Origin of the sequence: Effusibacillus lacus, assembly GCF_002335525.1 — a bacterium.
Taxonomy (GTDB): domain Bacteria; phylum Bacillota; class Bacilli; order Tumebacillales; family Effusibacillaceae; genus Effusibacillus; species Effusibacillus lacus.
Genome location: NZ_BDUF01000049.1, coordinates 6,310 through 63,980 on the forward strand (window position 1 = coordinate 6,310; position 57,671 = coordinate 63,980).

Annotated in this window: 53 protein-coding genes, 3 pseudogenes and 1 riboswitch (1 of these 57 running past the window's edge); of the genes and pseudogenes, 5 read left to right on the forward strand and 51 right to left on the reverse strand. The window is 50.1% G+C overall.

What is annotated here, in order from left to right; translation table 11 throughout:
* The 30 genes and pseudogenes from EFBL_RS21195 to EFBL_RS09165 form a co-directional block, all read right to left on the reverse strand.
* A partial coding sequence (locus EFBL_RS21195; protein ID WP_231705738.1) for a formate--tetrahydrofolate ligase occupies window positions 1-984 on the reverse strand: 984 nt, incomplete at its 3' end.
* Window positions 985-1,070: 86 nt separating this feature from the next.
* Window positions 1,071-2,636: a PAS domain-containing sensor histidine kinase gene (locus EFBL_RS09025; protein WP_096181811.1), complete on the reverse strand. Its 1,566-nt coding sequence runs from the start codon at window positions 2,634-2,636 to the stop codon at window positions 1,071-1,073.
* Between the two features lie 142 nt (window positions 2,637-2,778).
* Complete coding sequence (locus EFBL_RS09030) at window positions 2,779-4,206, reverse strand: FAD-binding oxidoreductase (protein WP_096181812.1); 1,428 nt, start codon at window positions 4,204-4,206, stop codon at window positions 2,779-2,781.
* A complete protein-coding gene (locus EFBL_RS09035) occupies window positions 4,203-5,591 on the reverse strand; it encodes a (Fe-S)-binding protein (RefSeq protein WP_096181813.1) in 1,389 nt (462 codons plus the stop codon). Before EFBL_RS09035 ends, EFBL_RS09030 begins: the two co-directional genes overlap by 4 nt.
* 2 nt (window positions 5,592-5,593) lie before the next feature.
* On the reverse strand, window positions 5,594-6,988 hold the full coding sequence (locus tag EFBL_RS09040; RefSeq protein WP_096181814.1) for an FAD-binding oxidoreductase: 1,395 nt from the start codon (window positions 6,986-6,988) through the stop codon (window positions 5,594-5,596).
* Window positions 6,989-7,631: 643 nt separating this feature from the next.
* On the reverse strand, window positions 7,632-7,868 hold the full coding sequence (locus EFBL_RS09045; protein ID WP_096181815.1) for a hypothetical protein: 237 nt from the start codon (window positions 7,866-7,868) through the stop codon (window positions 7,632-7,634).
* Window positions 7,869-8,058: 190 nt separating this feature from the next.
* Window positions 8,059-8,613 (reverse strand): Fe-S-containing hydro-lyase, encoded by a 555-nt coding sequence (locus EFBL_RS09050; protein WP_096181816.1) that lies wholly within the window; start codon window positions 8,611-8,613, stop codon window positions 8,059-8,061.
* A gap of 12 nt (window positions 8,614-8,625) precedes the next feature.
* Window positions 8,626-9,468: a fumarate hydratase gene (locus EFBL_RS09055; RefSeq protein ID WP_096181817.1), complete on the reverse strand. Its 843-nt coding sequence runs from the start codon at window positions 9,466-9,468 to the stop codon at window positions 8,626-8,628.
* Between the two features lie 154 nt (window positions 9,469-9,622).
* On the reverse strand, window positions 9,623-11,203 hold the full coding sequence (locus EFBL_RS09060; protein ID WP_096181818.1) for an FAD-dependent oxidoreductase: 1,581 nt from the start codon (window positions 11,201-11,203) through the stop codon (window positions 9,623-9,625).
* A complete protein-coding gene (sdhB, locus tag EFBL_RS09065; RefSeq protein ID WP_096181819.1) occupies window positions 11,200-11,943 on the reverse strand; it encodes a succinate dehydrogenase iron-sulfur subunit in 744 nt (247 codons plus the stop codon). Before sdhB ends, EFBL_RS09060 begins: the two co-directional genes overlap by 4 nt.
* Before the next feature lie 37 nt (window positions 11,944-11,980).
* A complete protein-coding gene (sdhA, locus tag EFBL_RS09070) occupies window positions 11,981-13,729 on the reverse strand; it encodes a succinate dehydrogenase flavoprotein subunit (protein WP_096181820.1) in 1,749 nt (582 codons plus the stop codon).
* Between the two features lie 14 nt (window positions 13,730-13,743).
* Entirely contained in the window at window positions 13,744-14,361 is a 618-nt protein-coding gene (locus EFBL_RS09075; RefSeq protein WP_096181821.1) for a succinate dehydrogenase cytochrome b558 subunit, read from the reverse strand.
* On the reverse strand, window positions 14,358-15,710 hold the full coding sequence (locus EFBL_RS09080; RefSeq protein WP_096181822.1) for an MmgE/PrpD family protein: 1,353 nt from the start codon (window positions 15,708-15,710) through the stop codon (window positions 14,358-14,360). Before EFBL_RS09080 ends, EFBL_RS09075 begins: the two co-directional genes overlap by 4 nt.
* On the reverse strand, window positions 15,711-16,622 hold the full coding sequence (locus tag EFBL_RS09085) for a succinate--CoA ligase subunit alpha (RefSeq protein ID WP_096181823.1): 912 nt from the start codon (window positions 16,620-16,622) through the stop codon (window positions 15,711-15,713).
* 14 nt (window positions 16,623-16,636) lie between these two features.
* The gene (locus tag EFBL_RS09090) at window positions 16,637-17,863 is read right to left on the reverse strand and encodes an ATP-grasp domain-containing protein (protein WP_096181824.1); all 1,227 of its coding nucleotides are present in this window, start codon (window positions 17,861-17,863) and stop codon (window positions 16,637-16,639) included.
* Window positions 17,864-17,984: 121 nt separating this feature from the next.
* Window positions 17,985-18,851: an HpcH/HpaI aldolase/citrate lyase family protein gene (locus tag EFBL_RS09095; RefSeq protein ID WP_096181825.1), complete on the reverse strand. Its 867-nt coding sequence runs from the start codon at window positions 18,849-18,851 to the stop codon at window positions 17,985-17,987.
* 20 nt (window positions 18,852-18,871) lie between these two features.
* On the reverse strand, window positions 18,872-19,537 hold the full coding sequence (locus tag EFBL_RS09100) for a GntR family transcriptional regulator (protein ID WP_096181826.1): 666 nt from the start codon (window positions 19,535-19,537) through the stop codon (window positions 18,872-18,874).
* A gap of 138 nt (window positions 19,538-19,675) precedes the next feature.
* Window positions 19,676-20,734 carry a tartrate dehydrogenase gene (locus tag EFBL_RS09105; RefSeq protein WP_096181827.1) on the reverse strand — a complete coding sequence of 353 codons (1,059 nt, stop codon included), beginning with the start codon at window positions 20,732-20,734 and terminating at the stop codon, window positions 19,676-19,678.
* A gap of 49 nt (window positions 20,735-20,783) precedes the next feature.
* Window positions 20,784-22,256, reverse strand: a complete 1,473-nt coding sequence (locus EFBL_RS09110; RefSeq protein ID WP_096181828.1) for an SLC13 family permease — start codon at window positions 22,254-22,256, stop codon at window positions 20,784-20,786.
* Between the two features lie 65 nt (window positions 22,257-22,321).
* Window positions 22,322-23,242, reverse strand: a complete 921-nt coding sequence (locus EFBL_RS09115; protein WP_096181829.1) for an NAD(P)-dependent oxidoreductase — start codon at window positions 23,240-23,242, stop codon at window positions 22,322-22,324.
* Window positions 23,243-23,336: 94 nt separating this feature from the next.
* Window positions 23,337-24,350 carry a tripartite tricarboxylate transporter substrate binding protein gene (locus EFBL_RS09120; protein WP_096181830.1) on the reverse strand — a complete coding sequence of 338 codons (1,014 nt, stop codon included), beginning with the start codon at window positions 24,348-24,350 and terminating at the stop codon, window positions 23,337-23,339.
* A gap of 44 nt (window positions 24,351-24,394) precedes the next feature.
* Window positions 24,395-25,915, reverse strand: a complete 1,521-nt coding sequence (locus EFBL_RS09125) for a tripartite tricarboxylate transporter permease (RefSeq protein WP_096181831.1) — start codon at window positions 25,913-25,915, stop codon at window positions 24,395-24,397.
* 19 nt (window positions 25,916-25,934) lie between these two features.
* Window positions 25,935-26,396 carry a tripartite tricarboxylate transporter TctB family protein gene (locus tag EFBL_RS09130; RefSeq protein WP_096181832.1) on the reverse strand — a complete coding sequence of 154 codons (462 nt, stop codon included), beginning with the start codon at window positions 26,394-26,396 and terminating at the stop codon, window positions 25,935-25,937.
* A gap of 48 nt (window positions 26,397-26,444) precedes the next feature.
* Entirely contained in the window at window positions 26,445-26,822 is a 378-nt protein-coding gene (pcaC, locus tag EFBL_RS09135) for a 4-carboxymuconolactone decarboxylase (RefSeq protein ID WP_096181833.1), read from the reverse strand.
* 350 nt (window positions 26,823-27,172) lie between these two features.
* On the reverse strand, window positions 27,173-27,556 hold the full coding sequence (locus tag EFBL_RS09140) for a VOC family protein (RefSeq protein ID WP_096181834.1): 384 nt from the start codon (window positions 27,554-27,556) through the stop codon (window positions 27,173-27,175).
* 97 nt (window positions 27,557-27,653) lie between these two features.
* A pseudogene (locus EFBL_RS22070) lies at window positions 27,654-27,757 on the reverse strand (CoA transferase); the annotation flags it as partial.
* Window positions 27,754-28,440, reverse strand: coding sequence for a 3-oxoacid CoA-transferase subunit B (locus EFBL_RS09145; protein WP_096181835.1), 687 nt, complete (start codon window positions 28,438-28,440; stop codon window positions 27,754-27,756). The gene EFBL_RS09145 and the pseudogene EFBL_RS22070, both read right to left, overlap by 4 nt.
* A gap of 14 nt (window positions 28,441-28,454) precedes the next feature.
* Window positions 28,455-29,132 (reverse strand): CoA transferase subunit A, encoded by a 678-nt coding sequence (locus EFBL_RS09150; protein WP_269432688.1) that lies wholly within the window; start codon window positions 29,130-29,132, stop codon window positions 28,455-28,457.
* Between the two features lie 80 nt (window positions 29,133-29,212).
* Window positions 29,213-29,863, reverse strand: a complete 651-nt coding sequence (locus EFBL_RS21735; protein WP_273701389.1) for a UGSC family (seleno)protein — start codon at window positions 29,861-29,863, stop codon at window positions 29,213-29,215.
* 15 nt (window positions 29,864-29,878) lie between these two features.
* The gene (locus EFBL_RS09165) at window positions 29,879-30,925 is read right to left on the reverse strand and encodes a hypothetical protein (RefSeq protein WP_096181869.1); all 1,047 of its coding nucleotides are present in this window, start codon (window positions 30,923-30,925) and stop codon (window positions 29,879-29,881) included.
* Window positions 30,926-31,107: 182 nt separating this feature from the next.
* On the opposite strand from EFBL_RS09165, the gene EFBL_RS09170 reads away from it, so the two are divergent.
* The gene (locus EFBL_RS09170; protein ID WP_096181838.1) at window positions 31,108-31,995 is read left to right on the forward strand and encodes a LysR family transcriptional regulator; all 888 of its coding nucleotides are present in this window, start codon (window positions 31,108-31,110) and stop codon (window positions 31,993-31,995) included.
* Between the two features lie 10 nt (window positions 31,996-32,005).
* Here EFBL_RS09170 and tenA read toward each other — a convergent pair whose 3' ends face one another.
* From tenA to EFBL_RS09190, 4 genes are read right to left on the reverse strand one after another with little or no spacing between them, the layout of a single operon-like run.
* A complete protein-coding gene (gene tenA / locus EFBL_RS09175) occupies window positions 32,006-32,689 on the reverse strand; it encodes a thiaminase II (protein ID WP_096181839.1) in 684 nt (227 codons plus the stop codon).
* 13 nt (window positions 32,690-32,702) lie between these two features.
* Entirely contained in the window at window positions 32,703-33,440 is a 738-nt protein-coding gene (locus EFBL_RS09180) for an energy-coupling factor transporter transmembrane component T family protein (RefSeq protein WP_096181840.1), read from the reverse strand.
* Complete coding sequence (locus tag EFBL_RS09185; protein ID WP_165912664.1) at window positions 33,406-35,145, reverse strand: ABC transporter ATP-binding protein; 1,740 nt, start codon at window positions 35,143-35,145, stop codon at window positions 33,406-33,408. Before EFBL_RS09185 ends, EFBL_RS09180 begins: the two co-directional genes overlap by 35 nt.
* The gene (locus EFBL_RS09190) at window positions 35,135-35,716 is read right to left on the reverse strand and encodes an ECF transporter S component (protein WP_165912665.1); all 582 of its coding nucleotides are present in this window, start codon (window positions 35,714-35,716) and stop codon (window positions 35,135-35,137) included. The genes EFBL_RS09185 and EFBL_RS09190 overlap by 11 nt, the downstream gene beginning before the upstream one ends.
* Window positions 35,717-35,798: 82 nt before the next feature.
* Window positions 35,799-35,910, reverse strand: a riboswitch (TPP riboswitch).
* Window positions 35,911-36,073: 163 nt separating this feature from the next.
* On the opposite strand from EFBL_RS09190, the gene EFBL_RS09195 reads away from it, so the two are divergent.
* From EFBL_RS09195 to EFBL_RS09205, 3 genes are all read left to right on the forward strand, one after another.
* Window positions 36,074-37,288, forward strand: coding sequence for an MFS transporter (locus EFBL_RS09195; protein WP_096181843.1), 1,215 nt, complete (start codon window positions 36,074-36,076; stop codon window positions 37,286-37,288).
* Window positions 37,289-38,317 (forward strand): lysylphosphatidylglycerol synthase transmembrane domain-containing protein, encoded by a 1,029-nt coding sequence (locus EFBL_RS09200; RefSeq protein ID WP_096181844.1) that lies wholly within the window; start codon window positions 37,289-37,291, stop codon window positions 38,315-38,317.
* A gap of 85 nt (window positions 38,318-38,402) precedes the next feature.
* Window positions 38,403-39,362: a patatin-like phospholipase family protein gene (locus EFBL_RS09205; protein WP_165912666.1), complete on the forward strand. Its 960-nt coding sequence runs from the start codon at window positions 38,403-38,405 to the stop codon at window positions 39,360-39,362.
* A gap of 839 nt (window positions 39,363-40,201) precedes the next feature.
* Here EFBL_RS09205 and EFBL_RS09210 read toward each other — a convergent pair.
* The 8 genes and pseudogenes from EFBL_RS09210 to EFBL_RS09250 all read right to left on the reverse strand — a co-directional run bounded on the left by EFBL_RS09210 (window position 40,202) and on the right by EFBL_RS09250 (window position 48,976).
* On the reverse strand, window positions 40,202-41,254 hold the full coding sequence (locus tag EFBL_RS09210; RefSeq protein ID WP_096181845.1) for a zinc-dependent alcohol dehydrogenase family protein: 1,053 nt from the start codon (window positions 41,252-41,254) through the stop codon (window positions 40,202-40,204).
* Between the two features lie 341 nt (window positions 41,255-41,595).
* Window positions 41,596-42,618, reverse strand: coding sequence for an aromatic acid exporter family protein (locus EFBL_RS09215; RefSeq protein ID WP_096181846.1), 1,023 nt, complete (start codon window positions 42,616-42,618; stop codon window positions 41,596-41,598).
* Window positions 42,619-42,741: 123 nt separating this feature from the next.
* Window positions 42,742-43,980 carry a Ger(x)C family spore germination protein gene (locus tag EFBL_RS09220; protein ID WP_096181847.1) on the reverse strand — a complete coding sequence of 413 codons (1,239 nt, stop codon included), beginning with the start codon at window positions 43,978-43,980 and terminating at the stop codon, window positions 42,742-42,744.
* Window positions 43,967-45,068 (reverse strand): annotated as a pseudogene (locus tag EFBL_RS09230) (GerAB/ArcD/ProY family transporter). The gene EFBL_RS09220 and the pseudogene EFBL_RS09230 overlap by 14 nt, the downstream one beginning before the upstream one ends.
* Before the next feature lie 5 nt (window positions 45,069-45,073).
* Window positions 45,074-45,753: pseudogene (locus EFBL_RS09235) on the reverse strand (spore germination protein); the annotation flags it as partial.
* A gap of 264 nt (window positions 45,754-46,017) precedes the next feature.
* Window positions 46,018-46,428, reverse strand: a complete 411-nt coding sequence (locus EFBL_RS09240) for a PaaI family thioesterase (protein WP_096181850.1) — start codon at window positions 46,426-46,428, stop codon at window positions 46,018-46,020.
* A gap of 14 nt (window positions 46,429-46,442) precedes the next feature.
* The gene (locus EFBL_RS09245; protein ID WP_096181851.1) at window positions 46,443-47,219 is read right to left on the reverse strand and encodes an enoyl-CoA hydratase/isomerase family protein; all 777 of its coding nucleotides are present in this window, start codon (window positions 47,217-47,219) and stop codon (window positions 46,443-46,445) included.
* A gap of 2 nt (window positions 47,220-47,221) precedes the next feature.
* Entirely contained in the window at window positions 47,222-48,976 is a 1,755-nt protein-coding gene (locus EFBL_RS09250) for a sigma-54 interaction domain-containing protein (RefSeq protein WP_096181852.1), read from the reverse strand.
* 300 nt (window positions 48,977-49,276) lie between these two features.
* Here EFBL_RS09250 and EFBL_RS09255 point away from each other — a divergent pair, with 300 nt between their 5' ends.
* The gene (locus EFBL_RS09255) at window positions 49,277-50,365 is read left to right on the forward strand and encodes an RNA-guided endonuclease TnpB family protein (protein ID WP_096181853.1); all 1,089 of its coding nucleotides are present in this window, start codon (window positions 49,277-49,279) and stop codon (window positions 50,363-50,365) included.
* Between the two features lie 100 nt (window positions 50,366-50,465).
* On the opposite strand, the gene EFBL_RS09260 is transcribed toward EFBL_RS09255, so the two are convergent.
* The 9 genes in view from EFBL_RS09260 to EFBL_RS09300 are tightly spaced (at most 45 nt apart) and all read right to left on the reverse strand, a layout consistent with a single transcriptional unit that may run on beyond the window.
* Window positions 50,466-51,662: a thiolase family protein gene (locus EFBL_RS09260; protein WP_096181854.1), complete on the reverse strand. Its 1,197-nt coding sequence runs from the start codon at window positions 51,660-51,662 to the stop codon at window positions 50,466-50,468.
* A 24-nt stretch (window positions 51,663-51,686) separates the two neighbouring features.
* On the reverse strand, window positions 51,687-52,391 hold the full coding sequence (locus tag EFBL_RS09265) for an ABC transporter ATP-binding protein (protein ID WP_096181855.1): 705 nt from the start codon (window positions 52,389-52,391) through the stop codon (window positions 51,687-51,689).
* Entirely contained in the window at window positions 52,378-53,106 is a 729-nt protein-coding gene (locus EFBL_RS09270) for an ABC transporter ATP-binding protein (protein WP_096181856.1), read from the reverse strand. The genes EFBL_RS09265 and EFBL_RS09270 overlap by 14 nt, the downstream gene beginning before the upstream one ends.
* Window positions 53,081-54,070, reverse strand: a complete 990-nt coding sequence (locus EFBL_RS09275; protein ID WP_096181857.1) for a branched-chain amino acid ABC transporter permease — start codon at window positions 54,068-54,070, stop codon at window positions 53,081-53,083. The genes EFBL_RS09270 and EFBL_RS09275 overlap by 26 nt, the downstream gene beginning before the upstream one ends.
* Window positions 54,070-54,951, reverse strand: coding sequence for a branched-chain amino acid ABC transporter permease (locus EFBL_RS09280; RefSeq protein WP_096181858.1), 882 nt, complete (start codon window positions 54,949-54,951; stop codon window positions 54,070-54,072). The genes EFBL_RS09275 and EFBL_RS09280 overlap by 1 nt, the downstream gene beginning before the upstream one ends.
* Before the next feature lie 20 nt (window positions 54,952-54,971).
* On the reverse strand, window positions 54,972-56,234 hold the full coding sequence (locus EFBL_RS09285; RefSeq protein ID WP_096181859.1) for an ABC transporter substrate-binding protein: 1,263 nt from the start codon (window positions 56,232-56,234) through the stop codon (window positions 54,972-54,974).
* Between the two features lie 45 nt (window positions 56,235-56,279).
* Window positions 56,280-56,960 (reverse strand): 3-oxoacid CoA-transferase subunit B, encoded by a 681-nt coding sequence (locus EFBL_RS09290; RefSeq protein ID WP_096181860.1) that lies wholly within the window; start codon window positions 56,958-56,960, stop codon window positions 56,280-56,282.
* Window positions 56,957-57,619: a CoA transferase subunit A gene (locus EFBL_RS09295; protein WP_096181861.1), complete on the reverse strand. Its 663-nt coding sequence runs from the start codon at window positions 57,617-57,619 to the stop codon at window positions 56,957-56,959. Before EFBL_RS09295 ends, EFBL_RS09290 begins: the two co-directional genes overlap by 4 nt.
* A protein-coding gene (locus tag EFBL_RS09300; RefSeq protein WP_096181862.1) for a thiolase family protein crosses the window boundary here: on the reverse strand, window positions 57,601-57,671 show its final stretch. 1,147 nt of this gene lie beyond the right edge of the window; the window shows 71 of its 1,218 coding nt (coding positions 1,148-1,218); the start codon falls outside the window, past its right edge; it ends in the stop codon at window positions 57,601-57,603. Before EFBL_RS09300 ends, EFBL_RS09295 begins: the two co-directional genes overlap by 19 nt.

Here is a 57,671-nt window from a genome sequence, read left to right on the forward strand (position 1 = left end):
AGGGCGCAAGCCGCCTTTTCTGCATTTGATGTGAAAAAACTTCTCCGCCCCGAGATCGGCACCGAATCCCGCTTCCGTCACCGCATACTCTCCCAGTTTCACCGCCATTTGAGTAGCCAGCAAACTGTTGCAGCCGTGGGCGATATTGGCAAATGGGCCCCCATGAATCAGAGCAGGCGTATTTTCCAGTGTCTGTACCAGATTGGGTTTGATGGCATCTTTCAACAAAAGGGTCATGGCGCCTTCCGCTTCCAGATCCCCCGCATATACAGGCCGGTTGTCATAGGTGTAGGCAACCAGCATCCTCCCCAGGGACTCTTTCAAATCTTGCAAATCCCGGGCCAGACACAGAATGGCCATCACCTCTGAGGCGACAGTGATGTCAAATCCGTCCTCCCGCGGAACCCCATTGGTTTGGCCGCCAAGGCCGATTACCACCTGCCGGAGTGTTCGGTCGTTGATATCCAGCACCCGTTTCCAGACGATCCGCCGCGGATCAATCCCCAAAGCGTTTCCCTGCTGGATGTGATTGTCAAGCAATGCGGCCAACAAATTATGGGCAGAAGTGATGGCGTGAAAATCCCCCGTAAAGTGCAGGTTAATATCTTCCATCGGCACCACCTGCGAATAACCGCCGCCGGTAGCCCCGCCTTTCATGCCAAATACCGGACCCAGTGATGGCTCACGCAGGGCAGTGACAGTTTTTTTCCCGATCCGGTTCAAAGCTTGTCCCAGCCCTACGCTGACTGTGGTCTTGCCTTCCCCTGCAGCCGTGGGATTAATAGCGGTTACCAGTATCAACTTCCCGTCCGGTTTGGCCGCAAGCCGTCTTAAAACTGCCAAATCCACCTTCGCCTTGTATTTCCCGTACGCTTCCCACTCTTCCTCCGCCAGGCCCAATGAGGAAGCAATTTCGGAAATCCGCTTCATTCTTGCCGAGCGCGCAATTTCAATATCTGTCGGAACCATTAGATCGTTTGTCATATGTCTCTCCCCGAAGTTTTCTCCAATTTGTCACATCTTTGATTATACGTCAAAGGCATGGGAAATTTCCCCTGGCCTGCCAATTTTCAAATCTTTGTCGATTTCCCGCCTTCCGGCTGTTCCAACGGCAAAATCACATCTACAACCGTGCCCTTGCCCACTTCGCTGTGAATTTTGATTGTCCCCCCGTGATCTTCGATAATCCGGTAACTGACCATTAAGCCCAGGCCAGTGCCTTTCTCCTTGGTTGTGAAAAAGGGGTCTCCCAAGTTTGGAATAAGACCCTCCGGAATTCCGCAACCGGTATCTGTTACACGGACCATGACATTTTGCGGGGCAACCCGATGTACAGCGACGGTGACACTGCCGTCATGAGGGATAGACTCAATTGCATTTTTGATAAGGTTAATAAAAACCTGTTTCAATTGATTTTCGTCACATTTGACCAGCAGAACTCCCGGGTCGAACTCTGTCACGATTTGAACGTTTTGCATATTTGCCTGGACATTGAGCAATCTGATTACGATATGCAGCAGTTTCGAAATATCTTTGGGCAGGAAGTTCAATGCCTGGGGTTTGGCAAGCGTCAGCAGTTCACTCACTATAAGATTGATCCTGTCCAATTCAGACAGCATGATCTTGAAATACTCATTGTTCCCTTCCGACCCGGTTTCCTTCAGAAGTTGAACAAACCCCCGCAAGGAAGTGAGGGGATTCCGAATCTCGTGGGCAACCCCGGCTGCCAACTGTCCGATGACATTCAGTTTGTCCGATTTGCGGAACAGTTCCTCCGCCTGTTTCCTGTCCGTTATGTCAATCAGGGTACCGATAATGGCCGACTCCCCATTCAGGCAGATAATGGTGCCATGAACTTCCACATCGATGATTTTGTTATCCCTTGTGATCCCCCTGAAGGAATACCGCTGGCTTTTCACTTCCCCGGCAAGACGTTTCTGCAGACTGGTCGTTACCAGGTTCAGGTCTTCCGGGTGAACCAGATTCCAGATGCTTGTTCCAATCAATTCTTCCTGACTGGTTCCAAAGATCTGGGCAAAGCGGGGATTTACATAATTTAGTATTCCTTTTTTTTCCACTATGTAGACCCCGATCAGGGCGTGCTCGACCAGACTGCGGTACTTGAGTTCACTGTCACGCAGCGCTTTCGATCTCATGCCGGAGAGTTCTTGTTCCTGCTTCAACTTTTCTTCGATGTTCCGGTAAATTTGCAATGTATATATGAAAAGAAGCAGGGGGACAGGAAGGCTTAGCAAGCCGACCCAGTCGTTAATCATCCTCACCTGGTTTACGGTTGGCTGATCAAAAAACTTAAGAATCAAGGCGCTCCACGAAATGACCAGCAAGTAACTTACCAGAAGATAAATCCGGTGCCGCAACCGCCATGTAATTACGTCGAATTCGCTAAAGGCGTATCGGCAGACTATCAGTGCACCCAGCATGAGGTGAATAAACATGGCTCTCAATACAATATTTTCTGCGTCAGGTTTTCGGGCCCACGGCCATCCGAAAGCCAGCTGCTCCCTGCCTGTCTCCAAAAGCGTAAGGATCAAAACAATCAAGAAAAGCGATACTGCCATTCCCCATACAATCTTTGAAATGACAGGTTTGGAATGCAGCGGTTTATGACCATACATGAAGATCTCACATGCTTTCCCATTTTGTCGGTTTCAAATGTATATCTAAGTTAATTATTAAGTATTGGAGAATTTTCTTGTCAATGTTAAATGTTAGAAAAAGAGCAAAAAACCCTGCAACCCATAGGGCCGCAGGGCATTCTTATAAGGAAGCGGCTGCCGCTTTCTTGACCTCCACACAACGGGCCGGCTTTGGAAAAACCTTGTCCGGATTGCAGAGATTCTCCGGATTGAACACCCGCATAATCGCTATTTGCGCATCCAATTCCTCTCGGGTAAATATCTTTGTCATGTCCTGCTGTTTCTCAATTCCAATCCCGTGTTCACCGGTGATGCTCCCGCCTGCATCCGCACAGGCCTGCAGCACCTCCGATCCCACTTTGACCGCAAGTTCCGTTTCTCCCGGCTTGCTGGAATCAAACAGAATCAACGGATGCAGGTTGCCGTCCCCTGCATGGAATACATTGGCAATCCGCAATCCTGATTCCCGGCTGATCTCCGCAATCCGCCGCAATACCTCAGGCAACCGGCTGCGCGGGATCACCCCGTCCTGCACAAGATAGTCGGGAGACAGATTTCCCATGGCGCCAAAGGCGGTTTTCCGGTTGGACCACCAGAGGGTCCGTTCCTGTTCGTTTTGCGCCACCCGGACTTCCCGGACGTTATGCTTCTTGCAGATCTCCACAATCTGTTCCGACATTTCTTCCATTCCGGCTGTGAGGCCGTCAAGTTCAATGATCAATACGGCTTCCAGATCTTTCGGGTACCCGACCGGATAGGTACCGGCCTCCACCCCTTCTATTGCCGTTTTGTCCATCATCTCAAGAGCACCGGGTATGAATCCTTCCGCAATAATGGCAGATACGGTTTCACTGGCATCATCCACCGAGTCATACAGGGCGAGGACCGTTTTGACACCTTGCGGCTTTTTAAGGATTCGCACAATGATTTTCGTGACAATTCCCATGGTCCCTTCCGATCCAACGACAAGACCTGTCAGATCATATCCCGGCATGTCCGGCACCATGCCTCCCAAAGTAACGATTTCCCCGTCAGGGAGAACCATTTCCACACCGAGGACGTGGTTGCTGGTTACCCCGTATTTCAAGCAGTGGGGGCCTCCGGCATTCTCCCCCACATTGCCGCCGATCGTACAGGACATCCCGCTTGAGGGGTCGGGAGCGTAGTAGTACCCTTCATGGGCAATGGCTTTGGTCAGCCGAAGATTCACGTAACCGGGCTCGACCACCGCCGTCCGGTTCTCAAAATCAACAGAGATGAGACGCTTCATCTTGACAAGACTGATCAAGACTTCACCGCCGATGGGGATGGCCCCTCCCGATAAACCGGTACCGGCACCACGGGGAATAAAGGGGACCTTTTCCCTGTTCAGGAGTTTGACCACTGCTGCAACCTGTTCCGTATCAGCAGGAAATACGACTGCACGCGGACGGTGTTTGTAAATGGTGAGTCCATCGCATTCATAAGCAAGAAGGTCGTCCGGTTTGTACAGTACCGACTGTTGACCAACGATCTTTTGCAATTCCAGAATTAACCGGTCTTGGCTCATGCGCCTTCCCTCCCCCTTGCGGCTTCGACAGTTTGCTTTGCATTGGCGACCGATTCTGCCTCCGCCTGATAAGCCCTGTCAAGCAACGTAACTGTATGGGCCACTTCCATTTCGGCGTTGATCCTGTTTACGCCCACCTGAATTTGCATCATGCAGCCCGGATTCCCCATGGTAATGCAGTTGACTCCTTCCGGCACGTCCGCCATTTTTCGGTCCAGAAGCGGACTTGCAATTTCGGGATGTGTCAGGTTGTAGATCCCGGCAGAGCCGCAGCAGCGGTCAGATTCCCGCATCTCGATCAGTTCCACGCCCGGAATTGATTTCAAGATTTGGCGGGGTTGCATTCTGACATTTTGCGCATGCGCCAAATGGCATGCGTCATGGTAAGTGATTTTGACCTCCACCCTGCCCTTGGGCGGTTCATACCCCACCTCCACCAGGAACTCGGAAATGTCACGCACTTTGGCGGCAAATTGTTTGGCTTTCTCAAGATATGCCTGATCGGAGTGCAGCAGTTCGGGATACTCCTTGACAGCTGCACCGCAGCCGGCCGCATTCATGATAATGTAATCGACCCCTGCCGCAAGGAACGTGTCAATATTTTGCCGGGCCATCTGTTTGGCGGTGTCCCGCTCTCCGGCATGCACCTGCAGAGCGCCGCAGCACCCCTGTGCCTGGGGAACCACCACATCAAATCCGTTTCGGGCAAGCACTCGGGCGGTCGCCATGTTGATGTCCGCAAACATCACGTCCATCACGCAGCCGAGAACCAATCCTACCGTTCCCCGTTTTTGGCCGATGGCAGGTATCAGGGACGGGAGTGCCTCCCGGGACGATTTGGCAGGCAGGTTCGGCATTGCAGCTTCCATTTCCCTCAGATGACGGGGGAACAGATTCATTACACCCATTCCGCGCGCCAACTTTTGCAGACCGGATTTTTGATAGAAACGGGTCAATTTCCCTATTGTTCGCAAGCGATTGGGATAGGGGAAGATCTTTTTCAGGAAGGTGTCACTTACAAAACCTTTCAAACCTGTCAGCGGCTCAGACTGGCGAATCTGACCGCGGGCTTCTTCGATCAGAGCCCCTACCTGCACACCGGATGGGCAAGCGGTTTCACAAGCCCGGCAATCAAGGCACCGGAAGACTGGATCGATGAACGATTCGTTGATCTCCAGCTTTCCTTCCGCCACCGATTTGATCAAATACACACGGCCCCTTGGCGACTGGGCCTCATTGCCCGTTTCCTGGTAGGTGGGACAAGCGTCCAGACACAATCCGCAATGGACGCAAACATTGAATTTGTCAGGATCCGGCGGATCGGTCCACTTGTAGTTGGAGTTGGGATATTCCAGCATAGATGCCAGCTGTCCTTGGTCGCTCATAATCAGATCCCTCCTGCATACCGTCCCGGACTTAGAATGCCTGCCGGATCAACAGTCTGTTTTATGCCTTTCATCAATGACAACCCACTGCGTACGACACCCCAGACTCCCAGATCCTGTTTCACGGTTCCTTCGCCATGTTCCACCACAAGGTACCCGCCGTGAGATTCGGCCAAATGACGAAACCGGGCTGCCGTCTCCTTCAATGCGTCAGAATCGGGTGATGACAGTCTGACCCGGAGGGTTCCAATCCCCAGGCTGACTGCATACTCCATCTGAATTTTCCGGGATGAAGACTCCTTCTCATAAATTTCTAACACCTTTGTCATGTGAGGGATCAGAAATCCCGCTCTCAGCACCAGAGAGTTGGCGGCAGTCTCTTTCCACTTGCTGCGGTAATCGTTCCAGAATGCTTCCGTGTCTTCATTGACAACCGAAGACAGTCGGATATTGCTTTCCGTTTCGCTGACCATTTGCCCAATGCGTTCTGCTTGATATTTGGCTGCACTTTTCACATCATCAGACCCGATTGCCAGTCGGTACGTCCCTTGACCGTCTTCCATCCTGCCCATCAGCTCCAGACTGCTGGGAACACATTCGGACCCCAGTATGCGGGAGGCAAGGCGGATCAGAGGTGCGAAAGCCTCACATTCCGCCAGCACCAGCTCACGATACTTCGGATATGGACGAAGCTTCAGAGTGATTTCCGTTATGAAGGCCAAAGTCCCGTGGGATCCGACAAACAGCTTGTTCATGTCGTATCCGGCCACATTTTTTACAACTTTGCCACCGGTACGAATCACTTGTCCGTTGGGGTAGACCACCCGGAGGCCAATTACGTTGTCCCTCCAAGACCCATACAATACCCGTTCCGGTCCGCTGGCTGCAGTTGCCACCAATCCTCCAATGGTCGACTCCCCTTGGGTGGGAGGAGTAATGGGGACAAACTGTCCATGTTGTCTCAAGTGGGCCTGCACCTCGGAAAAAAGGGTGCCCGCTTTAACGGTCATGGTCAGATCTCCGACCGAATGCTCAACAATGCCGGTCAGACGTCTGGATGACAAAAGAATGTCAGCTGACTTCGGAGCCTCTCCAATATGGAGCTGTTGCCCATACCCTGCAGGTATGACGGAGAGTTGTTGTTCTGTTGCGTATTGAAGCACTGCAGAAACTTCTTCTTCGCTGCCCGGTTCCACCAGCAGCAATTCATGGTTCGGAACAGCAAGCTTTGCCTTTAAGTCTTCAGGACATTCTTTTACATACGGAGCATTGACCAAATTTTGCAGATCACTGCGTATCTTTGACAGATCCTTGCCGATCGCCTTCACCGCAAGTCCTCCCTTCGCTGTGCTCGAAACCGCTTTCATGCTTCCGGTTCCAATCTGTGTGATAGTCATCAGATCACCAGGTGATTGGTTAAAAATATTATAAATAATATATAATTTTATGACTAGGCTTTTTTTTCAATTTCGGATGTGTTCTATAACACCTGCTTCAGATCAAAAAAAACCGACAAAGGCAGCATCCTTATAGGGAAGCTGACACCTGCAAAGACAAGAAAAAATAGGACTGAATTTCAGGCTTATTTTGTCGATTCAAAGATACTCCCAGAAATAGGACTGTTTTTCAGTCCTATATGCCATTTCTTAGATGTACACCTCGAAACTCACCCGAATAAGACTGAAAATCAGCTCTATTCTTGAAGTGACAATCAAAAAATCAGAAATAAGGCTGACAATCAGTCTAATTTTCCATAGCAGATGCATTATGTAAACTAAAATCCGGTCATGGAGAAGTCCTACCGACCTTTGTGAACCGTTTTTGAAAAATGAAGTAGCAATTGTAGTAAGTGCAACAATTGATTTCGAGTTTACCCAGTGATATCAAGGGGTTGTCTGCCGAATTAGGCTGCGAAAGTTGAATCTTTTATTTTGCAACCGGGTCGGAACTTGCACGATTCCTAATGAAACTGGCCATTCCCCGAGCGGGGAAGTGAAAAAAACAGGCTTGCCCCATAGGAACAAGCCCGATTGTGATTTCTTATGCGATTAGATCTACAATTCCTATTACCAGAATGACAACCCCCAGCCAGAACGAAATGCGGCTGAAAACCCGCGCCAGTTTGTTGATTTGAATCCGCTCGTCTTTCATGTCCAGGAAACCGCTGCCAACCAGGAATATGGCAATGGCGATGCTCCACCAGGCCCCCTGCAGTTTGCCCGTAAATGCCAGGGCCAACACGATTATGACATAAATAAACAGTCCGGTTCTTGCCATTTGCGTTGAACTCATGATTGGTACCTGACCTTTCCTTGCCGTTTGTCTAAATCACTCAACTTTCGCAACCTAATTTGGCAAACAAGCCCATGAAACTCGAAGTCAATTGCTGCACTTGTATTGTTTTCCTTACCCTCCGGCTGCGGGTTGGGATCTGTACAAGGATAGTTCCTGTACAAATCAGCCCCGGTTAATCTTGCCTGTATTTCTCGGTTCCTTCCATATACAGATCGTTGCCAAAACTGTCGTTGATTACTACGGCCGGGAAATTTTCCACTGTAAGCTTGCGGATTGCTTCCGGTCCGAGATCCTCATATGCAACAATTTCTTGAGTCTTAATCGCTTTGGCCAGTAATGCGCCTGATCCGCCCACACTGGCAAAATAAATCGCCTGATTCTTAACAATCGATTCTTTTACTTCTTGATTGCGATATCCCTTTCCAATCATACCTTTTAATCCTAGATCAAGCAGTTTCGGCGCATACTTATCCATTCGGCCGCTCGTGGTAGGTCCTGCTGATCCAATCACTTGACCCGGTTTGGCCGGAGTCGGGCCGACATAATAGATGACCTGCCCTTGTACATCAAATGGCAACGTTTCCCCTTTGTCCAGTAGTTCGATCATTCTCTTATGAGCGGCGTCCCTTGCCGCATATACGATTCCGCTGATTAGCACACGGTCACCTGCACGGAGACTCTGTATCACATCATCGGTCAAGGGTGTGCTTATATGTTTTGCTGACATGACAATCCCTCCCTATAACACAACTTCCTTGTGCCGACTTGCGTGACAATTGATGTTCACCGCAACCGGAAGGGAGGCAATATGACAGGGATAGATCTCAATCTTCACATCAAGAGCAGTGGTTCGTCCGCCCATTCCTTGCGGACCAATCCCCAACTTATTGCTTAATTCCATTAATTCCACTTCCAACGCGGCGATCTCCGGACGCGAACTTCGTTCACCTATCGGCCGGAACAGGGATTTCTTCGCCAGATAAGCGGCCTTTTCGAATGTGCCGCCAATCCCCACTCCTACAATGATCGGCGGACAAGCGTTGGGGCCGGCCTGCTTTACTGTTTCAAGAATGAAATCCTTGACTCCTTGCAGACCATCGGAGGGCTTTAACATTTTTAAAGCGCTCATGTTTTCGCTTCCACCGCCTTTAGCAGTCATATGGATCGTCAATTTGTCACCCGGAACCATTTCCACATGAACAACTGCGGGGGTATTGTCACCCGTATTAACACGCTCTAAAGGATGCCCTACGATCGAATTGCGCAAATAACCTTCTCCATATCCCTTCCGCACACCATCGTTAATCGCATCATAGAGGCTGCCTCCTGTGATATGGCAGTCTTGCCCCAGTTCGACTATAAAAACGGCATATCCGGTGTCTTGGCACATGGGAACCCGCTCTGTTGCGGCAATCTCAGCATTTTCAATCAACTGTAACAACACGTCTTTACCGGTTTCCGAAACTTCGGTCTGCAATGCATTCTTGAACGCGTTTACAACGTCCTCTCCGAGATCATAGTTGGCTCTTTGACACATGTCGGCCACTTTTTCGACGATCTCTTGATAATGTACCTCTCTCATACCTTCCCGCCTCCTTCACTGACAATAAAAGTTCCCATCGCCGTAGCCACAAGCTGATCCTGTTCATTTAGTATTTTGCATTCAGATACTATCGTCCGTTTCCCCCAATGGAGGATCGCCGGTAAACAACGCAGCATACGGCCGGTTCCCGATTTTACGAAAGGGAACGAAAGGTTAACTCTTCTCCATGGACGATCAAGTTTCCACGCCATTCGTCTCTTTCTCCGGGAAAATCGATTACTTGGTGTGCTCCCCGGCTTTCCTGCCTTACGTAGGCGGAACGGGCAACAATCGATGCGGTTTGTACCATATTTAAGAGTGGAAGGTGATGTCGCACCTTTTGAGCAATCTTCGATAAGACGGTGTATGCCTGCTCTAAGCCTTGCAATGACCGTTCAATTCCGACTTGATTCCACATGATCTCCTGCACATGCTTACGGACGGCAAGCATCAATGCTTTTGTTTCCGGATTCAAAAGAGATCGTGGGGATTCTGACGGAACAAACTCTCGAACCACCTCTCTGACCATTCCCTCTTCCAGGGTGGTTGCTTCCGTTACGGCTGCAAAGCCGGCACGAGTACCAAAAACTAACGCTTCGGTCAGCGCACCGCCTCCCAATCGATTGGCACCATGTACACCGCCTGTACATTCTCCGCAAGCGTATAAGCCCGGTAAACCGGTTCTTCCCGACGCATCAATCGAGATTCCCCCGATCGAATAATGTTCGACAGGTTGTACCACCAGTTCACCTTGGTATTCCTTTGCCAGCAGAGCATGCAACCGGGGACTTGTTTCCTTCAAATCTTGATCGCTTACCTGTGAAATATCCAGCAGTACGCGACCTTGTTTAAACATCTCATAACAGACTATATCGCGTGTCTCCAGTTCCTTGCGAGGGTATCCCTCCAGAAATCGGGTGCCCTGTTCATTGCGCATGACAGCCCCTTTTGCAAACAACTTCGTGTACAAGTCAATGTTAATGGGGGATATCAAGCGATACGGATAAAACTGAATAAACTCCATATCCTGAAGTTCAGCCCCATGCCGCCATGCCATGCCAATCGCTTCGCCGGTAATGTCGATCGGGTTATCTGAATGTGCGTAGATGCGTCCGATGCCTCCTGCAGCCAAAATCGTATTCCCGGCGATAAAAAGCATCCATTCATCGCTTGAGATCCCGATCGCTCCCAAAATTCGACCTTTAGCAACGGCACTCCCTTCTCCTGATATCCCATCCGGATTCATCCGTCCACGATCTGAGAGAAGATCAACGATCCAAGTTTTCTCATAAAAAATGACTCCGATCTTTTCCGCATATTCCCTCAGTTTGCGAGTAATCGAAACCCCCAAACCGCTTTTGTGATAGCAGCGCCTTGGAAATGAATGACCCGGAGTCACCAACTCCCGCTCAAAATGCAGTTGCACACCGAATTCTTGCTGCAGTTCCTGCACCCTTTCCGTACAGTCGGTTGCAAGAGCAAGAGCCAATTCCGGCTTGTTTACCTGTTTTCCGCCCTTAACTATATCCTGATAGAAAATCTCTGCCGAATCGCCGGGCGCCAAAATAGCCGAATGCACAGTGTCCGAGATCGCCGAGGAACCTCCGGTACCAATCTGTCCTTTACTGACCATTACCACTTTAGCGCCCTGTCGGCGCGCTTCAATGGAAGCCCGCAGGGCCGCCTGTCCACCGCCAATCACCAAAACATCCGCAACGATAACGGCGGGTTTCATTGGGAAAGCCACCTTTTCAGCGCATGTCTATTGGCATCCTTGTTCAGTTCTGCCAACGCTTGAGTCAGTGGAATTTCCTTGGGACATACCTGTACGCAATTTTGGGAATTCCCGCAGTTGACGATTCCCTCCTCGCCAATTACCACATCCATCCGTTCCCGCTTTATCATGGCACCGGTTGGATGGGAATTGAAGTAATGAATCTGAGCCATCGCTTGCGGACCCAGGTAGGGCGATCTGTCATTCACATTCGGGCAAGCTTCCAGACAACATCCGCACGTCATACAAGTGGCAAATTGATAAGCAAACTGCTGGTCGTCCTGAGAGATTCTCGGTCCGGGTCCGAGCGAATAGGTGCCATCCAGAGGAACCCATCCCTTGATCGTTTTCAATCCTTCAAACATCCGACTGCGGTTTACCGCCAAGTCTTTCACCACAGGGAATGTGCTCATCGGCTCTAACGTAATCGGCTGTTTGAGCTTATCAATCAGAGCGGAACAGGCTTGCCTTACCCGGCCGTTGATCACCATACTGCAAGCGCCGCATACCTCTTCCAGGCAGTTATATTCCCAAACGACCGATCTGGTTTTTTGTCCTTCACTATTCACGGGATTTTTCTGAATTTCCATAAGTGCAGAGATCACATTCATGTTGGGGCGGGCCGGAATCTTGAACTCCTCCCAGTACGCTTCTCCATCCGGTCTGTCTTGTCTTTTCACTTTCAGATGAATCGTTTTCACTCTTTTTTCACCTCCAACGGCCGTGAACGGCCTGGTTTCATGCTTCCTTCACGATATCATAACGTCGGGGACGCGGCTTAATATAGCTGACATCTACATCTTCATAGCTGAATTTTGGACCTTCCGGCGTATAGGACGCAAGTGTCGTTTTCAACCAATTCTCGTCATCCCGTTCCGGATATTCCGGCTTATAATGGGCTCCACGGCTTTCATTTCGCTGCAGTGCCCCCAGTGTGATCACACGGGCAAGCTGCAGCATGTTCCACAATTGACGGACAAAGGTAACCGTCTTGTTGTTCCAGCCGGTAGTGTCGTCCACCCCGATTTTATCCCAGCGTTCCATCAATTCCTGCAATTTTTCATCCGTCTTTTGAAGCCGGTCATTGTACCGGACAACCGTTACATTCTCTACCATCCAGTCGCTCATCTCGATATGAAGTTGGTATGGATTTTCATATCCATCCATTCGATAAATATGGTTGAGATACTCCTCCTGCCGCTTTCTTTCGGATTCAAACAGGCGGACTGACAGATCGGCAGACGACTTTTTCAAGCCGTGCACATACTCGATCGCTTTCGCTCCAGCCACCATCCCTCCGAAAATGGCCGACACCAAAGAATTGGCTCCCAGCCGGTTTGCCCCGTGGTATTGGAATTCACATTCCCCACAGGCAAACAGTCCGGGAATATTGGTCATCTGATTATAATCCACCCAGAGTCCGCCCATCGAATAATGCATGGCCGGGAAGATCTTCATCGGGACTTTGCGGGGGTCTTCACCCACAAACTTTTCATAAATGCTCAGAATTCCGCCTACCTTCTGCTCAAGAACATGCTTCGGCAGGTGGGACAAGTCGAGGTAGACCATGTTTTCCCCGTTGATTCCCAGCTTCAAATCCACGCATACATGGAATATCTCACGGGTGGCAATATCGCGAGGCACCAGGTTCCCGTAAGCCGGATACTTCTCTTCAAGGAAATACCAAGGTTTTCCGTCTTTGTATACCCATACACGGCCACCTTCTCCCCGGGCCGATTCGGACATCAGCCGCAGCTTGTCATCACCGGGGATGGCAGTCGGGTGGATCTGAATGAACTCTCCGTTTGCGTAATGCACCCCTTGTTGGTAAGCAATGCTGTGGGCGCTTCCAGTATTGATCACCGAATTTGTGCTCTTGCGGAAAATCATTCCAATACCGCCGGTAGCCATAATTACTGCGTCTGCCGGAAATTCCATAATCTCCATCGTGTTAAGATTCTGGGCGATAATTCCCCTGCAGACCCCTTCCTCATCCAGAACAATCGACAGCATTTCCCAATATTCAAACTTCTCGACTCGTCCTGCTGCCTCGAAACGACGAACCTGCTCATCCAACGCGTATAATATTTGCTGGCCTGTAGTTGCCCCGGCGAAAGCGGTTCGGGAATACTTGGCACCGCCCAATCTGCGGAAATCGATCAATCCTTCCGGAGTTCTGTTAAATTGAACCCCCATCCGATCCAACAGATAAATAATATCCGGAGCCGCTTCGCACATCGCCTTCACAGGGGGCTGATGCGCCAAAAAGTCCCCGCCGTAGATGGTATCATCAAAGTGCTCCCAGGTGGAATCTCCTTCCCCTTTGGTGTTGACGGCACCATTGATCCCGCCTTGCGCACAGACCGAGTGAGAACGACGCACCGGAACAACGGAGAACAGCTTCACTTTTCCTCCGGCCTCCGAGATTTTGATCACGCTCATCAGTCCTGCCAGTCCGCCTCCGACCACAATGATGTTTTCGTTCATTTTCGGCCCCCCTTTTAGACAAATGATATGAGCGTTCCGACGCCAACGAAGGATAACATGGCAAACAAAACATATCGAAGAGCGGAGGAGATGCGCTGACCGCGAGCGCCGGGCGTAATTCCCCAAGTAATAAGCGCAGTCCACACTCCGTTCGAAAAATGAAATGTCGTCGATATAATTCCCAATACGTAAAAAGCAAAGATTGCGGGATTTTGCAATTGGGTCTGTACTGTATCAAAGTTGATAGGAGTACCGAAAATCAAGTTTGCAAATCGGAACTCCCATAAATGATAGAGAATAAATACTAGAGTGACTAATCCGCTGATTCGCTGCATGACAAACAGCCAATTTCGTGTGTACGAATAACGAAACGCATTGTTTTTTGAGATAAATCCGATATAGACCCCGAATCCCGCATGATAAAGCAGTGGAAGCGCGATGAATAACACCTCGATCACCGGCACAAAAGGGATGGTCTGCAGCATTCCGACCTGTTTGTCATACGCTTCACGCCCGAGCATGGCGGTTGCATTCGAGTACAAATGCTCGAACAGGAAAAGTCCCAGCGGTAGGATTCCCGCTAATGAATGCATACGTCCGAGCAAAAACATGCGGCTGGACGGTCTACTCATGTGGACCTGCTCCTTTCTTTCCAAAAATCGGCCGCGTCAGACACCGATTCCAGATGTAGAACCGTATCAACGAAGCGGTTTTTCTCAGAATCGGATAAGTGAGCGGCCAGTTCCCGAAACTTTTGGACAAGATCGTCCGCAGTCACCGGATTTTCCGGATCTCCTTTTGGATAATCCGTGGTCAAGCGGTGCACTTCTCCTTGCTGAGTCTCGACAGCTACTGCAGAACCCCATTTTTCCGGATACGCAGAGTCAACCTCCGGATCGACCGTTAGTTTGACCCGTTCCATCAGTGCGCGAATTGCCGGATCCCATAAAGTCTCTTCAGTAAAGTCTGCCAATCCTGCTTTTCCTTTGACAAATGCAAGCGAAGCGCAAAACTGCAGGCTAAACTTTGATGCATAAACGGTTTGCGGATTCGGGTTGTTCGTGATATCGTAAACCGCCTTATATCCTCCGACCCGAATTTCCCGAATCTCTTCCGGACGAATCGCATGTTCCTTCTTCAATTTCAAAGCAAGATCGATGGCCGGATGCGTATGACGGCAAGATGCATGAATCTTAAACGAATTTTCTGTGATTTTAAATTGTTGGCCAAGTTTGTCCGAAATCCTCTCTTCATCAAAAGTTTCCGCCATCGCTTTAAAAAAGCCACGGTCACCCTCAAGAATTTTGGACGGACCGGTAAACCCCTTTTGTGCGAGAAGAGAAGCCAGCAGTCCGTTCATGGCCGCTTTGCCGGTATGCAGTTGTTTCGTCATCGCTCCGTCAACAATGAACTCCCACAATCCGGCCGCCTGAGTTCCCGCATTGCCAAGGGCATGAACAATCTGCTGTTCATTCAAATCCAGCAGCTTGGCCGTTGCTGCCGTTGCTCCAAAAGTGCCGCACGTGGCGGTATTGTGCCAAAAGTAATAATGGGACGGACTCACAGCCTCACCTATGCGAAAACACACATCATATCCGATAGCAACCGCTGCAATCAAGTCCTTGCCGCTTTTATTCATCCATTCCGCTACAGCCAGAGCAGCCGGAACGACCACTGTGGCGGCATGAATGATGGACGACTTGTGGATATCGTCTAATTCTACCACATGTGATGCTGCGCCATTGACAAGCGCCGCGTGGGTTAAGGATGTTTTTCCGCCGGTCACAAGCGACGCCTGTTCCGCTCCGCCCATTTCTCTAGCCAACTCGTCAATGATTCGGACAGGCTCTTTGGACGAACCCGCAACAGCGGATCCCAGCCAATCAAGAATGCAAAGCTTGGTAAACCCGACAACATCCTCTGGCAAATCTTCATAGGAGGTGTTTACGATAAAACGGGCAAGTTTCTCACTCAGAGACATTTACTTCACCGCCTTTTCTGACAGAACGGATCGCAGTACATCGATCATGTCGTCGTAACGATCAACCACGATGGCGCCTGCTTCCCTCAGTTTCCGCGCCTTAACGGACGGCCGTCCAACATCTCCGGCAATCATCGCTCCGGCATGGCCGAACACGGTTCCTTCCGGCATGTTTTCTGTAAATCGCCCCGCAATATAAGAGATCAACGGTTTCGTAAAACCGCCCTCCCTGAGAAAATCGGCCGCCTGCTCCTCGAACATCGTGCCCGGTTCGGAGAAAGTGACAACCGCGTGCGTATTGGGATCCTGCTCAAATAACTCCAGCAGATCCCGGATCGAACTGCCAATCAGCCCGTCTCCGCCAATGCCGACACTCGTGCTTACACCAAATCCGGCACGCTTTACCATCCAAGAGGTTTCAGCCGTCATACCGCCGCTGCGGGAGATAACGCCGACATGTCCGGGAACAAAGCAGCGTTCCGGGTTATCTCCGCCAATCGAACCGAGTTTGATTCGATCCCCCGGGTTAATCATTCCCACCGTATTGGGTCCGATGATCCGTACTCCGTTTTGACGAGCTGCATGCAGCATTTTGAGGATGTCCAATTGCGGAATGTTTTCGGTAGTTACTACTACCACCTGGATCCCGTTGTCAACCGCTTCCAAAACAGCGTCCAGAGCGAACGCAGGCGGAACCACGATCAGACTGGTATTGACCTGATGTTCTTCCACCGCTTCTCGCACGGTGTTGTAGACCGGAACCCCGTGGACATCCTGCCCCTTTTTACCGGGAGTCACTCCGGCCAATACCCGGGTGCCGTAATCAAGCGTGTGCTTTGTAATCATGGTGGCCTCGCGCCCTGTAATTCCTTGAATCACAATTCGAGAGTCCTTATTGATCAATATCGCCATGTGCCCGCCCCCATTCAGTTGGTGGTGTACAGATCCGGATATGCCGCCCGCATCTTGTTCATCATAATCAATGCTGCTTCGCAGATTGTCACATCTTCGCCGTAGTACTCCACGCCTGCATCCATGAAAATATCTCTTCCCACCGCGTCGTTAACACCGGCTTCCCGGACCACTACCGGAAACGACCGGGGATCAATCGCCAATTCCTTTAATGCACGAACAATCCCGTTGGCCATAACATCAATTTGTGTATTGTTAGTAATGTTATGAGCGACGAATAGCCCCTTAACTCCGGGCTTCGAGAGAATTCCTTTCGTCAGCCCGTATACTTTTTCCTCCGGCGGATTGCCGCCCGTCTCCGTGTAATTGGCCGGCCGGCCCCCTAGATCCAACAGTGCGTCGAAGCTTAACAAGCTGCCGCCGCCTCCCCCGCACATGAATCCAATATCCCCGCCATCCATTTCCGTATAACGGGCAGTTCCCCGATAGTCTGCATCATTAACGGCAATCATCCGTTTTTCCAAATCGGTCAGAGGCCGCCAGACCCGTTCGCTTCCAACTTCCACCATACCTTCAAGCTCTTTCTGCCGGTACATCGCCGCATCATCGACTGCCATCACCGACGCGGCTGCCACAACATCTCCCTGTTTCGTCAGTACAAGCGGATTAATCTCAAGCAAATAACAATCATTTTTTAGAAAAGCGGCATACAGCTTGGAAAGCACATCACTTGCCAAAAGCAGATGCTTGCCGTTCAAACCCAGTCTGCTCCAGATCTCTTTCGCTTTGAAGCCGGAAAGTCCCATTAACGGATCGATATGTTGGATTACAATCCTGTCGGGATGTTCCCGCACGAGGTCTTCCACTTCGACTCCGCCTTCGGTGGTTGCAAGAATGACCGGCATCTGTCTGTTTTTATCAATCGTAATTGAAACGTACCATTCTTCACTGATATCCACTTTTTCTTCAACTAGAACTTTATCAACCGGAAAATGGCGGACAGTCATAGCCAACAACGATTCTGTCTGCAGTTTCGCCTCTTCCGGCGTATTGGCAAACTTGATCGCTCCCGCTTTCCCCCGTTTGCCAACCGGTACCAGCGCCTTGAGCACCACCGATTTCCCGTAACGGCGGACAATATCCTCTGCTTGCTCCGCTGTTTCTGCGATCCAGTTTTCAGGTGTCCGCACTCCGGCTTGCCGGATCAATTGTTTGCTGTGATGTTCCAAAATCCTCCCCACTTGGACTCCTCCTTTTTCTTACAGATCATTCCTACTCAATCTGGTTTTCAAATGGATATTGGATATTGGATCCAATTATCATTATAAAATATATATTCTCAACGCCCGTGAAAAATCCTTCCTATTTTCCCAAAGCTTTCGCCTGATCTACAATTTTTTTGGCGCGGGCAGCTACCGGGTAATCCACCAGTTTTCCGTTCACTTGAATGGCCGCCACCCCGGAAGATAATGCCTCATCAAACGCGGCAGTAATCACTTTCGCTTCCTCTATCTCCTCAGCTGTCGGTGCAAACACCTGATTGACAACTTCGATTTGATCGGGATGAACGACAAGTTTGCCTTGGAAACCGAGCTGTTTTGCCAAACGAGTGTCCCGCAACAACCCTTCTCGATCTTTAATATCAACAAAAACCGTGTCAATCGGCGGTTCAATGCCTGCAGCGCGGGAAGCGATGACCAACTGCGATCGGGCAAACAATAGTTCCGTTCCTTCTTTCGTTAATTGGGCATTGATATCCAACGTGAAATCCACTGCACCAAAAGCGAGCCGTTTAATTCTTTCACTTGCTCCCGCAATCTCAAATGCGTTGTACAAACCCGCCGCCGATTCAATCAAGGGGACAATCTCAATGCTTCCTATGTTGGTATTTCTTTTTTCCTCCATTTGTGAAAGCAGATGGTCAACAAACAGAATCTGCTCCCGTTTGGCTGCTTTCGGCAGTACGATACCCGTTAATCCATGGCCTGCAAGCTCGTTTACATCATCAAAGAAATAAGCTGTAGAAGGGTCATTGATTCTGACAAAATGAATCTTTTCACTGTTATTGCCAATTGCCTGTCTTACCATTTCACGCGCTTTGTCCTTTTCACTCAGGGCAACTGCATCTTCCAAATCATAAATAATGACGTCCGCTTGCAAATCTTTTGCTTTCTCCAATCTGCGCTCATTATTTCCGGGCACGAAGATCCAAGAACGAAAAAGAGACATTCTGGCTTCCTCCTTGAATTCTATTTCATATCATTCAAGTACTCTTTAAATGCTTCGCCTGTTCGCAAAATATGTTTCCGAATAACACTTTGCAGACGTTCGGCATCTCCTTTCTCGATCAACTCCAGCATTTCCTTGTGTTCTGTCAAGGAACGCTCCATTTGACCGGGTAAAATACCAGGGGTGTGCGGGGGAAATCCGTGCCAAAGCATTTCCAGGATCATATGGGCCCGCCGCCAGCCGCATCCCTTGCGCATGATCCGATGAAACTCCGCATTTTTCAGTACAAACTGTTCAACATCTTCACTCAAAGCAGCCTGCTCCATGTCATCGGCTAACTGTCGTAATGTTCGTTTATCTTCCTGTGTTAAATTCGGAAGCGAACGCTCCACTGCTATCGCCTCCAACACGGCACGCAAATAATAGATTTCTTCAATATCATTACTGGTAACGGGCGTGACGATAGCTCCCTTATGGGGTTCGAGCGTAACCAAACCCTCTTTTTCCAACTGACGGAGCGCTTCCCTGATAGGCATACGGCTGACTCCCATCGCTTCAGCCAGTTCTTCCTGAACTAGACGTTCCCCGGGTTCAAACTCCCCCTTCAGGATTGCCTCCCGCAGTCGGGAAACCACCCGTTCATGTAAAGTTGAACGGTCATCCAATCGCAAGTGTTGTCGGTTCATGGGTGTTTCCTCCTGACAAATCCAGTGCTCTGATGCATCTGTCTTTGAAAACAACTACCATTCATTTTCCATGAGTAACTGAATCGCAGTCAATACCAACTCACTGATTGTTTGGCGTAGGATCCATTCGATAACTTTTTAAAGGGCTTTCAAACGGCGGCAAACTTCGTTTGCAACCTCCCGGGTCGAAGCATTTCCTCCAATATCAGGAGTTTTGATTCCGTCAGCAGTCACTTCCTCAAGGACCTCAAGCATTTTCTTTCCCAATTCGTCTTCGCCAAAGTGATCAAGCATCATTTTGGCTGTCCAAATTTGCCCGATCGGGTTTGCGATTCCCTTTCCGTAAATATCAGGAGCCGACCCGTGAACCGGTTCAAACATGGACGGATATTTTCCGTTCAGGTTGATATTGGCAGCCGGGGCAATCCCGATGCTTCCCATAATGGCGCCACCCAGATCGGTTAAAATATCCCCGAACAAGTTGCTTGCCACTATGACGTCAAAAATCTGGGGACGAGTTACGAAGAAAGCAGCAAGCGCATCGATATGGAAGGCAGCCGATTCAATTTCCCGATAATCTTTTTTCACATCATTAAACACCTCATCCCAGAACGGCATCGAATGGAAGATCCCATTGGATTTGGTTGCGCTTGTTACATGGCCTCTTCTCTTTTTTGCCAATTCGAAAGCGTATCGCATCGCTCTTTCGACGCCTTTTCGCGTAAATATTGCGTTTTGCACCGCAATTTCATCTTCGCCGCGATGAATCCGACCGCCAATTTCACTGTATTCCCCTTCGCTGTTTTCCCGAACTACAATGAGGTCGAAATCATTCGGATTCACCAGCGGAGATCTGATTCCTTTCATACACTTTGCGGGACGAATGTTGATTACCTGTTCAAATTCACGGCGGATTTTGATCAAAAGTCCCCATAAAGAAACGTGATCGGGGACCAGTTGCGGATTGCCGATTGCCCCCAAAAAGATCCCATCAAATCCCTGCAGGATTTCCAGTCCGTTGTCCGGCATCATTTTGCCGTGCTCCAAATAGTAATCGCAGTTCCACGGAAATTCGGTCCAATCAAATTGGATTCCCCCGTGAACGTCCGCGACAGTTTGCAGCACATCCAAAGCTGCCGGAACAACCTCTTTGCCAATCCCGTCACCCGGGATCACAGCGATTTCAAATTTTTTCAAGTCGATTCCTCCCTATTCTCCGTGTGTTCGTAATACACGTCTCCCAAGATTACATGTACCCAAGCCATGGCCACCATGTAAATGCCATCAAATATGTGACAGCCGTTGAAATCACGGTTAACCAAAGACCGGGTTTTATGAAATCGCGTTGAGTGATCCACCCCGTTCCATGAATCATAACAGCCGGGATAGTCTCCACCACCAACAAGAAGCCAAACAGGCAGGTCATACCGGTGACAACCCCCAACAAGAGAGCCGGAGCGTGCTCAACTTGCGACGAGAGGGCCATCACGATCGGAACAGTGGCGATCACTGCGGTAGAAACATTGGATGTTACCTTGTGAATGAACTGGGTGAGAATCACTACCGTCAATACGGCCAGAGAAGGCTTTGAAAAAAGATAAAGCGTAAAATCATTCTCCAGCCACATGGACAAGTGCGTAATCGCCCCGCTCTCGTAAAGTGCACGTCCTAACGAAAGAGTTACTCCCAACATTATCAACGGACCAAACTTAATATCTAGAATCTTGTCCCAATCGGCAATCTTGATTCCGGGCCACGCCATTAATACAGCACCTATCAGTGCGGGAACTACCGGGGGCCAACCATGAATCCCTTCCATTGTCCACATAACGAAGACTGCAACAAGAATCAACAACAATCTCTTTTCCTGCGGGGTAACCGGGCCAAGTTCGGCAATCATTCCCCTCATTTTCTCCTTCAATCCCTTAGGGGCCTCTTCCTTTACCGGGAAACACCGGTAAACCACAAACCAGGAGACAGGTATCATAATCAGCCATATGGGAAGGGTTAAAACCAGCCATTCGAAATAAGTAATATGCTGTTTTAAATAGTAATGGATAAGATCTACGGTAACCACGTTGCCGATGGCAGCCGGCAGAATAGCAATTCCGCTAACATTGCATGCTGCCACAGCCCCCATCATCAGTTTCTTTCCCTGTATGTCCTCCTTTTGCAACCCCAAAATCGCCAATACGGAAAAGATTATGGGCAGGAGCATTGCGGTTCTGACCGCGGCCGCAGGTATAAAAATAGCCAGCACTTGTGGAATCAGGATGATGCCGGCCAGGATGCCGCCCTTTTTTTCCCCGAACCAGTATAACAACTGATAAGCCAAGCGCTTTCCGATAGAGGTTTGCTCAACTCCGCTTGCAATCATCATACCGGCAATAATAAGGAAAATGGCAGGTGAAGCAAATCCTGACAAAACAAGATCAATTGACACAGCTCCCGATATCGGAAGTAAGATCAATACCAGAAAGGCTGTCATTGAAAAAGGAATAGGTTCAAGCACCCAAAGCACGATAGCCGTTGCGGTAATTGCCAGAGTCACCCTTGGCTCGTAGCCTACGCTTTCTGGCAATTGAGTATAAACTATGAGATATGCCAAAACAGATAGTAGAAAATAGAACGGTCTTTTAAGCAGAATCCACAAGTGCTCTTTTTTGGATGTAACTGATACCTCGTCCATATCAGGTTGCGGAATACCAACAGTTGCCATATCCTTCCCCTCGGTCCTGAATAAATCTAGGAGTTACAGTTAGTTGAAGCAAGCTATTTTGCCTTTCAATGGATATCGAAGTTAAATTGGTGCTCTTTATCCTCCAAGCTAAGATCGCACAATTTCTCCAAAAATTTGACAATCTCTGTATGATCAGGACTTTGTTCTCCTGTACTACATGCAGCTTCATAAATTTGCTCAATTACAGCGGCCAAAAAAACTGGCACCTTTGTATCACTGGCCAGAGCAGTCACCATTTTGACATCTTTCAGCAGCAGATCAAGTGAAAAACCGGAATTAAATCTGCGCGGCAGTATAAAGGTTGGAAACTTGTAATGGGTCGAAAAGCTCTGTCCGGAACTCTTATTAATTGTCTCCAAAGCAACGGTCAAATCAATTCCAAGTTTTTTAGCCAATATCATAGCTTCCGTCGTGGCATAGAGTGAAGCAGCGGACAGATAGTTGTTGATCGCTTTAAGAGCATGGCCAGCACCTGTTTCCCCGACCAGATTGATTGTCTTGCCCATGCATTGAAGAATAGGGAGCACTTTCATAAAATCTTCCTTTCTTCCGCCAACCATGATCGTTAATGTAGCTTCTTTGGCACCTTTCACTCCCCCGGATACCGGTGCGTCAATTAAGGTCAATCCTTTATCTTTACACTCTTGGGCCAAACGCTTGGTTGACAGAACGTATGAACTGCTCATGTCGATAATGATTCCGCCCGGTTTCATCGAACTTAACAAACCACCTGTTCCAGTCACGACTGATTGAACTATTTTTGAATTGGGTAACATTGTAATTACAATCTCATTTTTCCCGCCAAGGTCCTGAAGAGTAGGGGCAACAAGTGCCCCTTTTTCTTCGAGAGGTCGGATTGCATCTTGATTCGTGTCAAAAACAGTCAAATGGTTGCCAGATTCCAATAAATGTTGCGCCATCCACCTTCCCATCTGCCCTATTCCGATAAATCCGATATTGAGCAACGTACCTCCCCCTTTCACTTATTTCGCCACTTTTTATTCCGCAAACAAGAAAGGACATGGATTTCCATATCCTTCCTTGTTGACCAAGAATGATTTATTTCGCTAATCCTTTTTGTTTTAAGATCTCGGTCATTCTTGCTGTCTCGTCTTTTACGTGTTTGGTAAAATCAGCAGAATTCTTAAAGCCAGGTTCACCATTCAAGGTTTTGATTTTTTCCAGGAATACCGGGTCTTTCATCATTTTTTCAATCGAGCTTTCCCACTTCTTTACTATATAATCCGGAGTACCAGCCTGTAAGGAAAGTCCGTACCATAACGCTACAGTAATGCCTTTAACACCTTGTTCTTCCATGGTGGGAACATCAGGGAAGTAAGGGCTTCTCTTCGGTGATGCGATACCCAATATTTTCAACTTGCCAGCCTTTACAAGATTGGATACCTCACTCACCCCTTGTGCGGCGAGTATTATATGTCCACCGGCAACCTTAGGAAGGGCGTCGCCGGAACCATTGGTCGCGACAAGTTTGGCTTTTGAAAAATCAGCCCCGATGCTATCCATCCACTGTATCACTCCAAAAGTACCGATAGCAGTAGTACCATTGCTTGCAAATGTAAGCTGATCCGTATTTTTCTTCACCCATTCATTAAACTCCTTCAGATCTTTCCAGGGAGCATCAGCCTTCACAACATATGCCAGCGGGTCATCTACAAGTTTGGCTACATATACGAGATCTTCCATTTTATACGGTAAATTTGTGTTGCCTGCGTATAATGCAGATACTGCGGAAACGCTTTGAACCAAAACGGAATATCCGTCTTTTGAACCTTGTTTTACAACCGCTTGAGTACCGGTAGCACCGCCCGCTCCTGTTTTATTCACAACGACGATCGGTTGCCCCCATTCTTTACTTAAATATTCGGCCATTGCTCGGGCGGTAAGGTCAGTTCCGCCACCGGCCGCAAACGGTACGGTCACTTCAATTTGCTTTGTCGGCCATTTCGGCTCTTCTTTCTGAGCAGTCGGTTTTGCAGTGCCGGAGCAACCCGTAATCACAGTACCCGACAATACAAGGCCTGCCAACAAACCCATCAATGCTTTTCTCTTCATCGTTATTTCCCCCTTGATTCAATATCTGTAGAACGCGGATCTTTTTATCCGGCGATGTCTACTTCTGCACCAATTGCTTCTTTCACTCGCAATTTCGTACGTCTGATTAATACCAAAGAGACAAACAGAAGGATTGCGGAAAGTATCAGAATGGACAATGAAATCGGCCGTTCAAGAAAAATTGAAAATTTGCCTCCGGAGATCGACAACGATTGAACAAATGATTGCTCCAGCATCGGGCCCAGGATAAAGCACAGGATCAGTGGAATGACCGGCCACCTGTATTTATGGAAGAGGTAACCGAGCACACCGAACACTAACGATACAAATACGTCGAACATGCTGTTGCGAACCGTATAAGCTCCGATAAAGCTGAGAGTAAGAATAATTGGAGCGATTACGCCGTAAGGGATTTGCGTTAATCTTGCCCACAAACCTACCAATGGCAAATTCAAAATCAGAAGCATAAAGTTTCCAACAAACATACTGGCGATAACAGTCCAGACAAAGCTTCCACTCTGTTCAAACAGAACCGGCCCCGGTTGAAGACCGTAAATCATCAAACCTGCGAGCAGAATCGCCAAAGGCGGTGAGCCCGGGATACCCAGGGCAAACAATGGAATAAAACCGGCAGAACTGGTGGCATTGTTGGCCGCTTCAGGTGCCGCAACCCCTTCAATGGCTCCTTTGCCAAATCTCTCAGGAGTTTTAGACATCTTCTTTTCCAAATCATAGGACAGAAACGTCGAAACCGCTGTGGAACATCCCGGTAACAGGCCCAACAGGAAACCCACGAAACCGCCCCGGAATATCGCTTTGGAACTTTTGCGCAAGTCCGACAGGCTTGGATAAACGCTTCCAATGCTGTCTACTGCAACCGCCGCATGCTTTTCTTCAAACCCCTTTAATACTTCGGTGATAGCAAACAGACCTATGATGATACTAATCATGTCAAAGCCGGGAGATAACGCGTCAATGCCATAGTTAAAACGCAGTTGTCCACCGGCAGGCCCCATTCCGACCATTGCCAGAAAGTATCCGAACATCCCCATCATCAAACCCTTAATAATGGAGTTGCCCGCTAAGTTAACAATTACGGTAAGGGCCAATATCATCAGGGCAAAGTATTCGGGAGGACCGAACTTTAACGCCTGGTCGGCCAGGATTGGAGCAAAGAACACCAATCCGATTACCCCCAAAGTACCCGCTGAGAAGGATGCGATAGCCGAGATACCAAGGGCCGGTCCCCCCCTCCCTTGCTTGGCTAACGGATAGCCATCCAAGCAGGTCGGGACAGACGAAACCTCCCCGGGAATGTTAAGCAAGATCGCGGTGGTGGATCCTCCGTACATGGCACCGTAGTAAATGCCCGCCAACATAATGATCCCTTGTATAGGCCCCAGTACAGTTGTTAACGGGAGCAATATGGCAATGGCGGAAGTAGGTCCAAGACCCGGCAGCATACCGACCAATGTTCCTACCAGTGCACCGATTAAGGCCATCATCACATTAAGTGGCGTCAATGCTTCTGTAAAACCTGAAAAAAGCATGCCTACTGCTTCCATCTACTGGACACCCCCTTGTCTAAATGCCAAACATGCCGTTTGGCAACGGTACTCCAAGCCAGAGAATAAATAAGAAATATAGACCGGCAGTCAATACAACCCCATAAACCATTGATTTGAGGACGCTGTATGAGCCCATCACTTTAAACAAACCCATCGCAACCAGCAAGGTGCTGATTTCATATCCCAGAAATTGAGTCAGAACCCAATATGCGAACAGCAATCCGAATGTTAGGAGTAAGCCCTTCATTAATTTGCGGTCGGGAAACTCTACCTTGAATTTTTCGCCTTTAACAACGAAAATTACCAATAGGCCCAGCAGAATCATGACCACGCCTACAATTCCCGGCATTGTATAGTCACCTACCAACGGACCCATTCGCTTAGGATACAACCGTATGGACTCCGATATTGCGATGACCCCGAAAATAATGCTTATAATTCCGCCGATACGGTCAGACTGCATATTTTTCGGAAACATAAACTCCCCCCTTTGTCAGGAATATTACTGACAGCTCTTACATATCACTTAGGCATCTTCACTTTGAAAAATCTCCTGTGCGATTCGAAAACTGTCAACAGCGGCGGGAACCCCACAGTAGATTGCGGTCTGTAAAAGTATTTCTTTAATTTCATCTTTGGTGACTCCGTTTCTTAACGCTCCCCGTAAATGGAGTTTTAATTCATGTGGCCTGTTTAATGCAGTCAGCATTGCAATATTGATCATACTTCTGGCTTTCTTGGAAAGACCTGGTCTGGTCCAAACTTCGCCCCAACAATATTCCGTTACCAGATGTTGAAGGGAGATAGTGAAATCGTCCGCATTCCTGATCGAGTTATCTACATAATCCGCCCCCAGAACTGCGCGTCTTACTTCCAACCCCGCTTCAAAACGTTCATTGTTCATCTTCCTGTAGCTCCCATCTATCGAGATTGAATTTTTAAAAATTGAACCTTATAACCATGGAAAACTTGTATCTCAAAGGATCTACGAACCTGGAAAGACCTAAATCAGTTGCCGCGGTCAAACAAACGATCGGTAGATAACAATCACAATAATTTGATGAAATTAAAATTTCTGATATTTTTTTGCGTGAAACCTCCTTATCCTCTCACAAACGGATCCTCTTCCTACCGGATACTGGATCCAATCCTGTTATAAACTACTATTCGGTGTCGTATTAAAAATTTCCTTCTTTACTATAAAAAAAATCTTACCGCCAATTCCCAAGGAGCGACAGGTCCCTGTTCAACGAATCAATCACAATAATTCGATATCTCGATCAGGTTTTGATCCGGATCTCGCAAATAAATGGAATGAATGGTTCCTGTAGCCCCTGTCCGCAGAACAGGCCCTTCTTCAATAATAATGCCGTATTTTGTCACATGTTCAATCACTTCTTGCAACGGAGTCTCGGTTACAAAACATAAGTCTGCAGACCCGGGAATCGGGTGTAATGCCTTCGGTTCAAATTCCTTGCCGACTTGATGAAGATTGATCTTTTGATTTCCAAACCGGAGTGCCCTTCTTCCGTTTCCGAAGATTACAACCTCCATGCCAAGCACTTCTGAATAAAATTTACAAGTCATCTCAATATCCGCTACCGTGAGTACAAAGTGATCCAGTCTGTTGATTTTCATGTGTGCGGCTCCCTAATCTCGTATGGCATCTTCAGAAAAATTCAGTACTTTCAGCATCTCATCTGTGTGCTCGCCAGTCAATGGAGGAAGTGTTCGGTATGACATCCGTGCCCAGATCCCCTAAGAAATCATAGAACAGTAAGGGTCAGCCAAGATTCTTGATAAATCCAGCACTTTCAAACCGGCTAAAGGAAGTGTCATGTGATATTCAATCCCATTTCATGCTGATACTCATGCAGTTCTCCCGTGATTTCAAACTTTGCATCGGTTATCTTTCGCAGCTCTTCCACCGTCATTCCTTTGATCAGTTCCTTAAGAATCAAATGACCATCCGTGAATTCAAAAACTGCAAGGTCTGTAACAATTAATTGGACCGGTCGGATCCCGCTGAGGGGATAATCCAGATGCTTAACGATTTTTGCTTTCCCCTCTTTATTTACATGGGTCATGGCGACAATCACTTTTTTAGTGCCGGCCAGCAAATCCATCGCTCCTCCGACCCCTAGTATCGGCTGATCCGGGATCATCCAGTTTGCAACCAGACCTTCTTGACTGACCTGGAGAGCTCCCAATACAGCTATATCAATGTGTCCGCCGCGAATCATCGCAAATGAGTCAACACTATCAAAAAAGGCTGATCCTTTTTGCAAAGTTACCGGTTTTTTGCTGGCATTCAGTAAATCCCAATCTTCTTCATTTTTTGGCGGGGTGGGTCCCATGCCCAGTAACCCGTTCTCTGTTTGAAAGATAAATGGATGCTCCGCTTCCAATAAGTCAGGTATCAAAGTAGGAATCCCGACTCCCAGATTAATGCAATCACCGAAACGAAACTCCCGAATTACTCTTTTGGCGATCCGCAGTTTTTGTTCACTTGTTCGACTCATCTGACTCCCTCTAATTATTTTTGTTTAATTACCAGAATGTCCACATATACGTGGGGGGTAATGATTTGTTCAGGATCGAGCCACCCGTCATCCACAACTTCGTCCACTTCTGCGATCACCAAATCTGCTGCTGTCGCCATTGCAGGATTGAAATTTCTGGCCGTCCTGTAATAAAGCAAATTTCCCAGTTGATCCGATTTATGAGCTTTGATAAGAGCTACATCTGCACGAAGTCCGACTTCCAGTATATAGCGAACACCATCAATGGTTTTTTCTTCTTTTCCTTTGGCAAGTTCGGTACCGACTCCCGTGCTGGTGTAAAATCCGCCGATTCCCGAGCCTGCGGCACGAATACGTTCAATAAATGTTCCTTGTGGAACCAATTCTATTTCCAGGTCTCCATTTTTCCATTGTTCAACCGCCTCTTTATTGGTTGTAAAATAGGAACCGATTGCTTTCTTGATCCTTTTCTCCCGGATCCATTTTCCCAGACCTTTTCCATCTTCCCCTAAATTGTTGCTAATCACCGTTAATTCTTTCGTATCGGTTTCCAAAAGTGCGTCAATCAAGGTTAAAGGGTGACCGGATAGTCCAAATCCACCGACCATTACGCTTTGTCCGGATTTTATACAACTGATTGCTTCATGGGCAGTTCGAATTTTTGATTGAAGTTTCCGTATCGCAGCCGCCACTTGGATCACTCCCTTCAAAGACTGGATATACGGGTAAAAGGGAATGGGGAAAAGGTGTCGCACGGACACCTTTATACGCTTCAGCCGTCGTCGCAACTCCCGTTTTCAATGGATTCCATTGCAATGTTATTTGACGGGTGATCCATTGTCGTTGGGCGACTGACATTTTGAACTGTATAATTGTGGTCTTCCATAGCGAGTTCCGCTTTTCTTCCGGTAATTATTTCGATAATTTGTATGACTGCCTCTTTGGCACGCGACTTGATTTCCACCTCGGTCAAGGTGGACAAAGGATGGGTGATTTCAACAACACGGAAATCGGGCATTCTTAAAATGTTTATAGAATTCCTGGCTTCCTTGGAAAAAACGGTGGTACAAATAGAAGCTACCGGTATTCCCATACTTTCCAATCCAATCCCATCGTGTACACTACACGAAGTACATGACCCTCAGTCGCCGATCGCAGACACGACAAAGTCACACTTTCGGGCAATCTCTTCCCGCATGTCGCGGTTCGCAGGTGCAGAAAAATTTGGTTTCTTCCATTTGATCACTTCTTTGATATCAAATTGTTCTTTCAGAATGGTCTGCACTTCCGACAATAATTTGTTTGCGTTCCACTTTCCATTGTCCAGCAGCCCCATGACTTTTCCATCCAACGTATCCAAACGTGGCGAAAGCTGTTTCAATTCGGTCTCCACCACACCTGTCGGGATGTAAATTTCTATCATTCGAATCCCTCCATTCTATTTAATGAGCTTGGTTACTGCTTTGCCACCCATCCTCCCCCAACCGGGAACTACGATTGAAAATCTTCCAGCTGGACCTCCTGCGAATAAAATGTGAATGTTTTCCGGATGTGGGACAACCGGTACCAATTCCTCCGGATTCTCTCTATCAATCCACTTCGGCCAATTCTTGTTCCACGTACGTCCGTATCTGCCATTAAACCGTAATTTCTCAATGTTGTTACGGGCATTCTGATACAAGTAATAACGCACGTCTTCCTTGGACCAACCGCCTTTGGAGATGGTGGCGGCATGTTCAGGACCGATCACCACCAGTATTTCTCCCATTACAAAAGTGTTGTTATTGCCCATGGTTGCCATCGTATCTGCAATTGAACGACACACTCCGTACGGATCGTTACTAATGTGGTTCGAAACGCTGTGCGGTGCTTCTCCGCCAATCACCGTCACCGTGCTTTGAGACCGGTCAAATCCATGCTCAACGTGATAGGGCTCCCAGGGACTGTCTTCTTCATTTTCAGCTATACAGTATGTGAACTTCCCCGGGTGTCCAAATGTTGATTGATCTGTTTCACCGGGAATACCACCACCGATATTCATGAGTACCAATCGGAGGGCTCTCCCGATTGTTGCATTTGCCCTAAATCCCTGCCCAAACACATTGCATCCTGAATTGATACCTACTTCGTTTCGGATGGGTCCATTCACAATCATCAACGGACTGACAACATGCGTGGTGGCTTGAATACCGTTCAGATTAAACTGTTCATCACAGGCTGCCTCCACCCCGGCAATGACCACCGGTAAGTACTGGGGCTTACAGCCGGCCATAACTGCATTAATCGCTATATCGCGAACGGTGGCAACAGCCCATCTCGGCGGAACAATGGCAACAACTTGGTCCGGATCTCTTTGAACGTACAGCAGCATTTCATCAACCAGTTCTTTAGTTGGTGGGACAACTGGCAAACCGTCCGTCCAGCCTTCTTGATAGAACCGATCCATTGCTTCTTGCCAGTTTCTTGCTGTAATCGTAGGAATCATTACCAAACTCAACCTCCTCAAGTTGTTTGGAACTGAACCTTCACCTCTGTAATGGGATTGATTCTGAAGATTTAAAATCCATTGAAATTTCCTTGATAACCATGGTAGTTTATAAGGTGTATTGTTTCAAATACCTGTTTTTTATATTTGTATAGCTATTAGCTATATTCGGGGGGCTGCACGTGGAACTTCGACATTTGAGATATTTTGAATCGATTGTTCGTAATAAGAAAATAGTAAAAGCGGCCGATGAGCTGCACATTTCTCAACCCTCTCTGAGTACGCAGTTAAAAGCCTTGGAAAAAGAACTTGGATGTATATTGATTGAGCGGTCATCGAGTGAAATCAAATTAACGGAACCTGGTGTCGTTTTGTACAAACATGCATGCCGAATCCTTCAGCAGTGTAAAGAGGCTTATCAGGAGATTCAAGACTTAAAAGATATAAAGTCCGGAGAGATCCATTTAGGAGCGCTTCCCACCGTGGTAGTATCCTGGCTTCCGGAAGTCCTTTCAGATTTTAAAAAAAAATTCCCGAAAGTGGTGATCCACATTCGAGAGATGGATACTCAGTCCATAAAAGATGCTTTATTGAACTACGACATTCAAATGGGACTCACTTCCCTTTCAGTTTCAGAAGACTATTTGACACAAATGCCTGTTATAGATGAGGAATTGCTATTAATTACTTCAAAAAAAAATCCGTTGTCGCAATACGACATGGTGAATATGGCAGACTTGGCACATGAGCCTTTTATCTTGCATGAGTCTGGTTATCTACTTCGCCAAACGATCCTGAATGCGTGCCGAGCGGCAGGTTTTGAACCTATCGTGGCTTACGAAAGCGGCAGAGTTGAGACGATTCGCAGTTTTGTTTCAGCAGGATTAGGCATTGCATTAATTCCCGAAACTTCGGTAAGATACGGTTTTAAACGTGATCTAAAAGTAATTAAAGTCAAAAATCCCACTCCCCGAAGGGTTTTATGCATTTCGACACACCCAAATCGTTATGTCTCTCCTGCGATGAAGGAATTTCAAAATTGTGTATATAATTTTTTTAAATCCAGATAAACATGGCCGGTTAAACCGGCCATGTTTCTTTTCGGTAAGCCATTTCCCAGAAGGAATATTCATATTGGCTGGAGATGAGAAAATGCTGCTCCATCTTCCGGCGTTCTTCTTCCGTTGCATAGGCGGCCAGTGAGTCAAGACGGGCAATCTGCTCCCGCACCAACTCGGCGAACCAGTCTCCTCCGTACGCGTCAATCCACTTTTGATAAATCGGCTCTGCAGGCTTCGCTCCTTTAAACCGTTCTCCAATCTCCAGGTACAGCCAGTAGCACGGAAGAATCGCCGCTATGATCTCACCGAGTGTCCCGGTGTAAGCGACTGACAGCATATGAGTGGTATAGGCATAGGCGGTTGGAGCCGGTTGAAACTGCGCTTTGTCCTCATCGGTAATTCCCAGATCTGCCGCGAATCCTTCATGCAGCGCCAATTCGGCGTTGTAGGTAGTTTGGGCGTGAAATGCCATCCGGCCGGATGTGTACAGATCCGGCGCTTTGGCAGCCCCCAGCGCCTGTACTTGAGCAAACCTGGAAAGATAGAACGCATCCTGCATCACATAAAATTTGAACCGGTCCAGAGGAAGCGTCCCGTCTGCCACCCCGGTGACAAACGGATGCTGGAAACTTGCTTGCCAGATTGCGTCCGCTTTTTCCCGCAAATACCCGGAGAAGGTTCCGGTTTCTGTTGCAACTGTCATTTCACAATTCCCCCTAAGAAAATAATAGGATCCCGTTTAACCCCAGCACAACGCCAGCGAAAATTGCATCCACCGGTCCTGTCTTCACTTGCCGGTAAAAGGTTCGATCCCGGGAACCGTCAAATCCCTTCGACTCCATCGCAATGGCCACCCGTTCCGCTTTTCGGATTGCCTGCGCCAATAGCGGGATCGTAAACCGCTTCATCATTTCCCATCTGCCGCGAAGCCCCGGCTGCCGGTCCATCCCCCGAATTCTGTGGGCCAGCCTGATTTGCTCCATTTCACTTTTGAACATCGGGACAAAGCGGAACCCGGCCATCAATCCGTAAGCCAGTTTGGGCGGCACCCGCAACTGCTGCATCAGGCTCAGGACAAACAGTGTCACATCGGTCGTCGTGGCACACAGAATTCCATAGGATACGAACACCAACATGCGAAGGGCAACCGTCAATCCCACCATAAGCCCTTCGACGCTCACTCTGTACCAAAGAAACTCGTACAGTACGTGGGCATTGGGAATTCGGGCGAATGCTCCCTGCATCCACACATACATCAGGAAAAAGATCAGGAAGGGCGCCAACCGTTTTGCAATCCTCAACAAGGGAACACCGCCAAACAGCCAGGTGGCCAGAAGGGGAATTGTCAGCAGCAGGGCCATGACAATCGGTTCCCGGGTGAGCAATGTAAGCATCATGCAAACAACCGAGACCAGCAGTTTAACGGACGGGTTCACCCGCTGCAAGGCCTGCATGGAGAAGTCCCCCCTTTCTCTCAAGCAGCGCGCGAACCTTGAAAGCGAGCGGCAGCTCCAGATTGGCGGTCCTCAACAAACCTGACGCTTCGGCCGCTGCAGAATCCTCCGATTCTTCCATCCGGAACAGGTCTGCCGGATGACCGCAATAGAGAAGGTTCCCACCAGCCAGCACCAACACTTTCTGTGCCCGCCGGGCCACCAGTTCCATGTCGTGGGTGACCATGATGAGGGTCCGACCCTGCTGGTGGAGATCGGCCAATTTTTCCTCCAGTTCGAAGGCAGTATGGGCATCCTGGCCAAAGGTGGGTTCATCCAGCAACAGCGCTTCATGAGAAGACAGGAGTGTGGTGGCAACACTCAACCGGCGCTTTTCCCCCTGGCTGAGAGAGAAAGGATTGGCGTTTGCCGCATGAATCAGCCCAAGGTCAACAAGCGTTTCGCGAACCCGTTCCTTGACCTCCGGATTCGTTGGAGCGCCGGTCCCAAACGCCACTTCCTGCCAGACCGTATCGGTGATGAACTGGTGCTCCGGATTTTGAAATACGAATCCCAACAGTTGCGAAATCTCCCGGCCCGAGTACGAATCCAGCGGTCGTTCCTTTAGCCGGATCGTGCCTTCCGACAGGTTCCGTAACCCCATGAGGGCGGAAAGCAGCGTGCTTTTGCCGCATCCATTGGGCCCCACAATCGCAACCCATTCTCCCGCGTTTATGTCAAAACTGATCGGCCCCCACACTTTATGGCCTTTCCCGTATGAGAAAGAGGCATTCTCAGCTCGAAACAGGGGCACTTTCCCAATCGGATCCAAATCCTGAAGAGATGCAGCTGCCGGGCTGGCAGCAGTCAAAGCACCTGTCTCCCGGTCCAACAGCTCCACCAGCTGCGGTACCTGCCCCGAATCAACCGCATCCACGAACTGCTTCGTCGTTGTTGGAAAAGGAGCCGTCGGATTCAACCGGCTCGACCACTTCCAAAGTGTCGGCTGCCAGATGCCATAGGCCCGAATCTCTGCCTGCCTCCGGCGAAACACTTCCCCTGGCATTCCTTCATCAAGAAGTCTCCCGTCCGGCCCCAGCAGCACAGCCCGATCGACCCAATCGATGACCCCTTCCACCTTGTGTTCAATGATCAGCAGGGTCTTGCTTTCGGTTTGCTTCAATTCCCGAATGGCCCGCAATACATCCCGGGTCGAAGCCGGATCCAGATTGGCCGTCGGCTCGTCGAAGATATAGATGTCCGGCTCCATTGCCAGCAAACAGGCCATCGCCAGCTTCTGCTTCATGCCGCCGGACATCTCAGCTGAATTCCGGCGCTTCCAGGACATCAGGCCAAACCGTTCCAAGGCCGCATCGATACGAGTTTCCATTTCCCGACGGGGAATGCGGATGTTTTCCAATCCGAAGGCAATCTCATCTTCAGCCGTCAGCATACAGAACTGGGCCTCGGGGTCCTGAAACAGCATGCCCACCCGTCCTTCCACCCGCACGTTGCCGGTGACAACCGCTTCTATGGAGCGAGGAATCAAGCCACCCAGAACATATCCGAGTGTACTCTTTCCCGACCCGCTTGGTCCAAGCAGCAGGACCGATTCCCCCTTGCGGATGGACAGATGGATCTGATCCAGCACTTTTCGCTCCGGTGCATCCGGGAATGCAAGGCTTACTCCCTCAACCGCACACTGTTTCGCAGAATCAGAATGCATTCGAATTGTTTCGTGTATCCCGGATGATTGCATAGCCGTTTAATACCCCCGTACGCGCCAGCAGGTCAGCCACCGCTTTGCCAAGCAATCCGGCCAGGATGGCGCCGCTCACCAAGCGGATGCAGAAAGCCGCAATCAGCATGCCGGTGCTCATGGTTTCAAGGGAAGCTTTGGCAAATTCGTAGACGAAACTGCCTGCTGCCGGAAAAATTCCAGCCAGCAGCAATACGGGTACGGTATACTTGCGATACCCGAACAATGCAAACGCCAACTCGGACAATGCGCCTTGAATGGCCGCCGATATCAACATCTGGGGACCAAACTGGCTTCCCAACATCAATTCTGCCAGAGCGGCCACCATCTCCGCCGTGAAAGCAGCCCCCGGTTTGCGCACAATGTAGGCTACCAGTACGCTTGCCACAAACCACAAACCATAGACAGCCTCGCCGCCAGCAGGGCCAAACACCCCGTTCAACCCGAGCCATACATTCCCCCAGGGCATATACACAATTCCGCAAACGATCGACAGCACCACCATAATTACGATTTCACGCATGTTCCAATTTTTCATAAAGGACGATTCCTCCCAAAGTTTACTGCCCTCAAAACCAAAAACCGCTTTCCGGGCAGGAAAGCGGCGCATACGCAAACAATCTGTGTCTCACCCACTTCCCTACGATGGTACTAACCAACAGGTTCCAAGGGTTGGCGATCCTTCAATCCGGTCGCCTCTCAGCCTTGCAATCGGCACCCCTAGTGGCAAAGTTTTGAACTTTACCAAAACAGTAACACACATGAAAAGAAAATGGAAGGGGGGCAAATTTCTCCTTTGTCCTTGTTTTTCACAAAGTTTTCCGCTACAAAAAGAGGTAACCAGTATTTGTTACAATCATCACAAAGTGGAATGGAAAAAAAAGGGGGAATCCCAATGAGCACGTTGGCAGGTACTGCGCCAACTTACAGGAAACTGCTGTGGATTGCCGGAATCGGCTGGTTGTTTGACGCAATGGATGTAGGGCTGGCATCGTTCGTGTTCGCGGCTTTGAAAGTCGACTGGAAGTTGGCTCCCGAACAAATCAGCTGGTTGGGAAGCATCAACGGCATTGGAATGGCTGTCGGAGCGTTGTTGGCTGGCGTGATGGCAGACCGGATCGGACGGAAGCCGATATTCATTCTGACACTCTTGATGTTCAGCATGGCCAGCGGACTTTCGGCACTGGCTACAGGGTTTGCCATGCTGGCCCTGCTTCGTTTCCTTATTGGGATGGGGCTTGGCGGTGAATTGCCGGTTGCATCCACGCTGGTATCGGAGAGCGTGCCAGCTGGGGAGAGGGGTAAAGTGGTGGTTCTGCTTGAAAGCTTCTGGGCGGGCGGCTGGATTCTTTCCGCACTTGTCGGTTTCTATGTCATTCCCAAGTATGGCTGGCAAGTTGCGATGCTTGTTGGGGCGGTTCCTGCCCTTTATGCGGTCTACCTGCGCTGGAGCCTGCCCGACTCCCCGCGACTGCAAGCACCTGCCATGCGGGAGAGACGGTCTGTATGGCAGAACATGACTGCCGTCTGGTCCCGTGAATATGCCCGTCGCACGTTTATGCTCTGGATTCTGTGGTTTTGCGTGGTGTTTTCCTATTACGGCATCTTCTTGTGGCTCCCGACTGTGATGACGATGAAAGGGTTTGGGCTGATCAAGAGCTTCCAATATGTGCTGATCATGACCCTGGCCCAACTTCCGGGTTATTTCAGCGCTGCCTGGTTGATTGAGCGCATGGGCCGCAAGTTTGTGCTCGTCACCTACCTTGCAGCCACAGCCATAAGCGCCTATGCTTTCGGCTACGCAACCTCCATTGCCGGCTTGCTGACAGCCGGAATTCTGTTATCTTTCTTTAATCTTGGCGCCTGGGGTGCGCTCTACGCGTATACCCCGGAACAGTATCCGACCCGATTCCGGACCACCGGTGCCGGAATGGCTGCCGCTTTCGGCCGGGTAGGCGGAATTCTGGGACCGCTGGTGATTGGGTATCTTGCGGCTGCAAAAGTATCGTTTCCCGTCATTTTCGGCATTTTCTTTGGAGTCACTCTGGTGGGTGCCCTGGCGGTTCTGGTGTTGGGCCGGGAAACCCGTGCGGAAGAACTGGTGGACTGATTGAACCACATACCATCTTCCAGCACTCCGGCTGCAAGCAAAACCTCTTCCAAAGCAAGATGGCTTATCTTACTGATTACCCTTGCAATGCTTGGGTGGTTTGTTTATTCCAGACGCGGTGATCTTGCCCTGCTGCCCCAATATTTGCGACAGGTTACAGTTGGGAACCTTGCCGAACTGGCTTCCCTGGAGTTCCTCTTTCTGGCTTTGGCGGCTCAATCCAACCGGCTCGTCTACCGGTCAATCGGCGTCAACAATTCGTTGTTGGAGCAATTGCAATTGCTGGTGGCAGCCAGTACGGTCGAACGTCTGCTGCCAAGCGGGGGAGCGGCCGGCATGAGTTCCTATGTGTGGCTGGCCCATGGAAGAGGAATCCCTGTATCCGAATCCATCAGGATGACGGCCACCACTTTTGTCATGGGGTATCTGCAAATTGTGCCGCTCTTGATAGTCCCGCTGTTCTGGATTGACTCCTATAACTTTCCTTTCAACGAAGCGGTGGTTCTGGTGGTTGTTTCCGCCGGCTTTGTAATCTTGGCAGCCGGCCTGGCCCTGTTGATTGGTTCTCAACGTTTTCTTGATTGGATAAGCAATCTTCAGTTTGTTTCCCGGTTTCCCAGGGTGATTGCATCGCTCGTTGCAGGTCGTGATCATGTCAGGTTCAGTTGGCGCAACCGGCGGGAGCTTCTGCCTCCACTTCTCTTATTGTGGAGCTTGTACCCGGTCAGGATCGCGATGCTGGAGGCCTGTTTTTCCGCCTTCCATACACAGGTTTCCCTGCCGCTTCTTTGGGCAGGGTACAGTTTGACAATTCTTATTTCCTTTTTGACCTTCCTCCCCACGACACTGGGAGTGTTCGAACTCTCGATGGTGGGAACCTTTGCCCTGTTGGGAGTTCCTACCGATCTGGCGACAGCCGTCACCTTGTTGTACCGGGCGTTTACCTATTGGCTGCCCGTGCCGTTGGGATTGTTGGCCTGGTGGAACCTGCGAAGGAGAGTGGTTTCCTCTGAATACCGAAATCAGTAAGAATACAAGAGTGACAGGTAACAACCAGCTTCGCAAGGGGGACGAAACACGATCCGCTCCAGCAAAACCCCAATCAGATACAAGAGTGACAGACAGCAACCAAATTCGCAAGCAGACGGAAGTGGGAGACGTCAACGAACTTTGTAAGGAGAAGGCTGCGGAAAGCGCTAACGGACTTCCCAAGGAGAAAGTTTTCGGATCTGACAATAAACCAAGAAGGGTTGGACTGGCCTTGGCCGGTGGCGGGGTGTCAGGTTCTGCCGGCATTGGTGTAATCCAAGCGCTGGAAGAAGCCGGAATTACGGTGACTCATGTTGCGGGCACCAGTTCGGGAGCTATGGTTGCCGCACTCTATGCGTACGGTTATTCCGTCGAAGACATGAAACTGGCAATGCCGCGATTTTCCAAACGGCATCTTGATTACAACTGGAAAGCCATCCTTGCCAAAATCCTGATGAGACGACCCTACCTGGACGGATGGATCAAAGGGGAGCGCCTGCAATCCCTTATCACTGAGTTGACCGACGGACAACCGCTTTCCGCTCTGCGTGTGCCCTGCGGAATTGTCGCCACCGAGCTTCGAACCGGGCAACCTGTAGTATTTTCCCAAGAACCGGTACCCGGCTACCGAACAGAATCAGATATCACCATAGCCCAAGCGGTCTTAGCAAGTTGCTCAATTCCCGTAATCTTTCAGCCTGTACGGTGGAACGGCTACATCCTCACCGACGGCGGCGTGTCATTAAACTGTCCCGTCCGTTTGGTTCGGGCACTGGGCGCGGAACGGGTGATCGCCGTCGATACGGTAACCGCTTTTGCCAACAGCGATGTCGGGCAGCTACGATCCGGCCTTTCAATCTTCGCCCATGTGATCAACCTGAACCTGCGAGATCAAATGGCGCACGAGCATCAATATGCGGATCTCTCCCTGCATCCTCATGTCGGATATGTGGGAGCGCTTGACTTCCATAAGGTGGAACAGTGCGTGGAGGCGGGGTACCATTATGCAAGGGAGCGGATGGATGAGATCTTGACCGCTATCTAAGGTAGGACGGGCCACAGGCCCGCTAAGCAACCTCGGCTGTCGTGATACCGGTACCCAGTGCCGTTAAACACCCTCGGCTGTCTTGATACCGGCACCCAGTGCCGTTAAACACCCTCGGCTGTCGTGATACCGGCACCCAATGCCGTTAAACACCTTCGGCTGTCGTGATACCGGCACCCAGTGCCGTTAAACACCCTCGGCTGTCTTGATACCGGCACCCAGTGCCGTTAAACACCCTTGGCTGTCATGATAACGGCACCCAGTGCCGCTAAACACCCTCGGTTGTCGTGATACCGGCACCCAGTGCCGCTAAACACCTTCGGCTGTCGCGATACCGGCACCCAGTGCCGCTAAACACCTTCGGCTGTCGCGATACCGGCACCCAGTGCCGCTAAACACCCTCGGCTGTCGCGATACCGGCACCCAGTGCCGCTAAACACCCTCGGCTGTCGCGATACCGGCACCCAGTGCCGCTAAACACCTTCGGCTGTCGCGATACCGGCACCCAGTGCCGTTAAACACCCTCGGCTGTCTTGATAACGGCACCCAGTGCCGCTAAACACCTTCGGCTGTCGTGATAACGGCATCCAGTGCCGTTATTGTGAACCAAAAGACCCCGGAGAAAGGAATAACGGTACCCTGTGCCGTTATTCCGAGCCAAGTGACCTGGAGAAGGGAACGGCACCAAATACCTGAAAATCACCTATTCCAAGAGATGGCAAGGCTACGCCCGTATTGTTAACATAGTCCAGAAGACCGACTCCAACTCGCTCCGACTCCTATAAAGAGGCCTACCACCACTTCAAAAGAGGCCTACCACCACTTCAAAAGAGGCCTAATCACCACTTGTCTACAACAGTCACTCCAACATTGCCATACTCCGTCATCGAAGCCAGTATATCGCTGACTTCCTCCAGAGAGATCGTATTTGTCACCAGATCCCCGGGGCGCAATTTGCCTTTTTCCACCATTTGCAGCATTTCGGGGTATCTGGATGCCTGCATCCCCAAGGATCCCACAATTTCCAACTCAAACAGCACAATCAAATCAATCGGCAAAGCGATCATTCCTTGTGCTTCCCGGGTGGTTAACCCGATTTGCAGATGGCGCCCCCGTTTCCGCAAGCCTAGAAGGGAGGACTGGCAAGTGGCAGCGACCCCCAGAGCATCAATCGATACATGTGCTCCGCCTTTTGTAATCTCCTTGATGGCCTCGGGTGCCACTTCCTTTTGGGCGTTGACTGTTGCAACAGCCCCCAACTTCCGCGCAAACTCCAGCTTGTCATCCCCGATGTCGACAGCAATGACATTGGCTCCCATCGCAGTCGCAATTTGCACAGCCGACAGGCCTACCCCGCCGCATCCATGTACCGCCACCCATTCCCCGGGGCGAACTTTGGCCTGATCCACAACTCCATGAAAAGCGGTCATGAACCGGCAGCCCATGCCTGCAGCTTCCACTAATCCCACTCCGTCGGGCAGATTCACCAGATTGACATCCGCGTTCGGAATGTGGACATAGCGGCCGAAACCGCCCCAATAGGAGAACCCGGGCATCACAATGTGATCGCAGATGTTTTGGTGACCCGACTTGCACTGGGCACAAGTGCCGTCCCCCTGGCTGAAAGGAACGATCACCCTGTCCCCTTTGCGGAAGTGCTTTACATCCCGTCCCACTTCCTCCACAACACCTGTAAATTCATGTCCCAGCACATGCGGCAGCGGGAGTTGAATGCCGATCCAGTCCCAATCTCCTACCCACGCATGCCAGTCGCTGCGGCAAACTCCGTTGGCTTCCACCCTGATGATGGCTCCGTCAGGTGCCAATTCCGGATCCTGCACTTCCCGCACAACCAGTGGTTTCTTCAGTTCTTCAAGTACAGCCGCCTTCATTTGATCCCCCCCAATTCATTTTGACGTCCAGACGAATAAAAATTCTGTCACACAATTCTATGACAGGTTGGCGGGTGTTAGAAGTGTGGACCGGTCGTCTGGGGGGTAGAACGGCAACAATGAATCTGTCCCAAAATTGATTGTTTGGAAACTTCCTGGTCAGGTCAGAAGCCATGAGGAAAATAACCATATTGAAAAATAGTGGTGATTTTCAATGTTATTTTGCAAATCTAGGGGGGGAGTTATCGAAATAGTGGTGATTATCAACGTTATTCGGAGATTCGACAAGTTTAGCGGCGAAACCACCGTTATTTTCGAAATCATACCCTAAACGGGCTGTCTCATGGCTTTGGGGACAGCCCGCAAATCCCTTTCAAGTCCTCATAATAGGATTTTAGATTCATGTAGAAATGGAGCAAGGACGCCCTGGTCGTGAATTCCAAACGATTTTTCGGCAGGTCCATCCGCTCGAACAATTGATCCAAATTTCCAATCGCCCGGTCAATCAGCGAAAAATGGGCTGGCCTGCCATGAAACACCCTTGCCTGTGCAAGCAGCACAACATTCAGCAAACGGCTAACCCAGGGGATTGGTTCCACCCAAATTTCCACCTTTTCCAGCGTTTCGTTCAATCGGAGGAGATGATTGCTTAACAGTTCCATCTGCCGGAGGGTTCGGATCGCTTGTTGGGTTTCCCGTCCTTTGATTGGATAAAACCTTTGATCCTCAAACATCAGTTCCGCATAATGACGCGCCTCTTGAATATAAGTGCGAACCTCTTTCACCTGCCGGGCAAAGTCCTGTTTGGACATCCTCTGGTCAAATCGATCCAGATCGTTCAGAATCATGTAAAACAATCCCCGCAGCATGCCCTCAGACCGGTTGAGCAGTTCCTCAAGTTTGTGCTCATAACGGGGAACCGCCATCAAATTGACGATGATGGAACATCCGATTCCGATCAGGACAATGGACATCTGTTTGCTGGCATGCACCACCAACTCTCCTTCGAAAGTGGAGAAAGAGTTTAAGGCCGTGACAATTGAAATAAGAATGGTATCCCGCCAACCCAGCCGCAAATGAATGATAAACAAAGCATAAACCAGCACCGCGCCAATAAAAGGGTGGGTGCCGAAATAATAAGCCGCCAGGTTACCGCCCAAAGTGCCGATAAATGAGGAAAAAACCTGGTATTTGGCCAATCCGAAGGATCGGGTCAGCGATTTCTGCGTAGCCAATACGGCAATCAACGCGGCATAGGTGTACCCGGGATAGTGCAAGAAGGAGGCCAAATAGAGGGCAAGTCCTGCCGCGATTGAGGTTTTGACCACACGAGCGCCCAAGAATAATTTTACCAAATGTGTCATGCCATTCACCTAAACAGTAGTTCGACACAATTCAAAAGAATCCTTGCCCTTCGACATTTCCCGGGAAAATATGACAGATGCTGTCCATACAATCGCTTGTCCACGGGTATGTCCCCCCTTGGCCTAGCCGCTCTTCTCAACTTTTGAGATCACTCCCCGGAAACGTACTTGCACATTTGCCTCAACGTGGATCTCCGCGTTACCAAAGTAATATTTCCCGTGGTCCCAATCGTTTTTGATCTGCTCCCACAGTTTTGGTTGTTTGCGGGACAACTCTTCTCCAAGCCCGATTACATCCGCCTTCAGTTCTTTCTGCAATTTGTCAAACGTTTTTGAAGTCAGTCGCTGGATCTGCTCCCGGGTTGCCTGTTCCACCTCTTTGACGAATTGTGCATCCATTAGGTCCCGCTGCGCCCAACTCTCACCTATTGAACCCTCCGCGTCGATCCGAATAGTAAAATGGTACTTTCCTCCTTTGACCACAGGTATCACTTTAGTTTTCACCCTCCGGATTTCATATACAACCCGTTCGCCGGACGGCAGTTCAGCGACAGTAATGCCCCCTTTCATCTTGCCGGTTACCCAGGAAAGACCTTCCGTTTCTTCTCCTGTCAGCCATCCGACCAATTTATTGTCATGGCCATGCATGACGGCAGCTCCAACGATCTTGACCTCATCCTTGTAGGGGATAGCCCGCTGCAGGACAAAGCTCGACTTCCCGTTCAGATTTTCCGAGAGATCGCCAATTGTCATCTCTTTGGGCATCCGTGGCGTTCTTTGGAAATTCTCCGTCAGTGAGTCCAGATATTCACTGTTCAGTTTTTCCTGGACAGGCCTTGCATTTAAAGCTTCTTTCGCTTTTCCCTGCACAACCACGACTTTCATGCGCCGACGCATCTCATGATCCCTCAACAGCATATCGATCACATTCGGCAGATAGCCGGTTTTGGCCAGTTCCTCCCCAATAACCACCAGTTTGTTATGTTCGAAATACAACGTACGACTGCTGCGGGTTCCAGCTAACCTGACGGTCTTAAACAGCGCATCTCCCTTTATCGTCAGGTTCATGAAAGCCTTTCCTTCCGATTTTCCACCACTTCCTTCGCCTCCTCCCGTTCCACCGGAGCCGCCGCCGGTTTGCAGATTGGCAGGGATGGCAACTTGATACGTTGCTTCCAGTTGCGGAAGCTTCTTCTGGTCTGATTTTTCCTCCGGCTGTCCGTCATTTGCTTCCTCAGCCATATCCAGTCCAATCGCCATCACAAAACCGCGTTCTTCGATCTCAACACGGTCCCAGCAGCCTACCGGGAAAGTGAGTCCTAGAACAGCTGTCAGAAGGAGCAAAATCTTATTTTTCCCCATAGTTGCCAAGCCTCCTGATTCGTGCGATCAGCAACAGGATCGGGGAAATTCCGGCCATGAACAGAATTCCGGCAATTGACACAATCTTTCCAAACTGAAACAACTCGACCACATTTTGCGGCGTCATGGCTCCAATATATACAACAGGAACTGCTGCATAGACGAATCTTTTGCTGTCCCGGTTAAACAGCTGCCCCAATGCTTGCCCCACCAGAAAATGGCTTATGGCGATCGTTGAGAAGATGGTCATGGTCCAAACGGTCAAAAACAACGATTCGATACGCTCAAGAAAGCCTCCGGGAAGTTCAACCGCCTTGATCATCTCCAGAGTTGGCCAGACAAGGGTCTTGAGAGTCTCGGTGTGGAATACGCCGATTGCCAGGAAAACCAGCATGGCATAGATAAAGGTAATGGACAATACAGCGGCAAGTCCCACCACAAGCGCATTGTTTTTTTTTCAAAGAATTGGAGAAATACCAAATGATTTCTACTCCCAACAGCGAGAAGGCCGCTGCGGGAACTCCCTTGAGCACCGGCTGGAACCCTTTTGAGAACATGGGTTGCAAGTTCTTGATCTCCACATTTTGGAAAGCCATCAACAGGCTCAAGATAAACATACCGACCACGACAGGAAAAAACATCTGGTTAATCCTTACAATTGGACCAAATCCTCCCGTAACCACGTAAACCGAGGCAAACAAGGGGATCAGAATCACGATTTCAATCGGGGTTCTGTCCAACAGGTATTGCCCGACCAACATCCCCAACCCGCGCAGTTCCATAGAAATGATCATTAGATAATAGAGGATGAGATACCAACCAATGACCCACTTGCCGAATTGTCCCACAAGAAGTTGACAGTCATCCAAAAAATGGGTTTGTGGAAATACGGAACTCAATTTTCCAAGAATGGCTACCGGTATGCATACGACAACCCCGACCAACAGCAAAGACATCCATGCATCCGGCGTCCCGCATGCATCCGTAACTTCTCTTGGCAATGTCAGAATTCCGAGTCCAAGCACATTGGAGACAAGTATCACCAGGAGTTGCAACGAGCTGATTGTTTCCCTGTTCTGCATCCTCATCCCCCTTATCCCATCCGGTCGGTATCGTCTGTAGGAATGGTTGCAGGCCGTTTGCGAAGGACCGAAATCGGCAGGCGAACGACCAGATCCTTCCAATCCCGCAGCTTGTAGGGACCAAAAGGTGTGGTGTATACGACTCCGAAACTCTTTAACCTGCACATGTGGATATTGAGGAAGATGTAAGCCATGATGATTCCATAGAGTCCAAAGAAGGCTGCCACAAACATGAATCCGAAACGCAGGATGCGAAAGGTGATGGCTGCCGGAAATGGCACACCTTCACGGTTGGCGGCAATGGACAAGGCCAATTTGCTGGGAATCATCCCCGGGTGAAACGACGTAAGAGCAATATACAATGCAGGAAGAAAGACCGAAATGAACGCGGTAAGATAACGCAAAAAACGAATCAAGGTTCCAATGGTCCACCTTTCGTAATAATCGTCAGGCGCTTTCATGAGATCGGAAAAAGTGAACGGCACAAGCAATACATAAGGTGAGCATCCAGCAGGACGGCAACTCTGCCTTCCAGCAGGCTGGCCACTACCCGGTCCGGACGTTCCGTAAGATGTCCCTGTGGAAAGGGAGACAGGAAATTGTCTTCAATGAGCTCTTCTATGACTCCACTGCCCGCTACATTATCAATATCAATTGCGGAAATACGATCTTTCACCTCGGTAATCAATTCCGGAAGAGGGAGGTACCGATTGTGTGGAGATTCATTGCAGACCATCTCCCGTCTGTCGGCGTTCTCGTATGGACCGGTGTCAGTCTGGCAGTTCCCCTCTTTTTCACGTGGCTGGTGCATACCCTGCACCAATTGGCGGACCCTCCCTGGTTGAGACAACAGAACAACCGGCAAGGAAAGGAGTCAAACAAGCAGAAAAAAAAGCCAGCATCCAACAGCTGACTTGTTTCAGTATGATGCCGCCGCCGTATCCTTCATGCGCGATCACTCTTCCTGAAAAACCCGGAACGTCCCGGTCGCCATGGCGAGCAGAGTTCCGTCTTCCGTTTCTACAATCGCTTCCGTTGTGACGGTTCGTTTGGTTCGGTGAACGATTCTTCCACGGGCGTAGATGGTTCCCTGATCAACCGCCGCCAGGAAATGAACGTTCATGTGAGTTGTCGCCTGAAACCGTCCGGCGGCAGCCCTTGAGGCCAACCCCATGGCGTTGTCCAGCAATGTGGCGTACACACCCCCGTGAACCGTCATGTTGCCGTTCAAATGGTACTGCTCGACCTTCAGCGAAAGAACCGAACGGCCTTCTTCCACTTCTTCGATCACAATCCCGACATGCCGCCAAAAAGGCACTTCCGAAAAGTACTCCCTTAATTCTTGCAACAGTTTCGGATCTGACATCTGCTACCTCCCCGTTATTTGCCTTGGAAATTCGGCTTTCTCTTTTCCAAAAAAGCTGTGGTTCCTTCCCGCTTGTCTTCGCTTGTAAACAAAATAGCCTGTGCCAGTTTCTCAATGACCAAACCGGTATGAAGGTCCGTCTCGAGTCCGGTTTGAATTGCGAGTTTCGCCAGACGAACGGCCAACGGCCCTTTGCCGAGTATGGCGTCCGCCGTTTTCCGCACTGCCGCCATCAGTTGATCGGGAGGGGCGACTTGTGTGACGAGTCCGATGGTTCTGGCTTCTTCCGCATCCACAAACGAGCCGGTCAGGATCATTTCCACCGCTTTCCCCCTGCCGACAAGTCTTGCCAGGCGCTGGGTTCCGCCGGCGCCCGGGATAATCCCCAGATTCAGCTCAGGCAATCCCATTTTCGCATGAGTGCTGGCGATTCGAATATCGCAGGCCAGGGCCAGTTCACACCCCCCACCCAATGCAAAGCCGTTGATGGCGGCAATGGTCGGCTTTTCATAGAGCTCCAGTTCCCGATAAAACGATTGCATCTGGGACTCCAGAGCATCAAACAGGGTGCGCTCCCGCAATTGGGAAATATCCGCACCTGCAGCAAAGGATTTCTCCCCCGAACCGGTAAATACGACCACTTGCACTTCCGGGTCGGTTTTCCAAGCCTGCAATACTGTCCGCATCTCGCTAACTGTTTCCATATTGAGCGCGTTTCGCACAGCCGGCCGGTTAATGGTAATGATGCCAAGACCTTGTTCGACGTTGGCCAAGATATTTTGAAACTCCATGATTACTCCCCTTCCGTTTTGTTTCGGATTCCATATTTGTAAGCTTTCCGGATGGCGGTTGATTGGCTAATTTTTAGCGCTTTTGCAACTTCGTACGAACTTCCGTATTTATGGAAGGCAGCTTCCAGCAGGCTTCGTTCCATTTCTTCGATGGCAGCCTGCAGCCCTTCCGATTCCGCCCGGCCGATCCATTCGTCTTCACTCAATGCCGGTGGCAGCAGATTCTGAACAAAGTCATTCTTCTGCTTCCCTTTGCTGCCGGGAATGGTTACCCCGGTCAAATGGGGCAAATGTTCCGGCTGAATCACATGTTCAGGTGTAATCACCAGCAGCCGTTCAATCAGGTTTGCCAGTTCCCGGATATTGCCGGGCCATTCATAACGCTCCAGAGCCTCCAGCGTCTCATCCGTCAGAGTTTTGGCCGTCTGATATTTGCGGTTGAATTTGTCGACATAAAACCGGATCAGGGGACGGATTTCTTCTTTTCTTTTTCGAAGGGGCGGAATCTCGATCGGCACCACATAAAGCCGGTAATACAAGTCTTCACGGAATGTGCCTTCGTCGACCATTTTCTTCAGATCGCGATTGGTGGCCGCTATGATTCTGACATTTACCCGGACCGGTTTGACTCCGCCCACCCGATGAAATTCCTGTTCCTGCAACACGCGCAGCAGCTTCACTTGAAGATGCAGCGGAAGTTCCCCGATTTCGTCAAGAAACAGGGTTCCCTCGTTGGCCAGTTCAAACATGCCCGGTTTGCCGTCCTTTTTCGCACCCGTGAAGGCTCCCGATTCATACCCGAACAGTTCCGATTCCAGCAGTTCCTGAGGGATGGCCCCGCAGTTGACTTTGATGAAAGCACCTTTTTCATAGCGGCGGCTGTTGCGATGAATCATGCGGGCCACCACTTCTTTGCCGACACCCGACTCTCCCAACAGCAAGACGGTCGTATCGGTATTGGCCACCCGGCGGGCCAGTTCCACCACTCGCTCCATCGGCTTACTCGCCACGATAAACGGTTCGTCTCCCGTATGGAATTTGCGCAGCTGCAGCAATTCCTCCCGCAACCGGTTCAATTCCGATATATCCCGCAGATTGGTCACGACCCGGATGACTTCTCCCTGCTCGTTGAACACCGGGCTCCCCGTTATCAGGAGCACTTTGCCGAGAGCGTTTTCCTGGATGACTGTTACCGGCTTTTTCTGCTTCATAACTTCAAATGACACGGATTTTTGCACAATGCCCCGCTTCTCCAGATAGCGAAGATCCTTGCCGACATAATATTCTTTGGGAATCCCTGTCAGCCGTTCGATCGCGTCGTTTGTCTTCAGGGTGATGCCATTGGCGTCAACTATATAGATGGCATCGTAGGAATTTTGGAAAATCGCATTCAGTTCGTCTGCGGCCGCTTTCATATCCTGCAGCCGCTCCTGCATGATTTTAAGCGGGACAGTGTTGTAGACAACAAGGCAAACAACTGCTTCTCCCGGGTCTTTTGCACAAGGAAACGCATTCACATAAAGATCCAAATCCCCAAGCGGCACACGCCAATCCATCGGTCTGCCGGAAGTCAGTATTTCAGACAACTGCCGTTTTGAGATCAAAATGTCAAACTTGGCCTTTACCACTTGATTGTTGGGCTTCCCCAACCAGCGGAGAATCGTATCGTTCGCGTACACAACGAACCCTTCACGGTCAAGGAAGGCAACACCAATGTCAATTTTCGGGCTTGCTGCGGTTTCTTTCACTTTTGCCATCACCCATTCCCCCGTCGCAAGAAGTCGCTGATTCTTATGACTTCTCTGTAAACCGTCGAGACTCCTTCCGTTAAATACAAGAAGGCCAAAGCAAGAAGGGACAGGCGTACTGTCACTTCAACCGGTGTCGAAGCATCGCAAAGTCTTCTCCCGGTTATAGATGTGAGCCAAGAAAACCTGTCGGCTTGCCGTCAGGATGAATTGGCTTTGGGTAAGAAAGCGCAAAAATCCTCTTGATTTTCCAATAAATTTGGTATAATGAATATAAGAACACCAGTTCGCGAAGGGTGGTGAACACAAATGAAAATTCATAAAGCATACCGTTTCAAGCTAGAGCCAACAAAGGAACAAATTCGTTTGCTCAAGCAAGCATGCGGTTGCCAACGCTTCGTTTACAACCACTATCTAAAAAAGAACATGGAGCAGTACGAACAGGACAAAACATTTGTGTTCTACCATGCGATGGCTACCGATTTGCCAAATCTAAAACAGCAGTTTCCCTTCTTGAGAGATGCTTTCTCTCAAAGTCTGCAAACCACCCTTCGCCACTTGGACCGCGCATTCAAAAACTTCTTTAAAGGGGCAGCCGAGTTCCCTGCCTTCAAAAAGAAGAATCGGCACGATTCCTTCACTTGCCCTCAGAAATTTCGCATCGCAGAAAAAGTCATCTTCATTCCGAAAATCGGCGAAGTGCGATACCGCAAATCAAGACAGATGGAGGGAAAAGTGAAATCCATCACGATCACTCAAAACTGTGGTCGCTGGTTTGTATCTGTCCTTACAGAGCAAGAAATCGTGGAACCCACGCCAACCTATGAAAATCCTGTAGGAATTGATGTGGGTTTGAAGGAATTTGTTTTTCTTTCCGATGGAACATCAATTGCCAACCCAAAATACTATCGACAGTACCAAGAAAAATTGGCAAAAGAACAACGCAAGTTGGCCAAGAAACAGAAGTTCTCGAAGAATTGGCACAAACAGCTTCGGAAAGTCCAAAACGTCCATTACAAAATCCGCAATTCACGCCAGGACTTTCTCCATCAGGTCAGTACGAAGATTGTCAAAAACCACGACATCATCTGTATGGAAGACCTGCATGTAAAAGGTCTGGTCAAGAATCGCAAGTTAGCGAAGTCGATTGCGGACGCAGGGTGGGACATGCTCAAAAACATGATTGCATACAAAGCCAGTTGGGCGAACAGGACGCTGGTTCAAGTGGAACGCTTTTACCCATCGACCCAAGAGTGTTCCGCTTGCGGAGGTCGAAAACTCATGCCTTTACACTTGCGAACCTACGTTTGCGAATCATGCAACACTACGATTGACAGGGACTATAATGCTTCCCTAAATATTGAACGACGAGGATTAGAAATCCTTGGATTCGCATAACAAACGGTACCCTCGGACGGAGGGAAACCGAACGCCTGTGGAGATAGTAGGTTGCGAGGTCGATGAAACAGGAATCCACGGGGATTGCTCCGTGTGAGCGTCAACTCCGCAAATTTTCAACGATCGTGGTGATTCCCTGTCCGCCTCCGATACACAGCGTCACCAATCCGTAACGGGATCCCCTGCGCTCCATCTCGCTCAACAGTTTGGTCATCAAGATGGCACCCGTGGCTCCCAAGGGATGCCCCAAAGCGATGGCTCCTCCGTTTACGTTTACCTTTTCAAGCCCCACTCCCAACTCTTTGATGACAGCCAGGGACTGTGCGGCAAACGCCTCATTGAGCTCGATCAGGTCGATGTCTTCCAATGCAAGGCCTGCCATTTGTAACGCTTTATGAGTGGATGGAACGGGGCCGATTCCCATGATTTCCGGGGATACTCCGGACACCGCCTGGGCCAGGATGCGTGCTTTCGGTCTCAATCCCCGTTTTTGGGCTTCCGCTTCTGACATGACCAGTACAGCCGAAGCGCCGTCATTGCGGCCGCTTGAATTGCCTGCCGTCACGGTGCCGCCCTTTTTGAAAACGGCGGGCAGGGTCAGCAGCTTTTCCACCGGGGTCAAGCGGGGATGTTCATCCACTTCAAACCGGATCGTTTCTTTTTTTCCCCGGATCTCGTAAGGAACGATCTCCTCCTTAAACTTGCCGGAAGAGATTGCGTAAGCCGCCCGGCTCTGGCTGAGAAAGGCGAATTCATCCTGTTCCTCCCGGCTGATCCCGTATTGTTCCGCAAGATTTTCGGCCGTCATCCCCATCGTCAACTCTCTGCCGTACACTTCAGGGGGCTGGGACCGGGGCTGACTTTCCGTATTGGGGTCCAGCAGCTGACCGTTGCCCGCCTCAAGGCCGTAACGAACCCCTCGAATATAATAGGGTGCGGTGCTCATACTTTCCGCCCCGCCCGCCACAACGATATTCGCCAGCCCGCACTGGATCTGCTGGGCTGCATTATTGATTGCCTGCAATCCGGAACCGCACTGCCTGTGAACGGTATATCCGGGAACCTCTACCGGAAGCCCTGCCCTCAGCAGCGCCACCCGGGCCATGTTGGGCGCATCCGTGCTCTGTTTGGCCTGCCCCATGATCACTTCATCCACATCATTTCCGTCTATCCCGCTTCGGCGCAGGACCTCCCCGATCACTTTGGCCGCCAGAAAGTCGACCTCCACATCCTTCAGGGCGCCCCCCATCTTTCCAATGGCTGTCCGGACAGCCTCCACAATGACAACCTCAGTCATCTTGTCTCCTCCCGACTTTTCCGTTTACATGCCCAGGTAGGCTTTCCGCAATCCTTGATCGCTCAACAGTTCCTTACCTGTCCCTTCCATGACGATCCGCCCGTTTTCCAACACATACCCGCAGTCAGCGATCTCCAAGGCCTTGTTCGCATTTTGTTCCACAAGCAGGATCGTCACCCCGGTATCCCGGATCTGGCGGATGAACTCAAACACCCACTGTACCAGAATCGGGGCCAGGCCGAGGGTCGGTTCATCCAGCATCAGAAGATCCGGCTTTGCCATCAGTCCCCGCGCGATGGCACACATTTGCTGCTCTCCGCCGCTCAAACTGCCTGCCAACTGCTTCTCACGTTCCTTGAGACGGGGCAACATTTCAAAGATGGTAACCAGGGTTTGCCCACGGTGAGCGCGGGCCCGTTTGGTGAAGGCCCCCATCTCCAAATTCTCCAGTACACTCATGTTGGGGAACAACCGTCTGCCTTCCGGAACGTGGATCAGTCCTTTTTCCACCCGAAGGTGAGGAGGGGTTACGGTCAACTCCTGCCCTTGGAAACGGATGCTGCCTTCCGCTTTCGGAACCACCCCCGAAATCGTCTTGAGGATGGTAGACTTGCCCGCTGCGTTGGCTCCGACAATCGTGACAATCTCCCCTTTGCCTACCGTCAGGGAAATGTCTCGCAATACCTGCACATCGCCATAGTAGGCGTTGATATTTTTAAGCTCCAGCATGCGCAACATCTCCCCCCAGATACGCCTTGATGACTTCCGGATTGCCGGTAACCTCCGAAGCGGTTCCCTCCGCCAGCTTCCGCCCCTGCTGCAGCACCACGATTCGTTCGCAAAGGGCCACTACCGCAGCCATCACGTGTTCAATCATGCAGATTGTGATTCCCTGATCCCTGTTCAGGCTTCGTATTAATGCCATCATTTCCTGTACTTCCGTCGGATTCAGCCCGCCCATGACTTCATCCAGGAACAGCAGGGAAGGTTGGGTAGCCAACGCCCGTGCCAGCTCCAGCTTCTTCTTGAGACCGACCGGCAGCGCCCGGGCTTCTTCACGCGCATAGGGTTTCAGCCCGAGCCTGTCAATCACTTCGTTTGCCGCCTTTTGAGCGTCAGCAAACAATTTGTGTCTGGGAAGAGCCCCCATCATTACGTTCTGTTCAACGGTTAATCCGCCAAACGGCTTTACCATTTGAAACGTCCGCCCGATCCCGAGTGAAGCGATCTGGTGGGGCTTTTTGCCGGTGATCACATGGTCCTGAAAGCGCACCTGTCCCTTATCGGATGGAATGTTCCCGGTGATCAGGTTAAACAAGGTGGTTTTGCCCGCCCCATTAGGACCAATGATGCCAAAGATCTCTCCCTTTTGGATTTCAAAGCTGATGTCGTCCACGGCCAGCAAACCGCCAAATCTTTTAGACAGGTTCTGCACGGTCAACACGTACGGTTCCTCCCTTCCGTTTTGCAAGCAACTGTCTAAACCACGGTACTACACCCTGGGGGATAAACAGCACGACCAACACCAGCAGCACACCGTAAACAACTGCTTGCAAGCCCCCCTGCGCACCTCCAAGCAGGGAGCGCAGCACGGTTCCCAGCAAGGTTATCAGAACAGCGCCAAAAATCGGTCCCCCTGCTGTACCGATTCCGCCGATAATGGCCATCAGGGCGATCTGGGCCGAAAGGGCAAAGGAGAATTCATGCATGGGCTCAATGATGCCGATATACTGGGCGTAAAAGGTTCCCCCCATGGCTGTCAAAGCACTGCTGATGACCATGGCAATCAGCCGGACCCGGATGCTGGATATGCCCAACGCTTGGGCTGCCTGCTCGTTTTCCCGGACCCCAATCAGGTAATAGCCGAAATGGGAGCGGTTCATCCATCGTGTGAACCCGTATGAAAGGGCAAGCAGCGCCAGCGCCAGGTAAAAATACGCAGCCTTGCTGTCAAACATCATGTTAAGGACACCCGGACGATAGGGAACCGGAATTCCGCTTGAACCTTGCGTCAGAGATTTCCAGTTGATGGCGATAATCATCAATACCTCCATTACCGCAATCGTGCAAAGGGTAAAAAAAGGTCCATGGAGACGCAATGTTACCGCACCGATAAACAACCCGAACAATCCTGCCAGGACGGCACCCAACAGCATGCCAACCCAAGGGGAAATTCCATAGTGAACAAACAGGATGGTTGAAGTATAGGCGCCGATTCCGAAGAAAGCTGCGTGTCCCAGCGACAACATACCGCCGTATCCTCCGACAATGTTCCAGGAACAGGCAATAAAGGCCCACAATACCATCATAATGAGAGTGTCCAACAGGAAATCCTGCTCTCCGAGAACGAGCGGAAGGGCCAAAGCGACCAGCAACCCCAGCAATTGATACACAGTGGTTCGTTTCATCACACAGCCTCCTCCGCATCACCCGGTCTGCCCAACAACCCGTTGGGACGCAAAATCAAAATCAAAATGAAAACGGTGAAATATACAAGTTGTTTCATGGAAGGCGCTATAAAGTAACTGCTGAGTGTTTCGATCACACCAATCAGCAACCCGCCTATGACGGCTCCGGGCAGACTGCCCAGCCCCCCCAGTACGACAACGACAAATGCGATGAGCGCAAACTGCTCTCCCACCGTCGGATAAACAGAGTAGATGGGAATCAGCAGGGAGCCTGCCACCCCCAGCAATCCGATGCCGATAGCAAAAGTAAGCATGTAGATTTTGGAATTGGAGACTCCCATTAATGTTGCGGAAAATCTGTCTTGTGACGCAGCCCGAATCGCTTTCCCCACATAGGTATAATGCAGGAACAGGAACAACAGGACTGTTATCACCGCTGCGATTAGAAACGCCACCAGGAGTGGCACTCCGATATGAATGGGTCCCAGGCTGATAACGGCAGACGACAGCGGCATGTTAATCCCGCGAAAATCGGCCGAGAACAGCACGAGAGCCAGATTCTGCAGCGCCACCGACAATCCGATGAAGGCGAAGATCTGCACCACATGCGGGCGCCCGATGGTTCTGCCAACAATCAGTTTGTAAAAGACGATCCCCAACGCGAAGAGCAGAAGGGCCATGATGAACATGGACACGTAAGGATGCACCCCAAGCAGTTGGAACAGGAAAAAGGCACCAAACATCCCCAGCATCAGAAAGTCACCGTGTGCGAAATTGACAATTTTCATAACACCAAACACCAGTGTCAATCCGACGCTGACAAGCACGTAAATTCCGCCCAACAAAAGCCCGGAGGCCAGCAGCTGCAAAAAAATGTCCATTGCTTCACCACCATTTCGTGTTATTTCCGTTCGCCCCATGCGGGAAGCGGGATCATGATCGGTTTGGCCACCGCAAAGTTCTCAGGATAAATCACATTGAGCTTGCCGTTTTGCCATTGCATGACTGCCATTTGGGCGCGGGTGTTCTGGCCGTCTTCCCCGAATTTGATGCCCCAGCCGACAGGGGTCGCACCTACCGGAAGATCAAGGGACAATGCCTGTTTCCGCACCTTTTCCGGATCCGTGGTTCCCGTTTTTTGCAATACGTCGTTAAACAGGACATAAGCCGAAGAAAACGCCAGTTTACCGATCAAGTCAGGTTCTTTTCCGAATTTTTCCTTGTAACGCTTGAAGAACTCCGTCTCAAGTTTTTGAGCTTCCGGAGTGAGGGCCTGCTTGTTGATCAGCATGGCGCTTGAAGTGTCCAATACCCCGTCCGCATCTTTTCCAAAGGTATGTCCGAAGTTGTCCGAGCTTTGTCCCGCACCGTTGCCGATGACCGCTTTCACGTTTAACCCCAGCTGCTTTGCCTGTTTCCAGAACAATTGGGCATCGGTATCGTATTGAACGACATCCAATACATCCGGGTTCAGTTCTTTCAGCTTCAGGATAATGGATGTCATATCGTTGGTCTGCTTGGCGTTGTACTTGATTTCTCCGACAATCGGAATGCCCGCTTTCTCCGCCGCTTCCTTGGTAGCCTTAGTAACCCCTGTACCAAAGTCTCCATCCTCATGCACAATCGCAACCTTCATTTGCGACGGCTGCAGCCCCAGCTTCGGAGCCACTTCTTTCGCCAGATATTCGATTGTCGTCGGACCATACGAGGCCGCACTCGGATTTGGTCGAAACACGTATTTGTATCCCCGTGTGGTAATACGCGGGTCGGTAGCGGCCACTTCCCAATAAACGACCTTGTTCCTTTCGGTGACTTCCGATGCAGCCATGGCCAGCGGACTCGCGTAAAAGCCGACAATCGTCTTCACTTTTTCCTGTGAAATCAGGCGGTTCACTTCGTTGACAGCAGCCGTTGCATCCGGAACGTCCGCTTTCACCAATTCGATTTTTTTGGTATTGGGCTGGTCATTGATCACATCTTTTGCGATTTCTACACCATTGGTGCAGGCTTGGCCAATTTTTGCCAGGCTGCCCGAAACGGGGAACGCAACCCCAACTTTTAAAGACTCGGTCGACGAAGATGTTCCGGTTGAACACCCTGCCAGCAGGCTTGTCGCCAGAGTTGTGGACAGTACACCCATCATCCATCGATTTCTCTTTTTCATGTTGACCCCTCGTCTTTCTTTTGATTTTTTTGGTTGTATGGGAGGTTATGCACCTATTCGCGGATTTTTCGGTCTTTTTGCAATCCGAAAGCTGTCGGACACACTGAAATGTGCCGGCGTCATTTCCCTTAACTGATCAAGCGTCAACTCATCCACCATTTCTTCCAACACCATTTTCGAATCGACAAAACGAAACACGGCAAATTCTGTTACCAGGATGTCGACTTCTTCTTTGGCTGTCAGCGGGTACGTGCAGGATGGAAGCAGCTTCGGCTTGCCATCGGGGGTGAGATGGGTCGTCGCGACGATCACCGTCCGTGCACCCACAATCAGATCCATGGCACCCCCTACTCCCAGCACATCTTTTCCGGGAACCGCCCAGTTGGCAATGTCCCCCCTTTCACTGACCTGCAGGGCACCAATAACGGTCTTGTCCACATGACCGCCGCGCATCATGGCAAACGACAGTGCGGAATCGAAATAGGAAGCTCCCGGCAGTTCCGTGATGGGCAGTTTGCTGGCGTTGATCAGATCCGGATCGCTCCGTTCAGGAGGAGGCGTGGGACCTACGCCAAGGATGCCGTTCTCGGATTGTAAAAACACCTGCCGGTCGGAAGGGATATAATCCGCCACCAGAACGGGAATCCCAATCCCCAGGTTCACAATATCTCCGTTCTCCAGTTCCTGTGCCGCCCGCCATGCAATATAGTTCCGGTAATCGGTCATGCCATTCCCCCCTTGCACACCACAACGTCAACAAACAGATGAGGCGTGACAATCGCTTCCGGATCCAGCTCCCCGATCTCCACAACCTCGTCCACTTCCGCAATCGTGAGATCCGCTGCCATTGCCATTACGGGATTGAAGTTGCGGGCTGTCTTGTAGTAAATCAGATTTCCGTAACGGTCGGCCTTGTACGCTTTGATCAATGCCACATCCGCCCGTAAACTCCTTTCCAATACATATTCCCGTCCATCAAACACCTTGGTTTCTTTGCCTTCCGCCAGCAGGGTGCCTGCGGCTGTCGGCGTATAGAAGGCTGCAATTCCGCTTCCTCCCAGCCGAATGGCTTCACTGAACGTGCCCTGCGGAAGCAATTCCACCTCCAGCTTTCCTTCCCGCTTGTGGCGGGAGACATCCGGATTGCTTGTAAAGTAGGTGCCGATCGCTTTTTTCAGGCGGCCGGCCAGCAGCAGTTTGCCAAGTCCTTGCCCCGGCTGTCCGACATTGTTGCTGATAACGGTCAAATCCCGGACATCGGTCTCAAGCAAAGCCTCAACCAAAGTCAAGGGCTGGCCCGACAATCCGAATCCACCGACCATGATCGTGGAGCCGTTTTGTATAAGCGCAACTGCTTCCCTTGCTGTCATGAATCTTGCAGGCATTGGGACCCCCCCGTAAGATTCTCAATGATCATCGCGACACCCTGTCCGCCGC

Excerpts from the sequence above, each read along its gene's own strand:
- EFBL_RS09120 (WP_096181830.1), bottom strand. The coding sequence starts at position 24,350 with ATGAAGAGAAAAGCATTGATGGGTTTGTTGGCAGGCCTTGTATTGTCG.
- EFBL_RS09045 (WP_096181815.1), bottom strand. The coding sequence starts at position 7,868 with ATGGCAAGAACCGGACTGTTTATTTATGTCATAATCGTGTTGGCCCTG.
- EFBL_RS09275 (WP_096181857.1), bottom strand. The coding sequence starts at position 54,070 with ATGAAACGAACCACTGTGTATCAATTGCTGGGGTTGCTGGTCGCTTTG.
- EFBL_RS09215 (WP_096181846.1), bottom strand. The coding sequence starts at position 42,618 with ATGACACATTTGGTAAAATTATTCTTGGGCGCTCGTGTGGTCAAAACC.
- EFBL_RS09130 (WP_096181832.1), bottom strand. The coding sequence starts at position 26,396 with ATGTTTCCGAAAAATATGCAGTCTGACCGTATCGGCGGAATTATAAGC.
- EFBL_RS09055 (WP_096181817.1), bottom strand. The coding sequence starts at position 9,468 with ATGAGAGAGGTACATTATCAAGAGATCGTCGAAAAAGTGGCCGACATG.
- EFBL_RS09185 (WP_165912664.1), bottom strand. The coding sequence starts at position 35,145 with ATGCATTCTGATTCTGCGAAACAGTGTGCGGTTGAGGGAGTAAGCCTT.
- EFBL_RS09295 (WP_096181861.1), bottom strand. The coding sequence starts at position 57,619 with ATGCCTGCAAGATTCATGACAGCAAGGGAAGCAGTTGCGCTTATACAA.
- EFBL_RS09240 (WP_096181850.1), bottom strand. The coding sequence starts at position 46,428 with ATGTCAGATCCGAAACTGTTGCAAGAATTAAGGGAGTACTTTTCGGAA.
- sdhA (WP_096181820.1), bottom strand. The coding sequence starts at position 13,729 with ATGAACGAAAACATCATTGTGGTCGGAGGCGGACTGGCAGGACTGATG.
- EFBL_RS09100 (WP_096181826.1), bottom strand. The coding sequence starts at position 19,537 with ATGAACCGACAACACTTGCGATTGGATGACCGTTCAACTTTACATGAA.
- EFBL_RS09290 (WP_096181860.1), bottom strand. The coding sequence starts at position 56,960 with ATGACCGATTACCGGAACTATATTGCATGGCGGGCGGCACAGGAACTG.
- EFBL_RS09260 (WP_096181854.1), bottom strand. The coding sequence starts at position 51,662 with ATGACTGAGGTTGTCATTGTGGAGGCTGTCCGGACAGCCATTGGAAAG.
- EFBL_RS09220 (WP_096181847.1), bottom strand. The coding sequence starts at position 43,980 with ATGGGGAAAAATAAGATTTTGCTCCTTCTGACAGCTGTTCTAGGACTC.
- EFBL_RS09280 (WP_096181858.1), bottom strand. The coding sequence starts at position 54,951 with ATGGACATTTTTTTGCAGCTGCTGGCCTCCGGGCTTTTGTTGGGCGGA.
- EFBL_RS09110 (WP_096181828.1), bottom strand. The coding sequence starts at position 22,256 with ATGGCAACTGTTGGTATTCCGCAACCTGATATGGACGAGGTATCAGTT.
- EFBL_RS09265 (WP_096181855.1), bottom strand. The coding sequence starts at position 52,391 with ATGCTGGAGCTTAAAAATATCAACGCCTACTATGGCGATGTGCAGGTA.
- EFBL_RS09190 (WP_165912665.1), bottom strand. The coding sequence starts at position 35,716 with ATGAAAAATTGGAACATGCGTGAAATCGTAATTATGGTGGTGCTGTCG.
- EFBL_RS09125 (WP_096181831.1), bottom strand. The coding sequence starts at position 25,915 with ATGGAAGCAGTAGGCATGCTTTTTTCAGGTTTTACAGAAGCATTGACG.
- pcaC (WP_096181833.1), bottom strand. The coding sequence starts at position 26,822 with ATGAACAATGAACGTTTTGAAGCGGGGTTGGAAGTAAGACGCGCAGTT.
- EFBL_RS09285 (WP_096181859.1), bottom strand. The coding sequence starts at position 56,234 with ATGAAAAAGAGAAATCGATGGATGATGGGTGTACTGTCCACAACTCTG.
- EFBL_RS09080 (WP_096181822.1), bottom strand. The coding sequence starts at position 15,710 with ATGTCTCTGAGTGAGAAACTTGCCCGTTTTATCGTAAACACCTCCTAT.
- EFBL_RS09165 (WP_096181869.1), bottom strand. The coding sequence starts at position 30,925 with ATGATTCCTACGATTACAGCAAGAAACTGGCAAGAAGCAATGGATCGG.
- EFBL_RS09060 (WP_096181818.1), bottom strand. The coding sequence starts at position 11,203 with ATGAAACCCGCCGTTATCGTTGCGGATGTTTTGGTGATTGGCGGTGGA.
- tenA (WP_096181839.1), bottom strand. The coding sequence starts at position 32,689 with ATGACAGTTGCAACAGAAACCGGAACCTTCTCCGGGTATTTGCGGGAA.
- EFBL_RS09180 (WP_096181840.1), bottom strand. The coding sequence starts at position 33,440 with ATGCAGGCCTTGCAGCGGGTGAACCCGTCCGTTAAACTGCTGGTCTCG.
- EFBL_RS09145 (WP_096181835.1), bottom strand. The coding sequence starts at position 28,440 with ATGAGTCGAACAAGTGAACAAAAACTGCGGATCGCCAAAAGAGTAATT.
- EFBL_RS09025 (WP_096181811.1), bottom strand. The coding sequence starts at position 2,636 with ATGTATGGTCATAAACCGCTGCATTCCAAACCTGTCATTTCAAAGATT.
- EFBL_RS09085 (WP_096181823.1), bottom strand. The coding sequence starts at position 16,622 with ATGGCGATATTGATCAATAAGGACTCTCGAATTGTGATTCAAGGAATT.
- EFBL_RS09210 (WP_096181845.1), bottom strand. The coding sequence starts at position 41,254 with ATGAAGGCGGCTGTACTTGAAGAACTGAAGAAACCACTGGTTGTGCGG.
- EFBL_RS09250 (WP_096181852.1), bottom strand. The coding sequence starts at position 48,976 with ATGGCAAAAGTGAAAGAAACCGCAGCAAGCCCGAAAATTGACATTGGT.
- EFBL_RS09040 (WP_096181814.1), bottom strand. The coding sequence starts at position 6,988 with ATGACTATCACACAGATTGGAACCGGAAGCATGAAAGCGGTTTCGAGC.
- EFBL_RS09255 (WP_096181853.1), top strand. The coding sequence starts at position 49,277 with ATGAAAATTCATAAAGCATACCGTTTCAAGCTAGAGCCAACAAAGGAA.
- EFBL_RS09245 (WP_096181851.1), bottom strand. The coding sequence starts at position 47,219 with ATGGAGTTTCAAAATATCTTGGCCAACGTCGAACAAGGTCTTGGCATC.
- EFBL_RS09075 (WP_096181821.1), bottom strand. The coding sequence starts at position 14,361 with ATGAGTAGACCGTCCAGCCGCATGTTTTTGCTCGGACGTATGCATTCA.
- EFBL_RS09095 (WP_096181825.1), bottom strand. The coding sequence starts at position 18,851 with ATGTCTCTTTTTCGTTCTTGGATCTTCGTGCCCGGAAATAATGAGCGC.
- EFBL_RS09050 (WP_096181816.1), bottom strand. The coding sequence starts at position 8,613 with ATGTCAGCAAAACATATAAGCACACCCTTGACCGATGATGTGATACAG.
- EFBL_RS09195 (WP_096181843.1), top strand. The coding sequence starts at position 36,074 with ATGAGCACGTTGGCAGGTACTGCGCCAACTTACAGGAAACTGCTGTGG.
- EFBL_RS09140 (WP_096181834.1), bottom strand. The coding sequence starts at position 27,556 with ATGAAAATCAACAGACTGGATCACTTTGTACTCACGGTAGCGGATATT.
- EFBL_RS09035 (WP_096181813.1), bottom strand. The coding sequence starts at position 5,591 with ATGAGCGACCAAGGACAGCTGGCATCTATGCTGGAATATCCCAACTCC.
- EFBL_RS09030 (WP_096181812.1), bottom strand. The coding sequence starts at position 4,206 with ATGAGCCAAGACCGGTTAATTCTGGAATTGCAAAAGATCGTTGGTCAA.